At 63.6% G+C, this 57,149-nt stretch carries 53 protein-coding genes and 1 pseudogene (1 of these 54 running past the window's edge); 26 read left to right on the top strand and 28 right to left on the bottom strand.

Annotation, left to right across the window (positions count from 1 at the left end; genetic code table 11):
* The 3 genes in view from WBA38_RS02755 to rnhA are tightly spaced (at most 53 nt apart) and all read right to left on the bottom strand, a layout consistent with a single transcriptional unit that may run on beyond the window.
* Window positions 1-275, bottom strand: the 5' portion of a protein-coding gene (locus WBA38_RS02755) for a YidH family protein (protein WP_424296127.1). 64 nt of this gene lie to the left of the window's left edge; only the first 275 of its 339 coding nucleotides appear in the window; its start codon is at window positions 273-275; the stop codon falls past the left edge of the window.
* On the bottom strand, window positions 268-630 hold the full coding sequence (locus WBA38_RS02750) for a YidH family protein (RefSeq protein ID WP_424296126.1): 363 nt from the start codon (window positions 628-630) through the stop codon (window positions 268-270). Before WBA38_RS02750 ends, WBA38_RS02755 begins: the two co-directional genes overlap by 8 nt.
* 53 nt (window positions 631-683) lie before the next feature.
* Entirely contained in the window at window positions 684-1,145 is a 462-nt protein-coding gene (gene rnhA / locus WBA38_RS02745) for a ribonuclease HI (protein ID WP_424296123.1), read from the bottom strand.
* Window positions 1,146-1,178: 33 nt separating this feature from the next.
* Between rnhA and WBA38_RS02740 the strand changes: the two genes are divergently transcribed.
* Window positions 1,179-1,703 (top strand): DUF1697 domain-containing protein, encoded by a 525-nt coding sequence (locus WBA38_RS02740; RefSeq protein ID WP_424321990.1) that lies wholly within the window; start codon window positions 1,179-1,181, stop codon window positions 1,701-1,703.
* A gap of 75 nt (window positions 1,704-1,778) precedes the next feature.
* Here the strand turns inward: WBA38_RS02740 and WBA38_RS02735 are convergent, their stop codons facing one another.
* From WBA38_RS02735 to WBA38_RS02700, 8 genes are all read right to left on the bottom strand, one after another.
* The gene (locus WBA38_RS02735) at window positions 1,779-3,707 is read right to left on the bottom strand and encodes an ABC transporter ATP-binding protein (protein WP_424321989.1); all 1,929 of its coding nucleotides are present in this window, start codon (window positions 3,705-3,707) and stop codon (window positions 1,779-1,781) included.
* The gene (locus WBA38_RS02730) at window positions 3,704-5,437 is read right to left on the bottom strand and encodes an ABC transporter ATP-binding protein (RefSeq protein ID WP_424321988.1); all 1,734 of its coding nucleotides are present in this window, start codon (window positions 5,435-5,437) and stop codon (window positions 3,704-3,706) included. Before WBA38_RS02730 ends, WBA38_RS02735 begins: the two co-directional genes overlap by 4 nt.
* Before the next feature lie 69 nt (window positions 5,438-5,506).
* Complete coding sequence (locus WBA38_RS02725; RefSeq protein ID WP_424321987.1) at window positions 5,507-6,304, bottom strand: family 1 encapsulin nanocompartment shell protein; 798 nt, start codon at window positions 6,302-6,304, stop codon at window positions 5,507-5,509.
* Between the two features lie 41 nt (window positions 6,305-6,345).
* Window positions 6,346-7,341 (bottom strand): Dyp-type peroxidase, encoded by a 996-nt coding sequence (locus tag WBA38_RS02720; RefSeq protein ID WP_424294828.1) that lies wholly within the window; start codon window positions 7,339-7,341, stop codon window positions 6,346-6,348.
* A gap of 176 nt (window positions 7,342-7,517) precedes the next feature.
* Entirely contained in the window at window positions 7,518-8,471 is a 954-nt protein-coding gene (locus WBA38_RS02715) for an alpha/beta hydrolase (RefSeq protein ID WP_424321986.1), read from the bottom strand.
* 281 nt (window positions 8,472-8,752) lie between these two features.
* Window positions 8,753-10,510 (bottom strand): long-chain-acyl-CoA synthetase, encoded by a 1,758-nt coding sequence (locus WBA38_RS02710; protein ID WP_424294821.1) that lies wholly within the window; start codon window positions 10,508-10,510, stop codon window positions 8,753-8,755.
* 77 nt (window positions 10,511-10,587) lie between these two features.
* Window positions 10,588-12,198 (bottom strand): MDR family MFS transporter, encoded by a 1,611-nt coding sequence (locus tag WBA38_RS02705; protein WP_424321985.1) that lies wholly within the window; start codon window positions 12,196-12,198, stop codon window positions 10,588-10,590.
* Entirely contained in the window at window positions 12,195-12,680 is a 486-nt protein-coding gene (locus WBA38_RS02700) for a MarR family winged helix-turn-helix transcriptional regulator (RefSeq protein WP_424321984.1), read from the bottom strand. The genes WBA38_RS02705 and WBA38_RS02700 overlap by 4 nt, the downstream gene beginning before the upstream one ends.
* Window positions 12,681-12,836: 156 nt before the next feature.
* Between WBA38_RS02700 and WBA38_RS02695 the strand changes: the two genes are divergently transcribed.
* Window positions 12,837-14,528, top strand: coding sequence for an FAD-binding dehydrogenase (locus WBA38_RS02695; RefSeq protein ID WP_424294816.1), 1,692 nt, complete (start codon window positions 12,837-12,839; stop codon window positions 14,526-14,528).
* Window positions 14,529-14,549: 21 nt separating this feature from the next.
* On the opposite strand, the gene WBA38_RS02690 is transcribed toward WBA38_RS02695, so the two are convergent.
* Together WBA38_RS02690 and WBA38_RS02685 are read right to left on the bottom strand one after the other, a co-directional pair.
* Window positions 14,550-16,076, bottom strand: a complete 1,527-nt coding sequence (locus WBA38_RS02690) for a DUF3068 domain-containing protein (RefSeq protein ID WP_424294814.1) — start codon at window positions 16,074-16,076, stop codon at window positions 14,550-14,552.
* Between the two features lie 40 nt (window positions 16,077-16,116).
* Window positions 16,117-17,478 carry an ABC1 kinase family protein gene (locus tag WBA38_RS02685; RefSeq protein WP_424321992.1) on the bottom strand — a complete coding sequence of 454 codons (1,362 nt, stop codon included), beginning with the start codon at window positions 17,476-17,478 and terminating at the stop codon, window positions 16,117-16,119.
* A gap of 136 nt (window positions 17,479-17,614) precedes the next feature.
* On the opposite strand from WBA38_RS02685, the gene nadB reads away from it, so the two are divergent.
* The 4 genes from nadB to WBA38_RS02665 all read left to right on the top strand — a co-directional run bounded on the left by nadB (window position 17,615) and on the right by WBA38_RS02665 (window position 21,209).
* The gene (gene nadB, locus WBA38_RS02680) at window positions 17,615-19,270 is read left to right on the top strand and encodes an L-aspartate oxidase (RefSeq protein WP_424321983.1); all 1,656 of its coding nucleotides are present in this window, start codon (window positions 17,615-17,617) and stop codon (window positions 19,268-19,270) included.
* A gap of 73 nt (window positions 19,271-19,343) precedes the next feature.
* On the top strand, window positions 19,344-20,474 hold the full coding sequence (locus WBA38_RS02675; RefSeq protein WP_424321982.1) for a hypothetical protein: 1,131 nt from the start codon (window positions 19,344-19,346) through the stop codon (window positions 20,472-20,474).
* A gap of 92 nt (window positions 20,475-20,566) precedes the next feature.
* On the top strand, window positions 20,567-20,914 hold the full coding sequence (locus tag WBA38_RS02670) for a metal-sensitive transcriptional regulator (protein ID WP_424294809.1): 348 nt from the start codon (window positions 20,567-20,569) through the stop codon (window positions 20,912-20,914).
* Window positions 20,915-21,002: 88 nt separating this feature from the next.
* On the top strand, window positions 21,003-21,209 hold the full coding sequence (locus tag WBA38_RS02665; protein ID WP_424294807.1) for a heavy-metal-associated domain-containing protein: 207 nt from the start codon (window positions 21,003-21,005) through the stop codon (window positions 21,207-21,209).
* On the opposite strand, the gene WBA38_RS02660 is transcribed toward WBA38_RS02665, so the two are convergent.
* The gene (locus WBA38_RS02660; protein ID WP_424294806.1) at window positions 21,194-21,370 is read right to left on the bottom strand and encodes a hypothetical protein; all 177 of its coding nucleotides are present in this window, start codon (window positions 21,368-21,370) and stop codon (window positions 21,194-21,196) included. The genes WBA38_RS02665 and WBA38_RS02660 overlap by 16 nt on opposite strands.
* A 2-nt stretch (window positions 21,371-21,372) precedes the next feature.
* Here WBA38_RS02660 and WBA38_RS02655 point away from each other — a divergent pair, with 2 nt between their 5' ends.
* On the top strand, window positions 21,373-23,634 hold the full coding sequence (locus tag WBA38_RS02655) for a heavy metal translocating P-type ATPase (protein ID WP_424321981.1): 2,262 nt from the start codon (window positions 21,373-21,375) through the stop codon (window positions 23,632-23,634).
* Window positions 23,635-23,675: 41 nt separating this feature from the next.
* Here WBA38_RS02655 and WBA38_RS02650 read toward each other — a convergent pair whose 3' ends face one another.
* From WBA38_RS02650 to WBA38_RS02640, 3 genes are all read right to left on the bottom strand, one after another.
* Complete coding sequence (locus tag WBA38_RS02650; protein ID WP_424321980.1) at window positions 23,676-24,332, bottom strand: ABC transporter ATP-binding protein; 657 nt, start codon at window positions 24,330-24,332, stop codon at window positions 23,676-23,678.
* Complete coding sequence (locus tag WBA38_RS02645; RefSeq protein ID WP_424294800.1) at window positions 24,329-25,402, bottom strand: ABC transporter permease; 1,074 nt, start codon at window positions 25,400-25,402, stop codon at window positions 24,329-24,331. Before WBA38_RS02645 ends, WBA38_RS02650 begins: the two co-directional genes overlap by 4 nt.
* A gap of 85 nt (window positions 25,403-25,487) precedes the next feature.
* On the bottom strand, window positions 25,488-26,066 hold the full coding sequence (locus WBA38_RS02640) for a TetR/AcrR family transcriptional regulator (RefSeq protein WP_424294798.1): 579 nt from the start codon (window positions 26,064-26,066) through the stop codon (window positions 25,488-25,490).
* A gap of 97 nt (window positions 26,067-26,163) precedes the next feature.
* Here WBA38_RS02640 and rraA point away from each other — a divergent pair, with 97 nt between their 5' ends.
* Both rraA and WBA38_RS02630 read left to right on the top strand, forming a co-directional pair.
* Window positions 26,164-26,652, top strand: a complete 489-nt coding sequence (gene rraA, locus WBA38_RS02635) for a ribonuclease E activity regulator RraA (protein WP_424294796.1) — start codon at window positions 26,164-26,166, stop codon at window positions 26,650-26,652.
* Window positions 26,653-26,688: 36 nt separating this feature from the next.
* A complete protein-coding gene (locus WBA38_RS02630; protein ID WP_424321979.1) occupies window positions 26,689-28,242 on the top strand; it encodes a succinic semialdehyde dehydrogenase in 1,554 nt (517 codons plus the stop codon).
* 35 nt (window positions 28,243-28,277) lie between these two features.
* Here WBA38_RS02630 and WBA38_RS02625 read toward each other — a convergent pair whose 3' ends face one another.
* Both WBA38_RS02625 and WBA38_RS02620 read right to left on the bottom strand, forming a co-directional pair.
* Window positions 28,278-29,477, bottom strand: coding sequence for an NAD(P)/FAD-dependent oxidoreductase (locus tag WBA38_RS02625; protein WP_424321978.1), 1,200 nt, complete (start codon window positions 29,475-29,477; stop codon window positions 28,278-28,280).
* Between the two features lie 39 nt (window positions 29,478-29,516).
* Window positions 29,517-29,999, bottom strand: coding sequence for an Lrp/AsnC family transcriptional regulator (locus WBA38_RS02620; protein ID WP_424296758.1), 483 nt, complete (start codon window positions 29,997-29,999; stop codon window positions 29,517-29,519).
* 158 nt (window positions 30,000-30,157) lie between these two features.
* Here WBA38_RS02620 and pdhA point away from each other — a divergent pair, with 158 nt between their 5' ends.
* From pdhA to WBA38_RS02605, 3 genes are read left to right on the top strand one after another with little or no spacing between them, the layout of a single operon-like run.
* The gene (pdhA, locus tag WBA38_RS02615) at window positions 30,158-31,252 is read left to right on the top strand and encodes a pyruvate dehydrogenase (acetyl-transferring) E1 component subunit alpha (protein ID WP_424296760.1); all 1,095 of its coding nucleotides are present in this window, start codon (window positions 30,158-30,160) and stop codon (window positions 31,250-31,252) included.
* Window positions 31,252-32,259: an alpha-ketoacid dehydrogenase subunit beta gene (locus WBA38_RS02610; protein WP_424296761.1), complete on the top strand. Its 1,008-nt coding sequence runs from the start codon at window positions 31,252-31,254 to the stop codon at window positions 32,257-32,259. Before pdhA ends, WBA38_RS02610 begins: the two co-directional genes overlap by 1 nt.
* Window positions 32,260-32,268: 9 nt before the next feature.
* Window positions 32,269-33,489: a dihydrolipoamide acetyltransferase family protein gene (locus tag WBA38_RS02605; protein ID WP_424321977.1), complete on the top strand. Its 1,221-nt coding sequence runs from the start codon at window positions 32,269-32,271 to the stop codon at window positions 33,487-33,489.
* 21 nt (window positions 33,490-33,510) lie between these two features.
* On the opposite strand, the gene WBA38_RS02600 is transcribed toward WBA38_RS02605, so the two are convergent.
* Window positions 33,511-34,239 (bottom strand): cutinase family protein, encoded by a 729-nt coding sequence (locus WBA38_RS02600; RefSeq protein WP_424296765.1) that lies wholly within the window; start codon window positions 34,237-34,239, stop codon window positions 33,511-33,513.
* A 4-nt stretch (window positions 34,240-34,243) separates the two neighbouring features.
* Window positions 34,244-34,969, bottom strand: a complete 726-nt coding sequence (locus tag WBA38_RS02595) for a DUF6474 family protein (RefSeq protein WP_424296767.1) — start codon at window positions 34,967-34,969, stop codon at window positions 34,244-34,246.
* A 144-nt stretch (window positions 34,970-35,113) separates the two neighbouring features.
* Between WBA38_RS02595 and WBA38_RS02590 the strand changes: the two genes are divergently transcribed.
* Window positions 35,114-36,751, top strand: a complete 1,638-nt coding sequence (locus WBA38_RS02590; RefSeq protein WP_424321976.1) for a TM0106 family RecB-like putative nuclease — start codon at window positions 35,114-35,116, stop codon at window positions 36,749-36,751.
* On the opposite strand, the gene WBA38_RS02585 is transcribed toward WBA38_RS02590, so the two are convergent.
* Window positions 36,748-37,467, bottom strand: coding sequence for a TMEM165/GDT1 family protein (locus WBA38_RS02585; RefSeq protein ID WP_424295506.1), 720 nt, complete (start codon window positions 37,465-37,467; stop codon window positions 36,748-36,750). The genes WBA38_RS02590 and WBA38_RS02585 overlap by 4 nt on opposite strands.
* Before the next feature lie 160 nt (window positions 37,468-37,627).
* Here WBA38_RS02585 and WBA38_RS02580 point away from each other — a divergent pair, with 160 nt between their 5' ends.
* From WBA38_RS02580 to WBA38_RS02565, 4 genes and pseudogenes are all read left to right on the top strand, one after another.
* A complete protein-coding gene (locus tag WBA38_RS02580) occupies window positions 37,628-39,655 on the top strand; it encodes a DUF2232 domain-containing protein (protein ID WP_424321975.1) in 2,028 nt (675 codons plus the stop codon).
* Complete coding sequence (locus WBA38_RS02575; protein ID WP_424321974.1) at window positions 39,655-40,404, top strand: energy-coupling factor transporter transmembrane component T family protein; 750 nt, start codon at window positions 39,655-39,657, stop codon at window positions 40,402-40,404. Before WBA38_RS02580 ends, WBA38_RS02575 begins: the two co-directional genes overlap by 1 nt.
* A gap of 97 nt (window positions 40,405-40,501) precedes the next feature.
* Window positions 40,502-41,372: pseudogene (locus WBA38_RS02570) on the top strand (helix-turn-helix transcriptional regulator).
* A complete protein-coding gene (locus WBA38_RS02565; RefSeq protein ID WP_424321973.1) occupies window positions 41,369-41,923 on the top strand; it encodes a dihydrofolate reductase family protein in 555 nt (184 codons plus the stop codon). Before WBA38_RS02570 ends, WBA38_RS02565 begins: the two are co-directional and overlap by 4 nt.
* 26 nt (window positions 41,924-41,949) lie before the next feature.
* Here the strand turns inward: WBA38_RS02565 and WBA38_RS02560 are convergent, their stop codons facing one another.
* Together WBA38_RS02560 and WBA38_RS02555 are read right to left on the bottom strand one after the other, a co-directional pair.
* Window positions 41,950-42,522, bottom strand: coding sequence for a hypothetical protein (locus WBA38_RS02560; protein WP_424321972.1), 573 nt, complete (start codon window positions 42,520-42,522; stop codon window positions 41,950-41,952).
* A gap of 307 nt (window positions 42,523-42,829) precedes the next feature.
* Window positions 42,830-43,459: a superoxide dismutase gene (locus WBA38_RS02555; protein ID WP_424294472.1), complete on the bottom strand. Its 630-nt coding sequence runs from the start codon at window positions 43,457-43,459 to the stop codon at window positions 42,830-42,832.
* Between the two features lie 146 nt (window positions 43,460-43,605).
* On the opposite strand from WBA38_RS02555, the gene msrA reads away from it, so the two are divergent.
* Together msrA and WBA38_RS02545 are read left to right on the top strand one after the other, a co-directional pair.
* On the top strand, window positions 43,606-44,343 hold the full coding sequence (gene msrA, locus WBA38_RS02550; protein WP_424294473.1) for a peptide-methionine (S)-S-oxide reductase MsrA: 738 nt from the start codon (window positions 43,606-43,608) through the stop codon (window positions 44,341-44,343).
* A gap of 10 nt (window positions 44,344-44,353) precedes the next feature.
* Window positions 44,354-45,481 carry a winged helix DNA-binding domain-containing protein gene (locus tag WBA38_RS02545; RefSeq protein WP_424321971.1) on the top strand — a complete coding sequence of 376 codons (1,128 nt, stop codon included), beginning with the start codon at window positions 44,354-44,356 and terminating at the stop codon, window positions 45,479-45,481.
* 18 nt (window positions 45,482-45,499) lie between these two features.
* Here the strand turns inward: WBA38_RS02545 and WBA38_RS02540 are convergent, their stop codons facing one another.
* Window positions 45,500-46,282, bottom strand: a complete 783-nt coding sequence (locus WBA38_RS02540; RefSeq protein ID WP_424321970.1) for a VOC family protein — start codon at window positions 46,280-46,282, stop codon at window positions 45,500-45,502.
* Window positions 46,283-46,737: 455 nt separating this feature from the next.
* On the opposite strand from WBA38_RS02540, the gene WBA38_RS02535 reads away from it, so the two are divergent.
* From WBA38_RS02535 to WBA38_RS02520, 4 genes are read left to right on the top strand one after another with little or no spacing between them, the layout of a single operon-like run.
* Entirely contained in the window at window positions 46,738-47,088 is a 351-nt protein-coding gene (locus tag WBA38_RS02535) for a rhodanese-like domain-containing protein (protein ID WP_424321991.1), read from the top strand.
* Window positions 47,088-48,080: a DUF4328 domain-containing protein gene (locus WBA38_RS02530; protein ID WP_424321969.1), complete on the top strand. Its 993-nt coding sequence runs from the start codon at window positions 47,088-47,090 to the stop codon at window positions 48,078-48,080. Before WBA38_RS02535 ends, WBA38_RS02530 begins: the two co-directional genes overlap by 1 nt.
* Entirely contained in the window at window positions 48,077-48,865 is a 789-nt protein-coding gene (locus tag WBA38_RS02525) for a glycerophosphodiester phosphodiesterase (RefSeq protein ID WP_424321968.1), read from the top strand. The genes WBA38_RS02530 and WBA38_RS02525 overlap by 4 nt, the downstream gene beginning before the upstream one ends.
* Window positions 48,866-48,898: 33 nt before the next feature.
* Entirely contained in the window at window positions 48,899-49,864 is a 966-nt protein-coding gene (locus tag WBA38_RS02520) for a DUF5926 family protein (RefSeq protein WP_424294330.1), read from the top strand.
* 43 nt (window positions 49,865-49,907) lie between these two features.
* On the opposite strand, the gene WBA38_RS02515 is transcribed toward WBA38_RS02520, so the two are convergent.
* From WBA38_RS02515 to WBA38_RS02505, 3 genes are all read right to left on the bottom strand, one after another.
* Window positions 49,908-50,453: a ferritin gene (locus WBA38_RS02515; RefSeq protein ID WP_424294329.1), complete on the bottom strand. Its 546-nt coding sequence runs from the start codon at window positions 50,451-50,453 to the stop codon at window positions 49,908-49,910.
* A 98-nt stretch (window positions 50,454-50,551) separates the two neighbouring features.
* Window positions 50,552-51,454, bottom strand: coding sequence for a MaoC/PaaZ C-terminal domain-containing protein (locus WBA38_RS02510; protein WP_424294328.1), 903 nt, complete (start codon window positions 51,452-51,454; stop codon window positions 50,552-50,554).
* On the bottom strand, window positions 51,454-52,815 hold the full coding sequence (locus WBA38_RS02505; protein ID WP_424294327.1) for a 3-oxoacyl-ACP reductase: 1,362 nt from the start codon (window positions 52,813-52,815) through the stop codon (window positions 51,454-51,456). Before WBA38_RS02505 ends, WBA38_RS02510 begins: the two co-directional genes overlap by 1 nt.
* Before the next feature lie 239 nt (window positions 52,816-53,054).
* On the opposite strand from WBA38_RS02505, the gene WBA38_RS02500 reads away from it, so the two are divergent.
* From WBA38_RS02500 to WBA38_RS02490, 3 genes are all read left to right on the top strand, one after another.
* Window positions 53,055-54,362, top strand: a complete 1,308-nt coding sequence (locus WBA38_RS02500; protein ID WP_424294326.1) for an acetyl-CoA C-acetyltransferase — start codon at window positions 53,055-53,057, stop codon at window positions 54,360-54,362.
* Window positions 54,363-54,574: 212 nt separating this feature from the next.
* The gene (locus WBA38_RS02495) at window positions 54,575-56,263 is read left to right on the top strand and encodes a VanW family protein (protein WP_424294325.1); all 1,689 of its coding nucleotides are present in this window, start codon (window positions 54,575-54,577) and stop codon (window positions 56,261-56,263) included.
* Window positions 56,264-56,310: 47 nt separating this feature from the next.
* Window positions 56,311-57,087: an SDR family NAD(P)-dependent oxidoreductase gene (locus tag WBA38_RS02490; protein WP_424294324.1), complete on the top strand. Its 777-nt coding sequence runs from the start codon at window positions 56,311-56,313 to the stop codon at window positions 57,085-57,087.
* Window positions 57,088-57,149 lie beyond the last annotated feature (62 nt).

The raw sequence follows: 57,149 nt of genomic DNA, 5'->3' as shown, positions 1-57,149 counted from the left end.
CCGGCCATCACACCATCCGGCATGGGGTGCTCGTGGTGTTTGAGGGCGCGTTGGTTCCGGTTGTAGCGGTGGAAGCTGGCGAAGAAGAGAATTGCTCCCAGCGTTAGACATATCGCTGCGGGTAGGGCGGCGAGTGTCGGATTCGGAGCGGTCGGAACAGCCCGGAAGAGTAGGGCTGAGCCAGCCATGAAAGCCAATGCCATCCGCGTCCAGGCGAGACGAGTGCGCTCGTTTTGCGCGCCCTCGTCGAACAGGAAGTCCTTGGTGTCAGGCAACGAGCGCTACCCCGACCAGTACCACGATGCCTGCGACCACCAGGCCTACCGCCAGCAACAGTGCCGGTGAAGCGGGAGGTAGCGGTTGATTGGTGCGGAGCGCCCGCTCGGACTTCGCCCAGCGGGGGAAGGCCGCCCCCGCGGCTAGCAGACCGACCAGGACCACGCCCATCGCAATGTACGACCAGATTCGCTCACCCGTGGACTCGGTGGCAATGTGCAGGGCCACGCCCGCAGCCATGAAAGCGAGGGCGGTGCGCAAAGCGGCGAGCAGGGTGCGCTCGTTCGCCATCGAGAATCGGGCATCGGGTTCTTCGCCCACGCCGTAAACCCATTTCGGCCAGCGCTCTGCCACGTGTCATCTCCATTCGGGCGACGAATATCGTCCCTCGGGATATTACGCAGGCCTCAACGGTCGCGGAGTTCCTTGGCAGCCGTTGTGGCGAGGGTATCGGCGATCTCGTTGTACTTGTCGCCCGCGTGACCCTTGACCCACCGCCATTCCACGGTGTGTCGATCTTCGGCAGCAACGAGTTCTTGCCACAGGTCGGCGTTCTTTACCGGCTTCTTGTTTGCGGTCTTCCAGCCGTTGCGCTGCCATCCGGCGACCCACTGGGTGATGCCGTTTTTCACGTAGCTGGAATCGGTATAAAGCACGACGGTCGATGGTCGCGTCAGGAGCTTCAGGGCCTCGATCGCGGCGGTCAGCTCCATCCGGTTGTTGGTGGAATTGGGTTCGCTGCCAGAGATTTCCTTTTCGATTTCCCCGTAGCGCAGCACGGCACCCCAACCTCCGGGACCGGGATTGCCCAGGCAGGCGCCGTCGGTTGAGATCTCCACTATCTTCGAAGGGGTTCCGGCGTCACTCATGACGGTCAACGCTACCGGTAGGGAGTTTGAACCTTGTCTGCTGCCCGCATCATCCTGATCCGCGCCGTGAATGTTGGCGGTGCCAAGCTGCCGATGGCTCGGCTTCGCGAGATCGCAGCCGAACTCGGTGCCGTCGATGTCAGCACCTACATCGCGTCCGGGAACCTGCTGTGCACGCCGCCGGGCAATCCCGACGCCTTCGACCGTGCACTAGAACAAGCGCTCACCGACGAATTCGGTTATGTCCGCGAGGCGATCAGCCGGACTCCAGCGGAGATCGCACAGGCCCTGAACGACTACCCGTTCGGCGACGCCCCGCACGGGCACCTGTACTTCTTGGCCGGCACCCCCGACCCCGCGGCGGCAGAAGCTTTCTGCGCCACCGACTTTGGCGGCGGTGAACAGTTACAGATAATCGGCAACAACCTGCACATCAACTATCCCGACGGTGCAGGCACCACGAAGCTGACGCCGGCCCGCATCGCCAAGGCGCTGGGGGTTACCGGCACGGGCCGCAACCTGCGCACGTCGGCCAAGCTGGTGGAGTTGGCCTGCTGACGTGCATTCACGGGACCGCAGCGCGTTGAATTTGGCACATTCGCGGTAGCAAATTCAACGCGATCGCCCCAGCCACTACACCGGGGCGTCGATGTCCTCCGCGGGGGCGGTGAACTGGGCGTTGTAGAGGCGGAAGTAGGCGCCCTTCTCCATCAGGAGGCTGTCGTGGGTTCCCTGCTCCACAATGTGACCGTCTTCCATCACGACAATCAGATCGGCGTTGCGAATGGTCGACAGGCGGTGCGCAATAACAAAGCTGGTCCGACCGGCGCTGAGATTCGCCATCGCCTTACTGATCAGCAGTTCGGTGCGGGTATCGACCGAACTCGTGGCCTCGTCGAGGATCAGGATGGTCGGCTTGGCGAGGAATGCACGCGCGATCGTGATGAGCTGACGCTCGCCAGCACTCACCCCGCCGCCCTCATCGTCGATGATCGTGTCGTAACCGTCCGGTAGCGTTCGAACGAAGTGGTCGACGTGACTGATGCGCGCTGCGGCAAGCACATCCTCGCGGCTCGCCGTCGGATCGCCGTAGGCGATGTTCTCGTAAATCGTGCCGCCGAACAGCCACGAATCTTGCAGCACCATGCCGGTGCGTTCACGCAGATCATCTCGGGTCATCTCGGCAGCATCGACGCCGTCGACAAAGATGGCACCGCTATCGAGCTCATAGAACCGCATGATCAGGTTTACCAGCGTGGTCTTGCCCGCACCGGTCGGTCCCACGATCGCAATCATGTCGCCCGGGTTGGCCTCGAGGGACAGATGCTCAATCAGGGGACGGTCGTCAACGTAGCGGAACGACACGTCGTCGAAACGGATGTGTCCAGTGTCGGCGGCAGGTGTCATCGGATGGTCAGGGTCGGGACGTTCCTCGTCCTCGTCGAGTACATCAAAGATGCGCTCGGCCGAGGCGACACCGCTCTGCATCAGGTTGAACATCGACCCGATCTGGGTCAGCGGTTGGGTGAATTGCCGCGAGTACTGGATGAACGCCTGGACTTCGCCCAAGCTCAACTGGCCCGAAGCGACGCGCAAACCACCGACAACGGCAACGGCCACATAGTTCAGGTTGCCGAGGAACATGATCGTCGGCATCACGATGCCCGAGATGAACTGGGCCCGCCACGACGACGTGTACAGCTTCTCGTTCTGTTCGTCGAAAACGCCCTCCACCTCGGAGCGCCGACCGAATGCCGTCACCAGTTCATGCCCGGTGAACGCCTCTTCGATCTGCGCGTTCAGCGTGCCGGTGGTCTTCCACTGATTGATGAAATGCGGCTTCGAGCGTTTCGCGATCAGTGCGGTCGCAACTCCGGCGAGCGGAATCGTCGCGAGGGCGATCAACGACAGCAGCGGCGAAATCGTCAGCATCATCGCCAGGATGGCGATCACCATGATCAGCGAGTTCACCAATTGGCTGATGGTCTGCTGCAACGACTGCGACAGGTTGTCGAGGTCGTTGGTGACGCGGCTCAGGAGGTCGCCACGGGCCGACGCATCGTAGAACGACAGCGGCAGCCGGTGGATTTTCGCCTCCACCTGCGAACGAAGCTTGGTAACAGTGCTGACAACCACAATGTTCAGCAGGTACGCACCGAGCCAGCCGAGGATTGCGGACCCGACGTACAGCGCGAGAACGGTGAGCAGGATTCGACTGATGGCACCAAAATCGACGCCCTGTCCGGGGACGAGGTCCATCGACGACACCATGTCGGCGAAGGTGCCCTGGCCTTTGGCGCGCAATGCGTCGACGGCCTGCTCCTTACTGATTCCGGCGGGGAGCCGCGAGCCAATGACACCGGAGAACAGTTCATCGGTCGCGTCGCCAAGGACGCGCGGTGCGTACGCGGTCAGGGCGACAGACCCGATCATCGAGCCGAGAATGACGATCATCTTGCCGCGGTGGTCACCGAGTTGCGCGACCAGCCGCTTCAGTGACGGCTTGAACGACTTCGCCTTCTCCAAGGCTGGTGTTGCACCCGGCGGGCCTCCGCGCGTCATGCTCCGGCTCCGATCGCCAGCTGCGATTCGGCGATCTCAGCGTAGGTGGGACACGACTTCAGTAACTCCTCGTGCGTTCCGAGGCCGGTGATGGTGCCGCGGTCGAGGACGATGATTTGGTCGGCCGAAGTGATGGTGGAAATTCGTTGCGCGACGATGATGACCGCCGCGTCGCGGGTCGCCGGGATCAGTGCCTCACGCAGGCGCGCATCGGTTTGCAGATCGAGCGCTGAGAACGAATCGTCGAACAGGTACACCGACGGTCTCCGGATTAGCGCACGGGCAATCGCCAAACGCTGCCGCTGACCACCGGAAACGGTGGTGCCGCCCTGCGCGATCTCAGTTTGGAGGCCGTCGGGCATGGCGCGAACGAAGTCGGCGGCCTGCGCAATCGTTAGGGCCTCCCACATTTCGTCCTCGGTGGCGTTGGGCTTGCCGGTGCGAAGGTTGCTTTCGACGGTGCCGGAGAACAGATAGGGGCGCTGCGGGACGAGCCCGAAGTTTTTCCGCAGCGCGTCGGGGTCGGCGTCGCGCAAGTCGGTGCCGCCGAGCGTGATGGCACCGCCGGTCACGTCGAGCATGCGGGGCAACATGTTGATCAGGGTCGTCTTACCGGAACCGGTGGATCCGACGATGGCGGTTGTGGTGCCGGGCGCGGTGGTGAACGTGATGTCCGACAGCACCGGTTCGGCAGCACCCGGATACGCGAACTCAACGTCGGTGAGTGCGAGAACCGCTGGGTCGCCGGCAATCGGCTGCGGATTTTCGGGGGCGGTAACGGAGGTTTCGGTATCGAGGACCTCGCAGATGCGGTCGGCGCAAATGCTGGCGCGCGGGGCCATCATCGTCAGGAACGACGCCATCATCACCGACATCATGATCTGCATGACGTAGGTGATCATCGCGGTCAGGGCACCAATTTCGACGGTGCCGTCGCTGACCGCGTGCGAACCGAACCACAGGACAGCCACCAGCGTCACGTTGGTAATCAACATGACCATCGGGAACATCAGCGCCATCATGCGACCAACGCGGAGCGTCGCATCGGCAAGCGAGGTATTCGCGACCTCGAAGCGTTCGGCCTCGTGCCGTTCCCGAACAAAGGCGCGGACCACGCGAATGCCGGTAATCTGCTCGCGCATCACCCGGTTCACGTCGTCGATGCGCGACTGCATGGCGCGGAAACCGGGAACCATGCGCGCGATGATCAGGCCCATCACGATCCCGAGGATCGGGACGGCAACCACCAGCACCCACGAGATGGGTGCGGCCACCTTGATGCCCATGATGATGCCGCCGATGCCCATGATTGGCGCAGTCACCACGATCGACATCGCCATCACGGCCAGCAACTGAACCTGCTGGACGTCGTTGGTGGTGCGAGTGATGAGCGACGGTGCCCCGAAGCGGCCAACCTCGCGGGTCGAGAACCCGTTCACGCGGTGCAACAGGTCGTGCCGCATATCGCGGCCACCACCGAGCGCAGCCTGCGATCCGAAATACATCGCGGCGACCGAGCAGATGATTTGCGCGAACGAGATCAGCAGCATCCAACCGCCGGTCGACAGGATGTAACCGGTGTCGCCGCGGGCCACGCCGTAGTCGATGATGTCGGCGTTCAGGGTCGGCAAGTACAGCATCGCGATGGTTGCAACCAACTGGAAGCAAACCACCGCGATGACGTGGCCGCGATAGCGGAGCACATAAGTCCGCAGTAGGCGTATCAGCACGGATTCCACCCTACGTGCGGTCGGGCACTTGTGCCCTCTCGATTTTTAGGTCAGGGCGACCCTGCCTACCTAGGTCAGTGCGACGGCCGCCTCTGCGCTGTACGTGAGGTACGTGAACGACTCGAAGAAGTACAGGTTCACGGTGTCGGCGTCGTGCGAGTCGTAGCCGATGGAGACGTCTTGCCCGATGGTTAGCTCGAAGTCGCCGCCGCGTGTGCTGAGCAGGAAGCCGCCGGTAATGGCCGGGGCCCAAACGATGTCACCGTCGACGAGGATCCGGCGCAGGTGATCGCGGACCGGGTTGCCGTGGTCGGACGTCTCGTTGACCTGGGTGTACAGCTCGGCCGAAAGCGCCAGGGAGTACGGGCCGTCGACCGACGACAGTCGAAGCTTGCTGATGGCCTGGCTGATGGCTTCCGGGTAGTCGCGGACGTCGTCGGGCAGGGAAACGGCACCGACCCCGGATTCTTCGGCGATACCGGTGATCTGGGCGGCCTGGTAGCCAGCGAAGATCGCTCGGTCCTCGGCCAAGGCCAACTCTGCGGCGGCGCGGACCACCGGATCCCAGTCGGAGTCGGATGCACCGCGGTCGACGTTGTCGATGGCCTCGCGGGTCACCGTGAATGGCACCTTCAGTTCCACGAGAGGCTGGGTGTGGCGGATAAATGCTTGGATGCCGTCGGCAGGCGAATCAATCTTGGTGCGACGGCCGCGGGTCACCGAATCGACGTCGAGACCGAGCGGGCCCTTCACGTCGACCAGGCGACGACCAGCGATATTGCGCTTAAACGAGCGCGACGCTTCTTCCTCGATTTCGGCCCAGGCGGCGCTGGAGATGGGGGCGAGTTCGCGGTGCAGATTATTCATCGTGATTCCTAACTCGAGGGTGTTGGTGAAATTGTGCCGGATTACCGGAGTGCGCCGATGCCGAGCGAGCCGTCGGGCACCGAGTTGAACGTGTCGGAGGCGGCTGCTGGCGCGGCCGGGGGGTCTTCCAAGAAGTCGGCGGTCGGGGCAAAGAACTGGGCGCCGCTGACGGCGGTCGTGAAGTCCAGGAGACGGTCGTAGTTGCCTTCGGGTTCGCCGATGAACATTTTGTGGAGCATCTTTTCGCTGACGTCGGGCGCACTCGAGTAGGCGATGTAGAAAGTACCCTTGTCGCCACTACCGGCGATGTCGCCATAAGGCATGTTGTCGCGGACCACGTCGATCTCGTTGCCGTCGTCGTCGGTGACGACGTTGAGGGCGATGTGGGAGTTGGCGGGCTTGGTGTCGTCGTCCATCTCGATGTTCTCGAGCTTGGTACGGCCTATTGCGTCTTCCTGGTCCTCAACCTTGAGGGCGTTCCAGGCGCCGAAATCGGTGACGTAGCGCTGCGTGACGACGTAGCTGCCACCCGCAAAGTCGGGGTCCTCGTCGCCGACGGTGATGGCGGCGATGGCCTCGTCGCCGACTGGGTTCTCAGTGCCGTCGACGAAGCCGATGAGGTCGCGCATGTCGAAGTAGCGGAAGCCGTGAACCTCTTCGACCGTGGTGACGGCACTTCCGAGACGCTCGGTCCAGCGTTGGCCGATCTCGAAGCACAGGTCCATCCGGTCGGCTTTCACGTGCAGCAGGAGATCGCCGGGAGTGGCGGGTGCGGTGTGCACGGAGCCGGTCAATTCGGTGAACGGCCGCAGCGACTTGGGGCGCGGGCCCGAGAACAGTCGGTCCCAGGCGGCGGACCCGACGCCGACGATCGCGGTGAGGGCAGCATCGGGTACTCGGGATCCCACTGACGAGACCAGGCCGACGAGATCAGACAGCCCGTCGCGGACCGTTTCTTCGCCGCCATCGTTGATCGTCAACACGAGAAAAACGGCGGACGACGTCTTGCGGGTGAGGATGGTCTGCGAATTTGGCATGATTCCACCCTAGCCCGAGATCGGAAACTCCCCGGTTTGTGCCCCGAACCGGGCTCTTCAGTGAACTCGACGCCCGGTGGGAACGCTGGTCTAAAGCTCTCCGAACGCAACAATGGCCGACAACCCTCTCGGGTGCCGGCCATTGTCGGTTAGTTCAGATCAGCGGAAACTGCAGATCAGAAGAACGCGGGACGGAAGGTCTTGTACCAAGACTCCTGGAAACGTTCCTGCCAGTAGTCCCACCAGTGCGCACCGTCGGGCGAGATGTGGGTGGTCAGGCGAACGCCGGGCACGGTGGCCAGGCGACCGATGTACAGGTTCGAGCTGGTCGATGCGGCGACCTCGAGCGGAACCATCTGAGCGAACTTCGTGGGGTTGAAGTTGCCGCTGCCGGGGGTCAGGCTCGAGTCGTACTTGCTGCCGACACCGGTGCCCGACGAGACGTAGACGCGCTTGCCGGCGAGGTTGTTAGCCGAAAGGAAGGGATCGTTGGCGAACCAATCGCCAGCCGGGTAGAAGCCCCACATGTTGTTGGGGTTGCCGCCCATTTCCGCAACCGAAGCCTGGATGCCCTGCGTGAAGCCGGGCATGGTGACGGTCGGGTAGCCGCTGTAAGACGCGACAGCGTCGTAGAAGCGGGGGTGGCGCGAAGCGAGGTTCAGCGCCGCGGTACCCGACATCGACAGACCGGCGATGCCGTTACGACGGTTGTCGCTGCCGTGCCTGGTCTTCATGTAGCGGGGGAGTTCCTTGGTCAGGAAGGTTTCCCACTTGTTGAGGCCCAGAGCCGGGTCGCGCTGCTCCCAGTCGGTGTAGAAGCTGCCGCCGCCACCGAACGGGATCGCCACATTGACACCCTTGTTGGCCATGAACTGGGCAACGCGGGTGTTCTGCAGCCAACCGCTGGTGTTGTTCGGGGCACGCAGACCGTCAAGCAAGTACAGGGTCGGCTTGTTGGCGCCGCCACCGGAAACGATGTGCACCTTGACGTTCTTGTGCATTGCACGCGAGTACACGTTCTCGAACGAGGGCGCTGCCTCGGCTTGAGGTGCGACTGCGACTGCGGTTCCGACGAGGGTCGCCAGCGAGGCGGCCACGATCGTCAGGCGTTTGCCAACGCTCTTGAGCATATAAATCCTTCGGTCTGTTCATCGCGGCACGCGTCCGCTGCATCGTGAAGCCAGCGCCGCACTTTGATCGGGTCGACGACGCGTGGGCCTTAAGGCCCAGGTGTGCCCCCGCACGACTGGTCACGTTAACGGACTTGGGACGCCTCCGCAAAGGGTTCGAGCAGTCTTGGCGCTGGTCGTTACTTGTTTCTGGGGGACAAACCAGCGGTCAAGTTACGAATTGATAACCGTCATTCAATGATGTGACTTATCTCGCTATCTCGGTTGCGTTGTAGTTGGAGCTACGCCAACTTCACATATCCGTTGGGAGTCAGCTCGTAGACCGGGTCGGGGCCAACGTCGCCGTAGCCCTCGTTGCGGAGGGACACCCGTTGGTTCTTGAAGGTAGATGTGCGCGCCAACTCGGGCACTACCCGCAGATATAGCGGTACGGCGTACTCGGGAAGGCGGCTGCGGAGTTCAGCGGCTAGGAGTGACGGGTCGAAGCCCTCCTGGACCACCAGGGCGGCCATTCCGGCACGACCGTCCGCCCCGGGCACCGTGACCCCGTAGACGACGGATTCGTCAATGCCGTCGATGGCGTTGAGTGCGGCTTCCACCTCGGTGGTCGCGACATTCTCGCCTTTCCACCGGAATGTGTCGCCGAGGCGGTCGACGAAGGCAATATGCCGGAAGCCCTGGTCGAGCACCATGTCGCCGGTGTTGAAGTAGGCGTCGCCCTTTTTGAAGGCGTCGCGCAGGATCTTCTTCTCCGTCGCCGCGGGATCGGTGTAGCCGTCGATGCGGGCCATCGGGGTGATCTTGCCGAGCAGCAGACCCGGGGTACCCCTGGGCACTTTGACGGCACGTCCCTGCGCGTCGCGGATGGGGAGCCCGGTGTCTTCGTCGGCGGCCACGATCGCGTACGGGAGTGGGCAAAATCCGACGGTCTGCCGTTGGTCGAGGACGTTGACGAAACCGATATTCGATTCGCTGGCGGCATAAAATTCGACAACCCGGTCCACCCCGAAGCGATCGACAAATTCGTCCCAGATCTCTGGTCGAAGACCGTTGCCCGCGGCTAGTCGGATGGTGTGGGTGCGGTCGGTCGGCTTGGCGGGTTGTGCCAACAGGTATCGGCAGAGTTCGCCGATGTAGCAGAACGCGGTTGCCTCGTTCTCGATCGCCTGGTCCCAGAATTTGGAAGCCGAGAACTTGGGGCTCACAGCTAGGCATGAGCCGGCCGCGATGGCCGTCGACACGCAGATGGTGAGCGCATTGTTGTGATAGAAGGGCAGCGTCACGAACATGACGTCGTCGGGCCGCAAGCGCAGACCAATCGAGAACCCATTCATCGCGACCTGCCAGCGACCGTGGCTCATGACGCTGGCCTTGGGCCAGCCCGTGGTTCCCGACGTGAAGATATAATAGGCGGGCTCGTTGGCCTGAATCTGCGACGCGGCAGCCGGGTTAGCTTCGGCGCGGGGATCCGACTTCGCGAGGGCGGCACCCTTTGAGTCGAGACTGTCGAACTCGATGGGAGCGATCGCGGTGTCGATGCCGGGCAGCAATTCACCGCATTCGGGGTCGTGCAGCACTTGCAGTGGGGCAGTGCTCTTGTTGGCTTCGACGAGAACAGCGAAACTGTGGTTGAGGGCGTCGCCCGGCTGGTTGTAGTTGATCATCGCGGCCACGGCACCGAGCTTCACCACCGCCAGCATCGCGATGACGCATTCGGGACTGTTGTGAGCCATGATCGCCACCGCGTCGCCGCGCTGCACGCCCCGCTCAGTGAGTACCGCAGCCCACCGGTTGGCCCGACGATTGCACTCACCGTACGAATAGATGGTGGGCCCGGTCCGCAGGAATGGGCTGTCGGGATGTTTGGCGGCCGATTCAGCGAACGTCTTACCGATGCTCCATCGCCGGTTCGGGTTGATCGTCAACATCGACCGCTGCTGCTTGGCCAGCACCGGCACATCCCGCAGCAGACCGCCCACCCCCTTCACCAAGCTGCGCCAAGTGATAGGGCTGGGTTGGGACGTGGTCGCGGCATTCACGAAGATTCCTCCAATACTTGGGTTGGCCCAAGTATTGGAGGAATCCCGTTCGCGCGGGGCGCTTTTCGTGCGTTCAGCTACCGAGTGGCGTTGCCAACGGGGATTTCGACGGCATCTTCTGCGGTGCCCTGCACAATCTTGACCGGCTCGGTCTCCTTCGCGATCGTCAGACGCAGTGGCACTTCCTTGGTCAGCAGCACGGCGATAAACGTGATGATCGCAACGGCGGCCGATATCGCGAAGACCGGACCGAAGGCATCGGAGTAGGCGTGGTGGAACGCCTCCTGGATGGCCGCGGGGAGCTTTGTGATGTCGAGGTTGGTGTCTCCGCCAGACCCCATCGCGCTGTCGGGGATATTCATCGCACGCAGCGCGTCCTTCAAGTTCCCGAACACCAAGTTGGTGAGCACGGCACCGAGAACCGAAACGCCAACCGCGCCGCCGAGTGACCGGAAGAACGAGACGGCGGCCGACGTAGCGCCAATTTCGGTGACGTCCACAGTGTTCTGGACGGCAAGCACGATGTTCTGGATCAGCGCGCCGACGCCGATGCCAGCGATCGCCATAAAGATCGCCACCTGCCAGTAGGGCGTTGTATGGCTGATGGTGCCGAGTCCGCCGAGCCCGACCAGCAGGGCGGTGGCACCGAACACCATGATCGGCTTCCACCGGCCGGTGCGGCTGACGATCTGACCGCCGATCGTGGCGCTCAGCATCTGCGAAATGATCATCGGGAACGTCATCAGTCCGGCGATGGTCGGCGAGTAGCCGCCGCCAAGCTGGAAATACTGCGTCAGGAAGACACCCGGACCGAACATTGCGACGCCGACGGCGAGGCTCGCGATGATCATCAGAATCGTGGTGCGGTTGTTCAATACCCGCAACGGCAGCATTGGTTCCGGGACCCGCAGTTCGACGAACACCGTCAACGACGCGGCAATGGCGAACGCCACGGCGAATGCAACGGTCTGCCACGAGAGCCAGTCGTAGGAGCTGCCTGCGAAGGTGACCCACAGCATTGGCAACGCGGCTGCGATCGACAGCAGTACGGCACCCAGGTAGTCAATGCGTACGTTGTCGCGTCGAATGGTCGGCAGGTCGAGCTTCCACTGCAGCAGCACGAGTGCGACGATGGCCAGCGGTACGCAAACAAAGAAGGTCCAGCGCCAGCCCAAGTTATCGGTGATCACGCCGCCAAGCAGCGGGCCGGACACGGTGGCGACGGCCATCACGGCACCCATGTAGCCGGAGTATCGGCCGCGCTCGCGGGGCGAGACGATCGAACCCATCACCGACTGCGTCGTGGCGATGAGTCCACCCATGGCGAGGCCCTGCACGGCGCGTGCAACCATCATCAGCCAGACTTCGTGCGCGAAGCCCGCGGCGATCGATCCCGCGACAAACATGATGATCGCGAGCTGAGTGAGGACCTTCTTATTGAAGAGGTCCGATAGCTTGCCCCAAATAGGGGTGCTGACGGTCATGGCCAGCAAGCTGGCCGTAATAACCCACGTGTATTGGCGCTGCGTGCCGTTCAACGACGCCATGATGGTCGGCAGTGCCGTCGACACGATGGTCGTCGAGATCATTGCCGTGAAGAGCGCGGCCAGCAGGCCGGTCATCACGCTAAGGACTTCGCTATGGGAATACGTTTTCGGCGCCGCTGAAGCGGGAGCGGTTGTGCTCATGCGCGGTCCCTTCGTGCAATCGGGGTGGGTTCGGTGGTTTCGGCTAGAGCATCGATCACGGAGATCACGTGTTCGTGGAGGTCGCGCAAGACCTCCGCTGCCTTCGCGGCTCGCTCCGGATCCCAGTCCTTCATCGAGTCGGCGAAAAGTTGGGTGATTTGGTCGTCGCGCGCGGCCGCACGCTCGCGTCCCGCATCGGTGATCGACAGCAGGCTGGCGCGCGCATCGGTGGGATCGGGTCGCCGGATGACGAAGCCATCCTCTTCAAGAGCGGCAACCGTGCGCGAAGCGACCGGCAGTGAGATGGCTAGGTGGTCGGCGAGTTCGGTAGTGCGACGGTCGCCGGTCCGGAGCAATTTCAGGGCGCGGAACTTGGTGCTGACGATGCCGCGTGATTGATTGCGGTGCCGGGCCGCTTGAAACGCGCGGACGATGTCGAGCATTTCCGAGACGAGCGGGCGGGCTTCATCGGCGTTGATCACGGGCACTCCTTTCAAAATGAGAGAAGGCCACAGTAGAACCAGTTGCTTACCCTATGCAACTAAGAGATTTCGGGCACTCCGCCAGCAAAGGGCACAACGACCCCCGGGGTAGTCTCGGTCACAGTCGAACAGCATCTTTAGAAGAGGTCGGGGTTAGTGAGCGCACAAGTAGATGGAGCCGGTAAAAATGCGGCTGACGCAATCGTCGTCGGTGGCGGACTAGCCGGTCTGGTAGCCACATACGAGCTGACGCAAGCCGGTCGCAAGGTGATCGTCGTCGATCAGGAGAACCGGGCCAACCTTGGCGGTCAGGCTTTCTGGTCACTGGGCGGATTGTTCCTGGTTGATAGCCCTGAGCAGCGTCGTATGGGAATCAAGGATTCCCCGGATCTGGCTCTCCAAGATTGGATGGGTTCTGCCGGATTCGACCGCGAAGATGAAGACTATTGGCCGCGTCAATGGGCGCGGGCGTACGTCGAGTTCGCGTCCACCATCAAGCGTCAGTACCTCCACGATTTGGGGCTCCGATTCACCCCGGTCGTCGGGTGGGCCGAACGCGGGGGCGGTTTTGCCGATGGTCACGGTAATTCTGTGCCGCGCTTTCACCTGACGTGGGGCACCGGCCCCGAGGTAGTCCGGGTCTTCGCGGAACCGGTGCTCGAAGCCGAGAAACGCGGACTCGTGACGTTCGCCTTTCGCCACCGCGTCGATGAACTGATTACTGAGGACGGCGCGGTCGTCGGCGTTCGTGGCCGTGAACTCGAGCCGTCAACCACCGAACGCGGAGTTCCCAGTTCGCGTGTCGAAACGGGCGATTTTGAACTCCGCGCCCCGGCCGTCATCGTCACCTCCGGCGGCATCGGCCACAACCACGATCTGGTTCGCGAAAACTGGCCGGTCGACCGGCTTGGTCCGGCCCCGAAATTCATGATCGCCGGCGTCCCCGACTACGTCGATGGCCGCATGCTGGCGATCACCGAAGCCGCAGGTGGCAACATCGTCAACCGCGACCGCATGTGGCACTACACCGAAGGCATCCAGAATTGGGATCCCATCTGGTCCGACCACGCCATCCGCATCATCCCGGGACCGTCGTCCCTGTGGCTCGACGCCGACGGCAACCGTTTGCCCGCACCCAACTTTCCGGGATTCGATACCAATGCCAGCATGAAAGCGATCCTCGACACCGGCTACGACTATTCGTGGTTCGTGTTGACGAAGTCGATCATCGAGAAGGAATTCGCCCTGTCCGGCTCGGAGCAGAACCCGGACATCACAGAGAAATCGTTGCGCACGGCGGCCAAGAGTCGCCTCGCGAAGGGGATGCCGGGCCCGGTGGCAGCGTTCACCGAGCACGGCGTCGACTTTGTGGTCCGCGACAATCTCGCCGAACTGGTCGAGGGAATGAATGAGATCGGTCGCGGCGGACATATCGACCTGCAGTCGCTGGAACGCATCATTTCGGCTCGTGACTCCCAGATCGACAACTCGTACACCAAGGACGCCCAGATGATGGCGATCCACAATGCGCGCAGTTTTATCGGCGACAAGATCGTTCGCGTCGCGAAGCCGCACAAGCTGCTCGACCCGGCTCAGGGCCCGCTGATTGCCGTTCGTCTCAACATCCTGACCCGAAAGACATTGGGCGGCTTGGAAACCAACCTCGACTCCCAGGTGATGCACCCGGACGGCACCGCCTTTGACGGCCTGTACGCCGCCGGTGAGGTTGCTGGCTTCGGTGGCGGAGGCGTTCACGGCTACAACGCCCTTGAAGGCACGTTCCTTGGCGGCTGCATCTTTTCCGGTCGCGCCGCGGGTCGTGCTGTCGCGCGGCAGAAACGAGCCTGATCCCGCCTGCCCGGAGTGACGTTACCGCTCGTGGCGGCCGGGAGCGTCGTCCTCCGGCGGTGATGCGTAGCGGTTGACGTCGGGCATGGGACGCGTCGGGTCGGCCATGGGATACGGGGAGAAACCGTCGTCGCCAGTGGGTCGACGGAAGATCTCCGTATCGGTCATGTCGGCCGGACTCGTCGCGTAACCCGGCTGCTCATATCCCGGCTGCTCATATCCCGGTTGGGCAAACATCTCGGTCGGAGCGGCGGCGTTAGCATTCGCTTCGGACGTCGGCGGGATCTGCGTCGGCAGAATCGTTGTCTGCGGATCCGGCGCTTGCTCGTGGGTCCCAAAGTGTTCCTCGGGACCGTCCGGCTGCGGCCCATCGTCGATCGCCGATCCACCATCGGGATTGTCCGGGCCGGTATCGTCGCGTCGGCCGCGCCACATCAGGAATGCCCACGTGAGCAGGCCCAGCGCACCCAAAACTCCGAGAATGATCGGGACAATGGTGCCGCCCCAGCGGAGCTGGTTCACGTAGCCCTTGGCGCGGTCGGCCTGCTGAGCGACCGTCTCTTTGCTCCACTCGAACCGCGCCTTCAGCGCATCCATCCGGAAGTCCTGAACGGCTTTCGGGGCGGTGTCGTCGTCCGGCGCCCGGAAGTACTGTTCCTGATCCTCCATGCCGTACAGGATGGTGCCGGTCACCGGTTCCACATACACGTGGCGGGTCGCCTTGGCGAAGCGGTGCATCGTGATGATGTCTTTGCTCTTCACGCCCTTGCCCCTAATGCCCCACCACTTGGCTGGCATATCGAGCATGGTGCCGAGTGAGGCCTCGCCCTGCGGGTCGGGAAGGTTCGACAGGTCGGTTTCGGGAACCTCGGCGACGAAGTGGTACGTCTTGACGCCGTCGATCTCCTTCTCGTCGACGAACTTCGCCGTCGCGTCCTGACGCGTGTTGGTGTCGTAGTAGTAGTAATCGCGCTTCTGGACGTCAAACCCGAACTTGTACTGGAAGCCCTTGCGGTCGTCGAGCTGCACCGAGGCATCGGCGACATTGCCGCCTTCGGGAACTGGCTCGAGCTGAAGGGAACTGACCACACCGTTCGGGGCCGACGACTTGCGGTCGACGGACACGCGGTCGACGGTCGCAGTGAGGAGGGCATCGTCGCAGGTCCGGTCATCGTTGCTCGACGCCATCGTCAAATCGCGTTCTTTGCCCGAAGCATCTCGAGTCCGATCAATCTGCACTGTCTGGCCAGACTGCAGGGTGGCCTGATTCGCGTCCGACGGGTCGACGATCACCGAACGCCGCTGCTGCGTCAGATGCGCTGTGAACTGCGCGGCTTTGGGCTTGGTGATGGAGCAGCGGTCGAAAATCGTGGCCGGGAACCGGTTGCCCGCATCTCCGTCCAGCGGAACGGTGGTCGCGATCGACGTGATGTCGAGATCGAGCGGCACCACCTTCAGCTTCGGCACGAGGTAGGTGGGGATAGCGATGGCCGCGCCGATGCACGCGACTGAAAGGAAGGCCAACAACGCCAGCGCGGCACGTTTCATATCCTTCTCGTCTCCTAAAGGTTGTTCAGTGTGGCGGGGGTTAGCGTGCTCGGCGGTCGCGCTGCGCTTCCTTCATGATTCCAGCCATGTAACCGTAGATCTCGCGATCGGAAATGGCTTTCCACCGCGGGGCCAACAGCTTCATGTACTTCTCTACATACAACAGTTGTTTTCCGACGAGCACCAACTCCCGAGGCAGCCGCGCGTCGTGTGCTTTGGCGATCACCGCGAGCTGTCGGCCGAGGTCTGTGTAAGACAGGTCGGCCATCTCGGTGGTCGACAGCGGGGACGTGAGGGCCTGCAAATCGGCACCGCCCTGCTCGGTGGAGCCGGGATTGCGGACGGCTCCGAGAAGGAATATTGCGCGGCCAGCGGCGTCAAAGTCCCGTTTCACAATCAGATCGACAACGAGTTGTCGCAGCACGCGCCGGGTGCGGGGATTGAACCGTCCGACGATCCCGAAGTCGAGCATCACCAGCTTGCCGTCGGCGTCGACCAACACATTTCCCGCGTGGAGGTCGCCGTGGAAAAGGCCCCCGTGGAATGCCGAGTCGAGCAGCGACAGCAGGAGGTTGCGGCACAGTGCCTCGCCGTCGTGGCCTGCCGCGCGGACCCCGCGGATGTCGTCGATGCGGGTGGCGTAAATACGCTCCATCGTCATGACCCGAGACGTGGTGAGTTCGTCGTACACCTTTGGGACCCGAACGCGGTCGCCAAACGGTCCGGGCTGCAGGCAGTTAAACCACTCGACCATGGTGGCGGCTTCATTGCGGAAGTCGAGTTCGGAGTCGAGGCCGTCGGAAAAATCTTCGACGACGTGTTTGGCGCTGAGCATGCGCCCGTATTCGGAAATCTCAAGCAGGCCAGCCAAGCGCTCCATGATCGCTACGTCGGGGGCGAGGCGACCGGCAATTCCGGGGCGCTGAATTTTGACGACAACTTCCTCGCCGGTCTTCAACGTCGCCGTGTGGACCTGTGCGATTGAGGCCGACGCGATCGGGTCCATGTCGAAGTCTGCGAACACCTCTTCGGGGGTGGAGCCAAAGTCGTCAATGAATACGCGGCGAATCTCGTCGGGGTTGGCGGGCGCGACTTGGTCGAGCAGCGTGTCGAACTCAGAAGACAGCGTGTTACCGAAGACTCCGGGGCTCGAAGCGATAAGTTGCCCCAACTTCACGTATGCGGGGCCGAGGCGCTCGAAGGTGCAGCGGACTTCGTGCGCGACGGACTGGGTGCTCGGTCGATGTCCCCGGATGATGCCGGTGACCGAGCCCGTGACCAGGCGTCCCACGCCAAAAGCGGCCTGACCTGCGGTGGTGGCAAATCGCGTGACCTCGGTGACCGCCGACACGCGGGGAAGCCGGTTGCGCGCAGGCGCACTCGGATCGGTCTCATTGATTATCACAGTTCCTCGAGTGTAGTGGACATTATCGCCGTCGGTCGGGTGCAAACTGCGGTGGCGACCGCTTCCGACGTGACCGGGCGTACACTCGTCGACAGTTTTCGATCAATGGTCGATAACCGGTATGGGAGCGCACATGAGTGAAGAGTTTCGGGCCGATCTGGTGGTTGTCGGCGCAGGTGTCGCCGGGCTGACGGCCGCGCTGGTGGCCGCACGCCGTGGGCTGTCCGTTGCGGTGCTCACCAAAGGCAAAGCCTGGGAGAACTCCGGTCACGAGCAGTCGACAGCGACCTTCTACGCGCAGGGAGGGATCGCCGTCGTCGAACCGGACAACCCCGAAGACTCGGTGGCACTGCACCTGGCCGACACGCTGGCGGCGGGTGCCGGGCTTACCGATGCGGAGTCGTCGGAGCCAATTCTGGCCGATGGTTTCGACGCCGTTACTCAGCTCGTCGACTGGGGTGCGCAATTCGATCTCGACGCCGACGGCCGCTTTCGTCGGACTCGCGAAGGCGGTCACAGCGTTCGGCGAATAATCCATGCCGGTGGGGATGCCACCGGTGCGCGGGTTCAGCAGGCCCTCGCAACGGCGGTCGCGAAGGCACCCGTTCGGGTGCTGCATCATGCGTGCGCCACGCAAGTGCTGATCGACGATGGTCGTGCCGTGGGATTGGAATATGCCGACGACTCGGGCCGACACATCGTCCGGGCCCGCGCGGTCCTGATCGCCACCGGCGGACTCGGCCATCTGTATTCGGCGACTACGAATCCGTCCGGTTCCACCGGCGACGGCATTGCGCTCGCGCTCCGGGCGGGAGCGCGCGTTGCCGACCTGGAGTTTGTGCAGTTTCACCCGACGATGCTGTACGTACCCGGCGCACGCGGTCGGCGCACGCTGGTCAGCGAAGCGGTGCGAGGCGAAGGGGGCGTCCTCGTCGATGTGAACGGCGATTCGGTGACCGCCGGTGTGCACCCGATGGGTGATCTCGCGCCCCGCGACGTGGTGGCGCGCGCGGTGACGGCGGCGATGGCGCGTACCGGGCAACCGCACGTGTGGCTCGACATCTCGGCTATCGACAACTTCGAAGAGCGATTCCCGACGGTGACTGCCGGTGTACGCGCTTCCGGATTGGATCTGACGGGGAATCGGCTTCCGGTGGTTCCGGGTGCGCACTATCTGTGCGGCGGAGTGGTGGTCGATGGCGGCGGCCGGACTAACGTTCCGGGCCTGCTCGCCGCGGGCGAAGTTGCCCGCACCGGGCTCCACGGTGCCAACCGGCTCGCGTCCAACAGCCTGCTCGAGGGGCTGGTGATGGGCCGCGCGGTTGCTCGCACAGCAGAGGAATTGGGCGCAGAGGAATTGGGCGCAGGAGACTCGACGGCAGCAGGATCGACGACGGATCAGGGGGCGACGTGGGCTGCCGCTTCGCCGGCCGAGCTCCCCGCCTACGACCGCACGGCACTGCAAGACGCGATGTCGTCGAGCGTGGCGCTCGATCGCAGCGCGGAAGGCTTGGATCGGTTGGCACAGTTGCTTGAGGCGGCGCCCCTGCGGAAACTCGACTCGGTGGCTGATGCCGAAGACGCGAATCTGACGTTGACCGCGCGCGCGGTGATCGCGGCTGCGCGAATCCGCGAGGAGTCCCGTGGCTGTCATTATCGCGCCGATTTTCCCGAAACCAGCACCGTCGCAGAGTCGTATATGTTTGTTTTGGCCGACCAGGCGTTTGTCGAGGTTGACGCAGACGTAATTCGGGCCGGACATTTCGCGCCTGATTCGCTTCGCAAATAGCTACTGTCAGGGGTGCTCCGTAAGCTTTGATCTGTAGGTTCTCCCGGGGGACTCCACGAGAAAGTGATGTGCAATGCGCGGTTCAGGCTGCTGGTCGGCGATCGTTGCGGCCCCGCACGAGCGAGTTGCCCTTCGATTGACCCCCACTCACGAGTGGCTGGTGGGTTGTGACCTCCCGGCGGGGCATGTCGGTCCGCACGGGTCCGACGGCGAGCAAATGCACTCCGGCCGCCGCAAGTGGCTGCTGTGGGGTGACTATGCCCGCGGTTCGCAGAATCTCTCTGACGAGTTTGAGTGTCCGTCGCGGGCCCTCGACGGTGCGCCATGCCTCTTTTTCGCCGGACACGGCGGCCAACACCGCTATGCGGCGCCGGTTGGTCGCGATTTTCCGGAACCTCTTGCACAGGTCCCGCCCGCGCCTGCCCCGAGTCAGCCGCTGCCGCGTCAGGCTCCAGCTCGACCCCAGCCGCCCGTATCCCAACCGCCAGCACCCCAACCGCCAGCACCCCAACCGCCCGCACCCCGGGCGCCTGCACCTCAGCCACCGGAATGGGCGCGTCGTGCGGGATACACCGAGCCGATAGCACCGGCACCTGCGGCGGCCGCACGTAGCGCGAGTGCGCTCGACGAGTTGTTTGCGGGTATGCCGAGTCTGAAGGATCTCCCGCACACGGACATTCTGGCGTTTCCCGAGGAGAGCTTCCGCCAGCCCGCCCCTGCCTGGCCAACGGCGCGCGGTACGTATGTCGCCGAACATCACGTGGCTCAACCCGTCGTAGCCGAGCCCGTCGTGTCTGGTCCCGACCGGTTCTACCCGGCCGAAACCATCATCGACGTGGAACCCGTCGAGATCGATGGGGCAGGCGCTCGTAGTCGCCATCGCATTCCCGAACCTCCCCGGGCCGCCGAGCCGGAGGCGAGGTCGGAAATGCTGCAGATCCGTCAGGCCACGTCGACGGTGCTGACGACGCCCCTCGTTGAGGTGGTCTCGTCGGGCATGGATCCGGTCCGCATGGGCGTACCGACCGCAAGGCACTCGTTGCCTCGCGATGCTGACATTGCGTCGATTGCCGCGGTGGTTCAGGAAGTCGCGGCTCAGATGCGAACCGATCCGCAATATGGCGCGCGACGCGAAGTCTCGCTGGCGCTGCACGATGTTGCCGCCTCGCTCGGGCGCCTCGCCGATGCCCTGAAGCCGCGCTGACGCGGAGCACTGCTTCTGATACCCCCTAGGGGTAGACAAGTGTCAAATTCAGGCGTACAACTGAATTGGTGATACCTACAGGGGGTATCCGAATGCAGGAGTACGGAGTGGAAATGGCCACCGATACGCACGCCGCCAAGCATCAGGATGAGCACGAACATCACGGGTACATTCCGGAAAAGGAAAAGTTTGTCCGTCGGCTCAAGCTGATCGAAGGTCAGGCGCGTGGACTGCAACGCATGGTCGACGAAGAGGCCTACTGCATCGACATCTTGACGCAGGTCTCGGCAATGACCAAGGCCTTGGAATCGGTCGGGCTCGGACTCCTGCACGCCCACATGGATCACTGTGTGGTCGAAGCCGCCCGTGAATCCGACGAAGCCGCCGCGGCCAAGGTTGAGGAAGCCATGAAGGCCATCACTCGCCTCGTTAAGTCCTAGGCAGGCAAAGAGCGGGCCCACGACCCCGCGGCGTAAGCCAACATCCACGTACATACCTGTAACTGAGCAACATCGAGGAGAAGAAATCATGAGCGAAACCACCACCGTCACTGTCACCGGCATGACCTGCGGCCACTGTGCGGCCTCGGTACGCGAAGAGATTTCCGAAATTCCGGGCGTCCAGCAGGTCGATGTCGACGTAGACAGTGGTCGCGTCGACATCACCAGTGACTCGCCGCTCGATCCGGCCGTCGTCGACGCTGCCGTCGTCGAAGCCGGCTACCAGATCCAGTGACCGAGCTGTCGAGCCCGGTCGCGCGGATCGTCGCATTCGCCGCCGGGCTCGCGATCGTTTTCGGGGCGGCCTTCGGTGTCGGCAAGGCCGTCGGGCCTTGGGACAACGATCAGCAGCCCTCGCATAGCCAAATGGTCGACCACCAAGAGGAAGGGACTCACCCATGACTCGGGCAGCAGCCGCTGATCGCGAAGTGGACCTCGAACTCATCGGAATGACCTGCGCGTCATGCGCCAACCGCATTGAACGCAAACTCAACAAGCTCGACGGCGTTACCGCCACCGTGAACTACGCGACCGAACAGGCACACGTCGAATTTGCCGAGGCCTTGACACCCGATGACCTCATCGAGGCCGTCCGGTCCGCAGGTTATGACGCGCAGAAGGTAGTTCCGCCATCGGTCACCACTGATACCTCCGACGCCGACGGTGAGCCGGTGGCGACACGGGCCGAGACCGAGCTCGCCTCGCTGCGTCAGCGGCTGATCGTCTCGGCCATCCTGTCACTGCCGGTCATCGTCCTCGCCATGGTTCCCGCCTGGCAGTTTACGAACTGGCAGTGGTTGTCGTTGACGCTCGCCGCACCGGTCGTGGTGTGGGGCGCGTTGCCCTTCCACCGCGCTGCGTTCGCGAGCGCCCGCCACGGAACCACCACGATGGACACCTTGGTGTCGGTGGGTACGCTTGCCGCGTTCGGGTGGTCCATCTACGCCCTGTTCTGGGGCGACGCCGGGGTTCCCGGAATGACCCACGGCTTCGACCTCATCGCCTCCCGGGGCGACGGATCGTCAAATATCTACCTCGAGGCCGCCGCCGGTGTCACCACCTTCTTACTGGCCGGCCGCTATTTCGAGAAGCGATCGAAGCTCCGCGCTGGCGACGCTCTGCGCGCCCTCGCCGAAGTCGGCGCTAAAGACGTGACGGTGCTGCGTGCCGGACGCGAGGTTACAATTCCGATTGGTGAACTCGCCGTCGGGGAACGCTTTGTGGTGCGGCCCGGTGAAAAGATCGCGACCGACGGTGTTGTGGTCGCCGGTGCATCGGCGGTCGACCAGTCGATGCTGACCGGTGAGTCCATGCCCGTCGAGGTGTCCGTCGATGACAAGGTGGTCGGCGGAACCGTCAACGCGCACGGTCGCCTTGAAGTTGAGGCAAACGCGGTCGGTGCCGATACCGCGCTGGCGCAGATGGCCAAAATGGTCGCCGATGCGCAGGCGGGAAAAGCGCAGGTGCAGAGGCTCGCCGACCGGATCTCCGCCTACTTCGTGCCGGTCGTCATCGCCATCGCCGCAGGTGTCCTCGGCTTCTGGCTCGGCGTCGGCGGGGGACTGACCCTCGCCATGACCGCTGCGGTTTCGGTGCTGGTGATCGCCTGCCCGTGCGCCCTCGGCTTGGCAACGCCGACCGCATTGATGGTCGGTACAGGTCGCGGCGCGCAACTTGGCATCCTGCTGAAGGGCCCGGAAGTTCTCGAGTCCACTCGCGCTGTCGATACGGTGGCGCTCGATAAGACCGGAACCGTCACCACCGGCGAGATGACCGTGCACGACGTCATCGCCGCCGACGGTGTGGATGCCGACGACATGCTGGCACGGGCCGCGGCCGTCGAAGAGAACTCGGAGCACCCGATCGGCCGTGCCGTCGTCGACCGCGCGACTGTCCGGGGACTAGACCTCCCCAACACTGCGGACTTCCGCAACCTGGCCGGTGCCGGCGTAACCGCCGTCATCGACGGCTTGCGCGTCACCGTTACGGGGCCGCGCGATGTGCCGGTCCCGCTCGACGATCGGATGGGCCAAGTGGTCGCTGAGGCATCAGCGCGCGGCGCGACACCCGTTGTCGTGACCTACCTCGACAGCATCGCAGGCGTGATTGTCGTGGCCGACACGGTGAAACCGACGTCGGCTGCTGCCATCGCCGAGCTCAAGCGCATGGGGCTGCGGCCAGTGCTGCTGACCGGCGACAATGCCGGTGCTGCCGCACATGTCGCCGCCCAGGTAGGCATCGACGAAGTCATCGCCGATGTGACCCCGGACGGCAAGGTCGACGCCATCGCCCGCCTGCATGCCGAAGGTCGCGTGGTCGCGATGGTCGGAGACGGCGTCAACGATGCGGCAGCGCTGGCCTCGGCCGATCTAGGTATCGCCATGGGAACCGGTACCGACGTCGCGATCGAGGCGGGCGACCTGACGGTCGTCAGCGGCGATCTGTGGGCCGTCGTTGATGCGATTGCGCTGGCACGCAAAACGCTTGGCACCATCAAGGGGAATCTGTTCTGGGCTTTCGCCTACAACGTGGCAGCCCTTCCGCTGGCGGCAGCGGCGCTGCTGAACCCCATGATGGCTGGCCTCGCGATGGCGTTCTCGTCGGTCTTCGTCGTCGCGAACAGTCTGCGTCTCCGCGGTTTCCGGTCCCGCAGGCAGTAGCAGCACGGCGGTAGCAGCACGGCGGTTGGGGAACTGCCTCCCTACACCGCCGCCAGCGCGATGACGCGATCGGCTGCGTCCATCACCTCGGGGTCATGGGTGGCGATCACCGTAATGCAACCCGATTCGGCGGTGACCCGCTTGATGAGCTCGGTGATCTGGCCAGCCTGACTGCGGTCGACGGCGGCCGTCGGCTCGTCGACCAAGAGGAGCCGTGGTCGGTGGACGATGGCGCGGGCAATCGCCACTCGCTGCCGCTGACCGCCGGACAAACTCTCCGGTCGGGCCTTGAGATGCCCGGACAGGCCGACCTCGTCGAGCAGTTCCACCGCACGCGCACGCGCCTTCGACGGACGCTCGCCAGCAATGGTCGCCATCGCGAGCACCTGGTCCAGAACAGTCAGGCCGGGAAGCAAGTTGCCCGACTGGAAGACGTAACCAATCTGGGTGCGGCGCAATCGGTCACGCTCGCGGACGGACTGCGAGGTCACGTCGGTGCCGTCGAGCATCACGGTGCCCTCGGTCGGCTGACGCAACACGCCGCACACGCCCAACAAGGTCGACTTACCCGACCCGGACGGACCGACAATCGTCGTGACGACACTCGGCTCAAATGACTCGTTGAACTTGTCGAGGATTACTAGGCGTTCCTCGCCGGAACGGTATTCGACGTTGATATTGCGAAGGTCGAGGCTCATCGGGAAGCTCCCAGCATGGTCAAAGGATCGGCGGTCACGACCCAGCGGAGGGTGACGGCAGAACCGACCAGCGAGGCCGCGATCACCGCGAAGGTCGTCGTTGCGAGGGACGAGAACGGAAGGTCAAACGGGACGGCATCGCCAAACAGCAGGCCGAGGCCGTACGCGACGGCCGATCCGAGGATGGTCGCCAGGCCCACCACGATCGCCGCCTGGGCGAGGGTGGTGCCGATCAACGACCACCGCGAGACCCCGAGGGCCCGCTGCAAGGCGTACACGCCCTGTCGCTGCAGCACCCAGACCGCGAAAAACGCGGCGACAATCAGCGGAGCAATCACATAGAGGAACGCCAGGATGGAGTTCATTGTCAGCCGCTCGCCCGAGTACCCGGGCGCGGCCTCAAGCATGGCCTCTTCGGAACTGAGTGTCGTATTGCCGAGCTGTGCGGGCGCATCGCCACCCAGAACGACGATGGCGGCGGCCGTGCCGCGCTGGCGGTCGTTCAAGTCGGTGGTGCCGTAACGAATGGTTCGCCAAGTGTCGAGCGAGGTGTACGCGGCAGGCACGTGGCCGTACGAGATCGTGTCGACGGTCCCAACCACACGCAGCACGATGTCGGTGTTGTCGACGGTGATCTGGTCACCGATGGCGACGCCGTCGTCGAGCAGCTTTGCGGAAACGATGACCTCATTCGGGCCGGTCGTGAGTTTCTCGCCGGTCTTGTTGCCGGGATTGAGCGGGCTGTTCGGATCGATCCCGATGACGGCCATATCGAGCGCGGTGTTCCGGTTCGCCTCACCGTGTGTCAGCGAGATGCCGATGGGGGTGGAGTCGACGTCGGGCAGCGCGGCCCACGCCTGCACGTCCGATTCGGCAATGGTGCTGCGATTGAAGTCGGTCGCGCCGTCGGCGAAGGCCACCGACTTGGCGTTCATTGCCCGCAGGGCGGACACCGTGTCGTTGCCGAGGCCAATGGTGAAGCCGGAGACCATGCCGACCAGAGCGGCGACTAGCGCAACCACCAGGCCTATCATCGCGAACCGCCCCCAGGCGGCTCGCAGTTCGCGCATTGCGATGAACAATTTCCACACCCATCTTTGAGACACCCTGTCGCGAAGAACGGTACAGGACGGCGACGGGGTGTCTCAAAATTGTTTAGCCCGCGTCGACGATAGCCTCGGTCGCACGGCACATAAACTCGATGACCTGGTCGGATGACTGGTCGGGCCCCACTTTATTGAGACTCGCGCCGACCAACGATTCAATCGCCGACACGATCAACTCGGGTTGGCGGGAATCGAGTTGGCCGACGGCATCGTGCAAGACGGCCGAGATCTGCTGATGCAGTTCCACAATGCGGTCCCGGGCCGACTCGGAGATTTTCGCTACGCTCAGAGAACTCTGCAGGGTGTGCTCGCCACTGGCGGCTAGTTCCAGATTGCTCCGCACATACGCCACGACCGCCGCGCGGGCATCGGGCGCGGCCTCAACATCGGCGGCCACGCGCTGTGCCCACTCGGTGAATCCACGAGCGACGACCATATCGACTAGATCGTCGACGGAGGACACGTATCGATAAATGCTGTTGCGGGCGATTCCTGCTTCGGCAGCGACGGAAGCCGCAGTCAGTTTCCGGTCGCCGTCGCTGAGGAGGATGGCCTTGGTGCCGTTGACCAGGGCGGCGAGCACGGCCTCGCGATGTTCGACCACTGAGGCTGCACTGATTTTGGGCACAATCACCGCCTTCCGCTGTTCCGCTGGCGCCGATGGAATGCTACCTGTCGTAACCGACGGTTACGGATAACTTGCGACTCGCCTAGAATTGATACTCATGAGTACGCCGAACTTCACGCCCACTGCCGACCTCGTCGATGAGATCGGTTCCGATGTTCGCAGTTGCGATGCCCAGTTCACCCAGTACGGCGGCAATCGCGAATTTGTCGGTACCGTCACGACCGTCCGCTGCTTCGAAGACAATGCGCTGCTGAAGTCGATTCTCTCCGAATCGAATCCCGGTGGAGTGCTGGTGATTGACGGCGGCGGCTCGGTGCACACCGCGCTTGTCGGCGACATCATCGCCGAACTCGGACGCTCCAACGGCTGGGTCGGCATTATCGCCAACGGTGCCATCCGCGACTCCAAGATGATCGGCGAAATGGCGATCGGCGTCAAAGCCTTCGGCACCAACCCCCGCAAGTCCACCAAGACCGGTGCGGGCGAGCGCGACGTGCCGATCGAACTCGGCGGCGTCACCTTCAATCCCGGCGATCTCGCCTACTCCGACGACGACGGCATCGTCCTCGTCGCGCCTTCTGCCTAGATCTTCTTCCTCCGCTCAACCCTTTAGGAGAACCCCATGCCGAAGCCTTCACCGTCCTACTTCAAGCGTCTCGGCGCTTTGGTCGCCATCGACGACGCGGCATCGCGTCCGACCCGTCCAATCCTGGAGTCGTACAGCGGCGCGGAAATGGCGACCATCCCGGTCGGGACCGCGGAAGATCTCGAACTTGCCGTCTCGCGGGCCCGCGCCGCTCAGGGCGCCTGGGGTGATCGACCCGTCGCCGAGCGCGCCAAGGTTCTCAACACGTTCGCTGAGTTGGTCCACATCAATGCCGACTCTCTCATGGATATCGCGCAGGCCGAGACCGGTAAGGCCCGCATCTACGCGCAAGAAGAAGTGCTCGACGTTGCGATGACCGCCCGGTTCTACGCACAGAACGGTCCCAAGATGCTCGCCGACCGCAAGGTCCCCGGCATGCTTCCCGGAGCGACTGACGTACGTGTCACCTACCAACCCAAGGGCGTTGTTGGCGTTATCAGCCCGTGGAACTACCCGCTGACGCTTGCTGTTTCCGACGCTGTCGCCGCACTTCTCGCGGGCAACGGTGTGGTCATCAAACCCGACAGCAACACCCCGTACTGCGCGCTGGCCCTCGCCGAATTGCTCTACCAGGCTGGCCTGCCGCGCGAACTGTATGCCGTGGTTCCCGGTGCCGGATCGGTCGTTGGTCAGGCGATTGTCGCCACCACCGACTACGTCATGTTCACCGGGTCGTCGGCCACCGGTGCCACCCTCGCCAGCCAGGCGGGTGCACGCCTCATCGGCTTCTCCGCTGAACTCGGCGGCAAAAACCCGATGATCATCACCCGCAACGCCGACATCGACAAGGCTGTCGCCGGTGCCGCCCGCGCTTGCTACTCGAACTCGGGGCAATTGTGCATCTCAATCGAACGCATCTACGTTGACCGCGCGATCTCCGACGAGTTCACCGCCAAGTTCGCGCAGCACGTCAAGGACATGACGCTCGCCGCCACCTACGACTTCTCCGCCGACATGGGCTCGCTCGTCTCGGCTCAGCAGGTCGAGGCGATCGACGCCCACGTCACCGACGCCGTAGCCAAAGGTGCCAAGGTGCTCGCCGGTGGTCGTCGTCGGGCGGACCTTGGGCCCTTCTTCTATGAACCGACCGTCCTTGCCGACGTCACCGACCAGATGGAATGCTTCGGCGACGAGACCTTCGGTCCGCTGGTGTCGCTCTACCCGGTCGACTCCACCGACGAAGCCATCAAGCTCGCCAACGACACCGACTACGGTCTCAACGCCAGCATCTTTGCCGGTAGCGACGCTGAAGCGCAGAAGATCGCGGACCAGATCAATGCCGGCACCGTCAACATCAATGAGGGCTACGCCGCCGCATGGGGCTCCACTGCCGCACCGATGGGCGGCATGGGCATCTCCGGCATGGGCCGTCGCCACGGTGAAGAGGGCCTGCTGAAGTACTGCGAGTCGAAGACCATCGCGACCCAGCGTTTCATCGGCCTCGACGGTATCCGCGGCATCCCGCAGAGCGTCTACCTCAAGGTGACGCCAGCGCTCATCAAGTCGCTGAAGTTCCTGCCGGGACGGTAGCCCGGCGCCGACAGAAGTTGTTGCTTTGGTGGCCGTTAAGCGGCCAATGCTGACCGGTCCGGGGCCAACCCGGCGGCGGTGACGCCGGTGGCGAGCAAGTTGTCGGGCAGGTCTCCCTCCGCAAGCAGGGATGCGCCCGCACGGGCCAACGCCGGAGCCATCTGGATCCCGTACCCGCCCTGGCCAACGAACCAGAACAAGCCATCAACGGTCGGATCGGGGCCGACGGCCGGGCTGCGGTCAACAGTGAACGACCGCAGCCCCGCCCACGATGCCGAAACACTCCGCACCGCGAGGAGAGTCGCCTCATTGAGGCGTTCAATAGCGCGCGCAATCTCCAAGTCGTCCGGCTTCGCATCCGACGGCATAGTCAACGTCTCATCCGCCGGGGAACACAGAAAACCGGCACCATCCGGCTTGAAATAAAAATCCTCACTCGCCGACATTGTCATGGTGCGGTTCACCGCGGTCATGGTGCGGTTGACCGCAGACGCGCTGGCACTCGGCAAATCACGCGGAGCCGGAACCATAAAGGCGGTCCGCCGCAGGGGTGCAATCCCAATCGGGGCGGCACCGAACGTTGTCGCGACCTCGTCGCACCACGCGCCCGCAGCGTTCACCACGGTGCAGGCGCGGTGTTCGTTGCCAGCAGCGTCCGTCAGCACCCACAACGACCCTTCGCGTCGTGCAGCGACAACGCCCGCCGACCGCTTCACCACCCCGCCGCGCTGTCGCAGTCCACGCAGATATCCCTGATGAAGACCGTGAACGTCCAGCTCCAGTGACCCGTAGTCGACCATCGCGAGTGCGGTGTAGCCCGGCCGCAACATCGGATTGAGCGCCTCCGCGCTGGCACCGTTGACCAGTTCGATCGTCGACGCCGCCGGTCCGTGCACCGTCCGATATTGCTCCCGCAAACCGGGAACCTCGGTGTCGTTCGCGACGATCAGCAGCGGCAGGTCGGCAATCAGTGGGCCGTCCACAAAGTCGGGCGGCGAAAGGAAGAAATCGCGGCTCGCGCGAGTGATCGCGCGGACCGTCGAATTGCCGTAGCTCTCCAAAAAGGTGGCGGCAGACCGACCAGTCGTGTGGAAGGCCAGCGTCGACTCCCGTTCAACTATCGCCACGCTGCGATGTTCGGCCAGCTCATAGGCGATGGAAACCCCGGCGATTCCACCGCCAATCACGATGACGTCGAAACTACTGTTCACCTGGACTCCCCTCGACCCGGTCATGGTTCACGGTGATGCGACGAAGTGCTCCTAAATCCCAGGCTAGCCCGGCTCGTTCTGACCGGCGAGGCGGTCGATCAGCGGCAACATCCGATAGGGGATAGCCTCGTGCATCACGACCGAGACCGTGGTGCGCTCCACGCCGGGCACGGCCAGGATGTAGCCGGCGATTCGATAGAGGTCGTCGGCGTCGGCGGCGGCGACGAGCAATTGCAGGTCGGCAATACCAGAAATGCCGACGGCCTCCAGGACTTCGGGAATCCCATCGAGTTGATCGACGACTTCCTCAAGGCGATGCTGATCGACGACAACCGCAATGTAGGCGCGCAGTGGGAAGCCCAGGTCGCGGGGCCGCACCCGGCGATCGAACGGGGCCAGCAGGCCCTCGGTTTCCCACCTGCCCAGCCGTGCCTGGACGGTATTGCGGGCCATGGCAACGAGCCCGGCGAGTTGTACGCCGGAAGCTCGCGGGAACTCACAGAGGGCTCGGAGGATGCGCGCGTCGGTCCGATCGATGGTGGCCATACAGCACAGTATGGCCCGTCCAGCGTGGCAAATATTGGGCACTTTGATCAATCTAAGAAAGCGTCCTTGTGCAAGCTGCGGTGAATTGAGACGCTTGCCACAGGTATTCGAGGCAGTCCGAGTGCGATCCACGCGGATGTTCTCATCAGGAGGCTGATATGTCTGACCTAGACGACACCGTCCAACTCATCACGATCGCTGGCGAACGCCACATCCATCCCGACTTCTCCACCTACGTCGAAGATATCGGCACCGGTGAACTGCGCAAACTGTACGAGGACATGGTGGTTGTGCGGCGCATCGACGCCGAAGCGACCGCCCTGCAACGGCAGGGCCAACTCGGTCTGTGGGCCCCGCTGCTCGGGCAAGAAGCCGCGCAGATCGGTTCGGCCCGCGCGCTCGAAGCCGACGACTTCGTGTTTCCCAGCTACCGCGAACACGGCGTCGCCTACTGCCGTGGCGTGGAACTGAAAGAACTGATGCCGTTCTGGCGGGGGACGTCGCTGTCCGGCTGGGATCCTTACCGCTACAACATGGCGACGCCCGCCATCATCATCGGCGCGCAAACGCTGCACGCTGCGGGATACGGAATGGGCATCAATCTTGATGCCGCCAACGAACCCGACGCTGCGAACACTGCCGTGATCACTTACTTCGGTGACGGCGCCACCAGCCAGGGCGACGTCGCCGAGGCGATGGGTTTCGCCGCTAGCTTCGCCGCGCCCGTCGTCTTCTTCTGCCAGAACAACCAGTGGGCCATCTCCGAGCCGGTCGGAGTGCAGACCAAGGTGCCGATCGCGCGCCGCGGCCACGGCTACGGGATGCCGACCGTCCGGGTCGACGGCAACGACGTCCTCGCCGTCCTCGCCGTCACCCGCGCGGCACTCGAACTCGCGCGTGAAGGCGGTGGCCCCACGTTGATTGAGGCCGTCACGTACCGCCGTGGACCGCACACCACGTCCGACGATCCCACCCGCTATCGCACCGCTGACGACGATGCCGAGTGGATCCGCCGCGACCCCATTGAGCGGATTCGATTGTTCCTGGAAGCGGCCGGGTCCTTGTCGGAGGCCGACATCGCGGCGATCTCCGAGCACGCCGACCAAGCGGCCGCTGAGCTGCGGCGCGGCTGCCTGGCCTTGGCCGATCCGCCAGCCCTGTCGATGTTCGACAACGTGTACTCCGCCCCGCATCCGCTAGTCGACGCCGAACGACGCGACTACGAGGCCTACCTGCAGACTTTGGAGGCGTGATGACTGCCCCGGCCACGGCCGGACCCGTCCAGATGCCACTGGGGAAAGCCATCACGGCGGGCCTGCGACAAGCCCTCACCGACGACCCCAAAGTGGTACTGATGGGCGAGGACATCGGCAAACTCGGCGGCGTCTTCCGTATCACCGACGGGCTGCAAGCCGAGTTCGGCACCAACCGCGTCATCGACACCCCGCTCGCTGAGTCGGGAATCATTGGCTCGGCGGTGGGCCTCGCATTCCGCGGCTATCGACCCGTCTGTGAGATCCAGTTCGATGGCTTCATCTACCCGGCTTTCGACCAGATCGTCGCCCAGGTGGCCAAGCTTCACTATCGGACGGCAGGCCATGTGTCGATGCCGATCACCATCCGCGTTCCGTACGGCGGCGGGATCGGGGCCGTCGAGCATCACTCCGAATCGCCCGAAGGCTACTTCGCGGCGACCGCCGGATTACGGGTGGTGACCTGCAGTAATGCGGCCGATGCGCACACGATGATTCAGCAGGCGATCGCCTCCGACGATCCCGTCCTGTTTTTTGAACCGAAGCGCCGCTACTGGGAGAAGGGCGACGTCGATCTGGCGGCGAAGGCTGCCGACGGATTCCCGCTCCACAAGGCGCGCGTGGTTCGGCCAGGGACAGATCTGACGCTGGTGGTCTACGGCCCGCTCGTGACGACCGGCTTGCAGGCGGCGACCGTCGCCGAAGAGGAAGGCAGGTCCATTGAGGTGATCGACCTGCGATCGATTTCGCCGCTCGACACCGACACCGTGGCCGAGTCGGTTCGCAAGACCGGACGCTTGGTCATCGCACATGAGGCACCTGTCTTTATGGGGGTAGGCGCCGAACTCGCGTCGCGCATCATGACCGAGTGCTTCTACTCGCTGGAAGCCCCCGTCGAACGGGTTGGTGGCTTCGCGATGCCGTACCCGCCGGCCAAGTTGGAGAAGCATTTTCTACCCGACGTCGATCGCATCCTCGACGCCGTCGACCGCTCGCTAGACGCCTGAGGAGGCGGCATGTCTGTCATCTCCACGTTCAATCTGCCGGATCTCGGGGAGGGTCTCACCGATGCCGACCTGGTGCGATGGGAGGTCGCCGTCGGCGACACCATTGAACTCAACCAGGTGATAGCCGAAGTTGAAACGGCCAAGGCCGCAGTCGAATTGCCGTCCCCGTATGCGGGCACCGTCGTGAAACTGCATGCCGAACCGGGTAACACCGTCGAAGTTGGAAGCCCGTTTATCGACGTTGAGATGGAGGGGGAGGCCGCGGCCGTCGAGCCGGTATCGGAACCTGAACCTGCCGCTGAGCGCACTCCGGTCCTCGTTGGGTATGGGGTGGCGCAGGAGGAGGGGAGTCGGCGGAAGAAGCGATCCGCGTTGGCGTCGCCGCCGGTGCGCAAGCTCGCCCGTGAGGCAGGGGTGGATCTCGCGGCGGTGGTCGCGACTGGCTCGTCGGGGCAGGTGACGCGTGACGATCTCGATGCGCATCTGGGCCGCGTTGAAGAACCGACTGCTCCCGCTGAGCTCGATAATGGCGCCGAGGAACGCACGCCGATTCGCGGGGTCCGCAAGCACACGGCCGAGGCGATGGTGCAGAGTGCGTTTACCGCGCCGCATGTCACCGAGTTTGTCGACGTCGACGTGACCCCGATGATGGATCTGCTCGACAAACTCGCTTCGCATCCACGCTTTGCCGGGGTCCGTCTGACGCCGTTGACGATGGTCGCGAAAGCGCTCCTCGTCGCGCTGAGGACAAATGAGTCGCTGAATTCCACGTGGGATGAGCAAGCCCAGGAAATCGTCACCAAGCATTACGTGAACTTGGGGATTGCCGCCGCGACCCCGCGCGGACTTATGGTCCCGAACATTAAGGATGCCGATCGACTGAGCTTGCGGCAGTTGGCGAGCGCGCTGTCGGAGTTGACGGCGGTCGCGAAGGAAGGCACCACGCCGCCGTCGGATTTGGTTGGCGGCACCATCACGATCACCAACATTGGCGTCTTCGGGATCGATTCGGGTACCCCGATCCTCAACCCCGGAGAGGCAGCGATCCTGTGCTTCGGTGCCGTTCGACGCCGCCCGTGGGAATGGGAAGGCGAGATTGCTTTGCGTCAGGTCACAACACTGAGCCTGTCGTTCGACCACCGCCTCGTCGATGGCGAAGAGGGCTCCCGCTTCCTCGCCACCGTCGCCGACGTGCTGTCGGACCCGCTGTCGTTGATCGCGTTGAGCTAGCCGGGTTAATGCTGAAGGTGCTTACAGGTGCCGGGCGACGAAGTTCGCGGCCTGGTCGGTCATGCCGTTGACCGGGTACAGCAGGTGGAGGCCGTTGGGGCCGCCGAGGGGAGCGCCGTTGCAGATGGTGTCACCAGCGATGCAGTAACGGACTGTCCGGTTGCGGTACACCGACTGCGGCTCGATCGGTGGGGCGCCGGCATCGCGGATAAAGCGGGCCGACGGCGTGCCGAACTGAACGACAGCCGCAATGTGCGACGCCAGCTCGGCTGGCAGCGGTGCGGGCACGTAACGGTCGTACTGCTTGTACTTCGCGGGGATCTTGAACTCCGAACTGATCGTGTAACCGATCAGGGCGGCGCCCTGCGAGTAGCCGCCGAGGACGATCTTGGTGTCCGGGCACGCGGCCGCGATTGCCTTGATGCGGCGCTGTGCGGTCCTCATGCCTTCCACAAACGACTCGGCAAACTTCAGCTTCTCGCTGAAGTCAGCACTCGCCGCGTAGTTCACCGCTTCGACGCGGACCGACTTGCCCGGCAGGCGCTTCTCCAGCGAATTACCGAAGGCGATTCCGGTGACGCCGAGCGGCGGGGCGGTCTCGGCGGTGCCACGCGCAAACAGGACGTGTACGTCGGCGCACTTCCCCGGTGCAGCGCCCGCGGGGGTGCCTCCCGTCGTCGAACTGCCGGCGATGAGGCCCGCAACAGCAACGAAGAGGCACGACAGGACAACTAGAATGCGACGCATCATCCGGTCAGCCTACATCTGACGTGTTGACGTGGAGGCGCGCCAGGAGATCGTTGTCGATGGCAGTCAGTTCGTTGTCGATGGCACGTTGCGCATTGCGACGCTGCGCCGAAGGCATCGTGTCGGCGGCGTCGACGGCAACCTGCAAGTTGTCTAACCGGTCGGCCATTGCGGCGACGAAAGTCTGCCCCTCGGCCGACTTTTGCAGAGCCGCGACCTCGTCGGCGGTGGCTCGGCTCGAGGCAATGCGGGCGCGCAATGGTGCGCTCGGTCCACCGTATTGCGTGAGCAAGGACGCCGGAACGCCAGCGCGACGGGCCTGCAGGGCCGTCACCTGACCGCGCGCACCAATGGCGGCGCGGTACGCAATCGGCACCACGATCGGCGCGACCATGCGCGCCACCGTCAGGTACCGCTTCAGTTTGGCGGGGGTAAACATGGCGGCTGCCGCGTCGGCCTTCGCCTGCTCGGCAATCGTTTTGGCCTCGGCCTTGGCAACCTTTTGCTGAGCCTTGCCGCTGCTCTTGGCCGTTTTCCGTTCTTGCTTCTGCGACCGCTTGTGGAACTTGTGCTCGTCCTTGAGTTGCTGCTTCTTGACGGCGCGATCAGCGCTCGATTCGGCCTTGGCCTGCACTTTGGCGCGAGCATGAATCGCCTTGGCTTCAGCTTTGCGAACCTTTTTGTCGGCCTTGCGCGTAGCCCGCGTGGAACCCTTTGATGAGAGCAACCCCATGACGACCTTTCCGTCGGATAAATCGACTGCTTCGATCAGATGTCACAAGCTTTGCATAGTCTCAATGGGTAATGAACAACTCGGCCCCAAGAGGAATCAACGGGTGGCGGGTGTAGCCGAGAAGTATGAGCGGAGGCCGATCACGTGAGATCTGCGATTTTGGGAGCGCGGAACCTCACCGGCTGTGAACACCGGTTGGCTCTCGACTTCACGGTCGAGCAAGAACGTGACGCCGCGGAGACGGCGGAGGCGAATCGTCGCATCGACGCGGCGCAGGCACACCGCCGGGCGGTCATCGACCGCATCCGCGGATTTCAGTGTGGCCGCGCGGGCGCGGCCGTCGTGATTGAAGCGCCAGACCATCGCGGACGAGTCGCCGCGACTCAAGAAGCGATGTCCGCCGGTGTGGAATGGATTTTGAACGCGACGCTGCCCACCGACTACGACCGCGGTCGTCGGGGTCACTCCGAGGTGCTCCTGCGCGTCGGCGACGGCTACCTGCCGATCATCGTCGTGAACCATCGCGTCACCACCACCGTCGCCCAACCGCGCGAAGGTGAAATTCCGACGCTGCAAACCAGCCCGATGTTCGGCTGGCATCCCGAACCGGACGCCACCAGGGCGTTTCGCAGTCAACGTCGCGACGTCATGCGGTTGGCGCACCTGGCGGCGATGCTCGACGACCTCGGCCAACTCAACGTGCCACGCGAGGAATGTGTGGGCGGTCTCATCGGCCTCGACGCCGACTGCATGGTGGTGGTGCCGTTGGGTGAGGGCACCGAAGACTACGACGAAAGTTTCGCCCGCCGCCTCGCTATCGCGAAGGGGCAAATTCCCACGCAGTCGCGCAAGGTCAGCGAATGTCGCAGCTGCCACTGGTGGCCGCGCTGCGAAGCCGAACTCATTGAGCGCCGCGACGTCTCACTCGTGGTCGGTGGTAACCAGGGGGCGGTCCTCCGAGATGCGGGGATCACGACCGTTGATCAACTCGCCAACTACCGGGGCCTGGCACCGGTCGATTGGACCGGTGCCATCGCGTTCAACGACACCATCGTCTCCGCCAAATGTTGGGTTCGTGACATTCCACTGGTTCGCCGCCTGGAGCGTCCGCGTGTGCAGCGCGCCGACATCGAGGTCGACGTCGACATGGAGAGCTATTCCGAGCGCGGTGCGTACATGTGGGGCACCCTCCTGACCGACAACACGGATGCGGCGCGACCGGTGGTTTACCGTCCCTTCGTGACCTGGGAACCTTTGCCGACCACCGACGAAGGTCGTTCGTTTGCGGAGTTCTGGTCGTGGCTGATGGACGAGCGCGCCGCGGCGCACGCTGCGGGCAAAACTTTCGCCGCCTACTGCTACTCGCAACACGCAGAGAACCGTTGGCTGCGTGGGAGCGCTGATCGATTCGCGGGGATGCCGGGCATTCCCTCACGTCAGACGATCGACACTTTCATCGCTTCGCGCGAGTGGGTCGACATCTTCGAGGCCGTCGGCTCTAACTTCATCTGCCCGAAGGGTAAGGGCCTCAAGCGGATTGCGCCGGTCGCCGGGTTCGGCTGGCGGGACAGCGAGGCAAGCGGCGAGGCATCGATGGAGTGGTACGCGGCGGCCGTCGCGCTCGACGGTGCCGCGCGGGACGAAACCCAGCGCGATCGTCTCCTCATGTACAACGAGGACGACGTGCAGGCCACCAAGGTGCTGCGCGAATGGATGGCGTCCGACGATGTGCTCGCACTGCCGTTTGCGCCCGACTTGCTGGCCGAAAACCTGCCCGGCTAGCCGACCTGGTGGACGTCCGGCGCACAAGCCTTGCGTGCGGCGAGTTCGCGCCGTCGACGGCGGTGCGTCGTGTTGATCCACACCACGCCTGCGGCCGTGATGAGGGCGGCGACCGGAACAGTGACCGCGACCAGCGTGGCGGACGCACCGGAGAGTCCCTCCACCAGTAGCCACACGGCGAATGCGAAGAACAAGCATGCGGCACCGATCGCAATTGTGCGTTCGGGGAGGTGCTTACCCAAGACACGGCCAACCACGATTGCCAGAGCATCGGCGGCCACCATGCCGATGGTGGAGCCAATCCACACACCGACCCAGTCGTGGTCGGTCGCGAGGGTAATGGTGGCGAGCATTGTCTTGTCGCCAAGCTCGGCGAGCATGAACGAACTCATCACCGCCAAGAACACCGACCTGCCGACTCGCGCGGCACGACCGGCTTCCTCGTCGTCGAGTTCGTCGCCGCGTAGCGTCCAGAGCCCAAAGACCAGCATCGACAAGCCGGCGAGCACCGACATTAAGTCCGTCGGAATCGACAAGCCCAAGAAATGCCCGAAGAACACCGAGATCGCGTGAACCAGAGTGGTCGCGGCCAAGATGGCGCTCAAGACCACCCACCAGCGGTACCGGAGGGCATAGGTCATCGCCATTAGCTGGGACTTATCGCCCAACTCAGCGACGAAAATGATGCCCATGCTGAGCATCAGTGCAGAGAACATTGCTCCACGCTAGGACGAGGCGCAAGCCACATGCAACACCTCCGAAGTTCGGAAAACTGCTGGTAGGTGGGCCAAATTAGGGGATTCGGGGACCCTCAACTATCTCGCGCGGGTGGCCGGTGAATCGGAGTGCGGAATGCCGACCGGGCACAATGGACAAGTGGTCAGCAAAGCAATCGACGCCCCGACGGTGCCGACAGGAAAACTGCGCGCCCGTGAAATCGCCGCAATCGCGATTTTCAGCGGTCTGACAGTGGTCCCGGCCGTCATCGTCACCGTGGTCCCGCTCGCGGCGGCGCTGGGCTTCATGACGCCGGTTCCCGTCGCCCTACTCGCCGCGAGAACCCGACTGCGCGCGGTCACCGCCGCGATCGTCACGACGGTCAGCGTCACCTTCGTCATCGCGGGCCTCGGTGCCGCGTTCGGTGTGCTGGCGTCGGTCGTCATGGGTGGCCTGGTTGGCGAAGTGCATCGCCGCGGCGGTCGTGGGGTCGCGATGTTCGTCATGTCGCTGATTGCCGCACCCATCCTCGCGGGCCTCTCGGTGGTCCTCATGTGGGTGCTGGTGCCGCTGCGGAAACTGGCGTTGGAGATCCTCGACAACGTCCTGACCGGCATTGCGAAGACGGCCCGCGCGGTGAAGCTCGACGCGGTCGGCGACGCGATGGACGCGCTCGCGCGCAATGTGGTCGAAAACTGGTGGCTGTGGATGTGGATTCCCGGCATCGTCGGCTCGTTGATCGCGCTGTGGATAGCCGCCTGGCTGCTGAGCAAGGTGCTCGACCGCCTCGACGAAGTTCCCCTCGAAGACACTCTCGAAGTAGCGGGCATTGTCGATGGTGATCTGCCCGTCGCTCCGCTTCCACTGCGGATGGCTGGTGTTGGCTACACCTATCCGGGGATCGACCGGCAGGTAATGTTCGGCATCGACCTGACACTGTCGTCGGGCGAGTTTGTCGCGATCGTTGGTGCTAACGGATCCGGCAAGTCGACGTTGTCGAAGCTTCTCTCTGGCGTGGAACCGACCATCGGCATCGTCGACCGTCCCGGTGCCCCAGGTCTCGGCAAGCAAGGCGGTACGGCGCTTGTCCTGCAGCGTCCGGAAGCGCAGATGCTTGGTGCGCGCGTCGCCGACGACCTCGTGTGGGGACTCCCCGTCGGTACCGAAGTAGACGTAGACGGGCTCCTCGAGGAGGTTGGACTCGCGGGCCTCGGCGACCGCGAAACCACCGACCTGTCCGGCGGACAGCAGCAACGACTGGCCGTGGCCGCCGCACTGGCGCGCGACCCACAACTGCTGATCGCCGACGAAGTGACCTCGATGGTCGACCCAGTGGGGCGCGCCGAACTCATCAGCATTCTGGCCGAACTCCCGCGCCGTCGGGCCATCACCGTGGTGCTCATTACGCATCGCGATTCGGAAGCACGTGCCGCCGACCGGGTGATTCACCTTGAGGCCGGGCGCGTGGTGGAACACCACCCAGAATGGATGCGCCCCGAAGCGGGCAGTGCACCGCTCCGGCAACTACACGACGAAGACGGTCGAGCATTGCTGGTGGTGCGCGACCTGCACCACGTGTACTTGGAAGGGTCGCCGTGGGAAGTCACCGGCCTCAAATCGGTGAACATGCAGGTCAACGAGGGTGATGGTTTGCTCATCGTCGGCGGCAACGGATCGGGCAAGTCGACGCTCGCCTGGATTCTTGCGGGCCTGACGAAACCCACCAGCGGCAGTGTCCTGCTGAAGGGCGAACCCACTTACGATCACGTCGGCGATGTGGGCCTCGGTTTCCAGCACGCACGACTCCAACTACAGAAGGCGACCGTCGCCGACGAGATCATGGCGGTCGGCGGCATCGAAGTCGGGACCACCGAGGTGGGACGAGTGCTGGACCTGGTGGCATTGCCTCGCGAGATTGCGGCCCGCCGGGTCGACGCACTCTCCGGCGGTCAGATGCGACGCGTGGTCCTAGCCTCGTTGATTGCCTCCGACCCGGATCTGCTGGTCCTCGACGAACCGCTCGCCGGACTCGATCCGCAGGCCCGTGAAGAAGTGATCGGCGTACTTGCCGGACTACGTGAGCAGGGCGCGACCATCATCATCATTTCTCACGATCTCGAAGCTCTCGATCGGGTGTGTAACCGTCGACTGGAACTGGTCGACGGCGTGCTGGAAGGCGGCCTGTGATGCAGATTCCGATGCTTCGCGAGATTCCCGGTGACTCACCCGTGCACCGCCTGTGGGCTGGTAGCAAATTGCTCATTATCCTGGCGCTCGGCCTCATGACGTGGGTGTTGCCGTCGTGGCCGGGCCTGGGATTCGTCGCAATCTGCCTGATCATTTTTGTCGTGGTCGCAAAGATTCCGCTGGGGGCGCTGCCTCGTCCGCCGTGGTGGTTCTGGCTGCTGATGGCCGTGACGGTGGCGTGGTCGTGGGTGGCGCGAGGCAGCGACGGCGGCATCACCGCGTTGCGCGGCGTGCTGCTGGGCTTGCTTGTGCTGGCGATGTCGGTGCTGGTGATTTGGACGACGCCGATGGCGGAATTGGCGCCTGCACTGGCGAGACTGATGGCGCCGCTGCGGATCCTCCGACTCCCGGTTGACGAATGGGCGGTCACCATTGCGCTGGCTCTGCGCGGCCTTCCGCTGCTGGTTGAAGAGATGCGTCTGCTGTGGGCAGCGCATCGGATGCGTCCCAAGTCGCGTGCCGATTCCGGGCATCCTTCGGCAGAGATGTCGATTCTCGACATTATTGTCGCGGCGATGTCGTCGGCCATGCGGCGCAGTTCGGAGATGGCCGAAGCCATTACCGCTCGCGGTGGCACCGGCCGTCTCGCGGCGTACCCGTCGCGGCCGGGCCGCATTGACGCAATCGTTTTGACGGTGTTCGCCATCGCGTGCGCGGGCGCCATCACCGTGAGTGTCATGTATCTGTAGGTCAGATTCCCGGGGGCAGGACTTGCGGTTCGCGCCCAACAGATCTTTAGCAAGAACGATCAAGCGCGAGGCTGCCGCCGCGGGGAATACTCGTTGCATGGCTCCATCAGATCCACTTCGACGACTTCTCGACGCCGTCCTCGACGATGCCAACAACAGTGTTGGCGAGATGGCCGATGGGGCCTTCACCTCGCCGTTTCACTTTTCGCGACAGGTCCGTGCGAGTAGCCGGGAATCGCCAATGATGTTGCGCCGCAGGGTTCTCCTGGAACGTGCGGCGTGGCAGATCCAGCGTGGTACATCGGTCACCGATGCCGCCTTCGCAGCCGGGTACGACTCGGTCGAAGGTTTCAGTCGGGCCTTTTCTCGAGCGTATGGGCATTCGCCGTCTGCACTCCCCGCACCGGACAGAGCAGGCCACTGGTTGCCCGCGCCGAACGGCATCCATTTCCACTCGCCGACCGCGCTGTACGTCGACGGAACGGCCGACCAGCAGGTCGAGTCGGCCGGTGACGTGATGACCCTGATGTCGCGCCACGACCTGGCCGATATTGACGTCCTGCTGAGCGCGGTTGACGGAATGTCGTCTGCGGAGTTCGGGAAGACGCGATTGCCGAGAAGCCAACCGCGTGCCTGGGATGGCCCCGACGAGTCGATTGCCGACGTGATGTGGCATCTGGTCGTCAGTAAAGAGCCCTGGCTGGCGACAATTTCTGGCGAGCAGATGCCCGACCTCACACCGCAAGCCGATTCGCACGGACTGCGGGAGCGTCACGTCGCGACAGCGGCACTGTGGTTGGCAATGTTGCGTGACATCGAGCGCCGCGGCGCGTGGGCCCTTCTCTGCCCACCGTCGACTGCTGGCCCGCTGGATGCTGCAAGACGCCGGCGTCGACATCACTTCACCAGCCCTCGACCCCGATCCCATCATGTGGCATCGACGCCACACCGGAGGAGCCCCACAATGACCTCACCAGCACATACCCAATACGTCTACTACACGGCTTCGACGATGGACGGGTTCCTCGCCGATTCCAACGACTCCCTTGATTGGCTACTCACTCAACCGATCGATGAGTCAGGGCCGTTCCCGATCTCTGACCTCATGGCGAAGACCGGTGCCATTGTCATGGGAGCGACTACCTACCAGTGGGTGCTTGACCACACGCCCGGCGAACCGTGGCCGTATCCGGAGCAGCAGACCTTTGTCTTCTCCCACCGCAAATTCGAGAAGGTGCATCCGTCAATCACAGTGGTGTCAGGCCAACCCGCCGCCAACCGAGAGCTCCTGGAAAAAGCCGCGGGAGACCTCGGTGTGTGGGTTGTCGGTGGAGGCGGATTGGCCGCGGCTTTCGCCGCCGACGGGATGCTCGACGAGATGGTCGTCTCGTATGCGCCGGTTACCTTGGGTGCCGGACGCCCCCTCTTCGACGGTGCCTTCGACTTCGAACTCCTCGAAACCGCACAGAATAGGGCATTTCTAATTGGCCGGTATCGGGTAGTCCGAGCGCGAGGGTAGCCGTTAGCGGGGTACTAAAGGCTCCCCTAGCGGGGGCAGTTGACCTTGAAATTCCACTCGGTGCCGTCAATGTCGGTGGTGACACGGACCTCGATTTGAGTGGACTTGCCCTTGGGGACGGAAACCATCATCGAATCTTGGCCGATTCCCGTGAGCGGGTGGTTGTTCTTGTTCTCATTCTGCAATCCGCGCCACCCGGTAGAGGCGATGACTTTGCCCTGATACAGGATGTCGAATTTGTCGGGAACCTGATATGCGTTGTACTCGAAAAGGAACGACGACCCGGACTTGCCGAGTTCGAACGGGTAGTACGACGGTTGGACGTTATAGCCACCCGAGGCGACGCCGCCTGGGCATCGTTCCAACGGCGCGCGCTTGTTGTTGAGCGGTGCGGCACCGTCGTCGTCGTTGCTCTTGGGCTGTTGCTTCTGCTTGGGCTGTTGCTTCTGCTTGGGCTGTTGCTTCTGTGCTGTCGGCGGCTGCTGGTACTTGGGGTCCTTGGTGCCGTCAGCATTTGCGACGGCGGGTGCGAGGAGCATGCCCGCGGCACCTCCGGCGACTGCCAGTCCGATGGCTAAACGAGTGGGAAGAGATTTCATCAGTTCAACGTCTCCAATGGAAGTCGGGAATATGACGTTGCTGATATTATTCTGCAATCTGCATAATCTTCTATCGCCCAAAGGGAGTAAATCCGTGGCAGGTGTCACTAGATTAGGTGACACCTGGTGTGATGCCGGGGCTATGTGGTTTCACATGAAACGACTGGGTGTATAAATATGCAGTTCTGCTGCCGGTTGGTGTCCGACTTCCGGGTAACCCGCGACAACGCAAACGGCGACCACCTCGAAGAGGTAGCCGCCGCCGCGTCGTACGGATCAGGCCTGGAAGATCAGGCCGTCAGGAAGATTAGGCCGGAACGATCAGGCCTGCACCCTGGGTGCGTGCGCGGTCGAAACGCTCGCCAGCGTCAGCCCAGTTCACGATGTTCCACCATGCCTTGACGTACTCGGGCTTCACGTTCTGGTAGTCGAGGTAGAAGGCGTGCTCCCACATGTCGAGCATGACGACGGGGATCAGGGCGGCGGAAGTGTTGCCGCTCTGGTCGGTCAGCTGCTCGATCACGAGGCGCTGGCCGATGGTGTCCCAGCCGAGGATGGCCCAGCCGCTGCCCTGCAACGTGGTAGCCGCGGCGGTGAAGTGAGCCTGGAACTTGTCGAAGCTGCCGAAGTCGTTGGCGATCGCGTCAGCGAGGTCGCCCACCGGCTTGTCGCCACCGTTGGGCGACAGGTTCTTCCAGAAGATGGAGTGGTTGGTGTGTCCACCGAGGTGGAACGACAGGTTCGCCGACAGTCCGAAGACCTTGCCTGCGATGGTGCCGTCTTCGCGTGCCTCAGCGAGCTTCTCCAACGCGGTGTTCGCGCCATTCACATACGCCTGATGGTGCTTGCTGTGGTGGAGCTCCATGATCTTGCCGGAGATGTGCGGCTCCAGAGCGCCATAGTCATAGTCCAGCTCGGGCAAAGTGTAGTCAGCCACGATGGTCCTCTCATGTCAAAGAAGTTGAAAGATCCGTACCCGGGTCCACTTTCTACATTTCCGTAGACCAGCGCCGTTTGCAACAATGGCGGACTTTACGATCACGACGGCCGCGGCAAACTTACGGAGCGACGTACTGTGGAAGCATGAGCCTCTTCGATCGGATTATTGCTGCTGCCGACGTCAAGCGGGTCATGGTCGAACCCGGCCACGCCCTGCCCGGCCGCGCTACGCCACTGCCGGTACGCGGCGAGCACCGAGTTCTCGGTCATCCGCTGCGCGGAACTGCCGACAGTTCTGGCGAATACCGGCCAGCGGGAATCGGAGCCTTTGACGCTGGTCTGCGCGCAGTGATTCTGGCCGGCGGGTGCTTCTGGGGGTTTGAAGAGATCTTCTGGCAGGAGCCCGGCGTCTACACGACTGCCGTCGGTTATGCGGGCGGCTACACGCCCAACCCCACGTATGAAGAAGTGTGCACCGCGCAGACGGGGCACACCGAAGCCGTCCTCGTGGTCTACGACCCGGAAGTTCTGCCCTTCGACAAGCTTCTCGAAATCTTCTACACCGCCCACGATCCGACGCAAGAAATGCGCCAGGGCAACGACATTGGTACCCAGTACCGGTCGGCCGTCTTCACCTTCGATGAAGCCGAAGCTGACCGCGCGGCCGAACTCGCCCGCCGCTTTGAGCCAGTGCTCGCCGAGGCAGGCTACGGACCGGTGACCAGTGAGATCTCGCTGATGTCGGAGGCAGGCGACGGCACCTTCTATTACGCCGAGGACTACCACCAGCAGTACTTGTTCACGAACCCGAACGGGTACCGGTGCCACGCAACGACTGACCTGAAATTCCCAACGGAGTCCACCTCTCCAGCCGAGCAGTAGGCCGCCCACCGTGGTGGCACGCATCAGCATGCAGCAGTGGAACCGCACGCTCCTGCATCGCCAGTACTTGGACGAGCGCGCCGACGAGGACGCGATCGATGTGATCGATCGATGCGTCGGACTGCAGTCGCAGGATCCACAGGCAGCTTTCTACGCGCTCGCCTCCCGCATCGAAGGTTTCGACCCGGCCGAACTCGACGACCTGCTCGTCGAACGCGAAGTAGTACGACTACCGCTGCAACGCGGGACCGTCTTTCTGATGGATGGGCTGGATTCGAGGTGGATGCGCGAGGTACTGCAACCGGTACTCGACGCCGGAACGCGCAGTCACGTGCGTCGATTTGTGCGGGTGACTGCAAATGAGTTGGCTTCGGCGGCAACCGAATTGGTCAGTTCCGCGGAGGCACCGGTATCGGGTGCCGCACTCCGGCACGCATTGCTCGATCGCTGGCCGAACGAACCCGGCGACGCGATGATGGCCGTGGTGAGAGGGTGTCTTCCATTGGTTCAGACACCGCCGCGCGGGCTGTGGCGGCAATCGGGGGCCCCCGCCTTTGCGATGCTCGACGAGTGGCTCGGCGTCAGCGCAGACCGGTCAGCGCCAAACCGTCCCGACGCCGATGCTGCCGATAGAGCCAGCGCCGACACCGAATCGGTTCGCGACCTGATCCGGATGTACCTGCGCGGCTTTGGGCCATCGACTGTCGCGGGCATTCAAGCATGGTCTGGGCTGCGTGGCCTGCGCCCGATTCTCGAGGCTATGGAAGTCGACTGGGAAGTCGAATCTTTTGTCGGGCCCAACGAGGAGAAACTGTACGATCTCGACGGCCTCGGGCTGTCGGAGCCCGAGGCGACAGTTCCGGTGAGGTTTATCGCGCCGTTCGACAACGTCGTCTTCTCGCAAGCGGACCGCATCCGCGTCGCCGACGCCGACGTCTACTCGAAGACGCTGACTCCGAATGGGAAGTCGCCCGGATTCATTCTGGTCGACGGCCGGCTGGCGGGCACGTGGCGGATAAGCGGAAAAGCCGACGGTGCCGGGGGCGGCATCGAACTCACTGAACTGGTCGACCTGCAACCGGCGCAGCGCCGCGAATGCGAACGTGAAGCCAACTTAATGGCAGCCTTCGGCGCGTAACGCTTCGGCGCGTAAGTACTAGACGCCGGTGCGCGGATTACGTGCGGTAATCGAATAGGGGCGGCCCGCCGGGTCCGTCATTTCGACCGTGTCCGGTACCTCGTCTTCACCGAAGCCGACATGGATGTCGTCGTTGCCCTCGCTGCCGTGGGTGGCCACGGCACCCCAGTCTTTGTGGCGCGAAAGTTCGTGAGCGACATCAGTTGCGGCAATCGATGGCAGGGCGCGGGTGGTGTCGCTGTCGGTCCGCCCGATCACCACCTGCAGCGACAGTCGCGGACTGTGATTGATGGCGAGTTCGTCAGCGCCGCCCAAATCGTCGAGAGTCCGGGCCGTGAGCTTGGCCCAGAAGGTCACCTCCGCGTCGAAGACTTCGTGCGGAACCTCAAATCGCAGTTGATCGACGATGCTGATGCCGCCGTCCGGCCAACGGATAGGCCGCGCACGTTCTGATTCGCCAGCCCAAGGAACCAAGCAAAAGACACCGCCTGCTGGCGACTGTAGGGTCACGAAGCCTTCGGGTGCACGGCGGAGAAGAGTCGCACCCAGTGTCTGCGCTTCGAGTGCGGCATCCTCAGGGGAATCGACGTGCAAGTCCAGGTGCATACCGCCGGGGCCATCGTTGACCCGTTGCACTCGCAGGTAGGGGTCGCCATGGAAGGGTTCGAGAGTCGCGAACTCCAGGTGCTCACCGCGGGGCGGGGAGACCGTGCTTCCGGAGATCGCACGCCAGAACGTGACCTCCTCACCAAAACTGGCGGCGGGCAGGTCGAAATAGGCGGTGATCCAGCGCACGTGCACTCCATCGATACTAGAGCGTTGTGAGCCGCCGAGAACCAACTCGCAAGTAGTACTTGAGAGTTTTATAGGCGTGTTGTCCCCAGGTTGTCCACAGATGGGATGGGGATAGATTTCCTGACATTTACCCTTCGGTAGTGCGGACTAAGGGTAAAAATCAGGACAACGGGAACCCTAATTGAGACGCCCGACACACAAATTTGCGCGTTTTCCTCTGCTTATCCACAAATCCACAGGACTGTCCACAGGGCTTGCTCGAGCTGTGGGTAACTGTGGATTGAATGTCATCTCACCAGCTGTGCATAAAAATATGCATACCTACATAGTGAGTACCGGGTGTTGTGGCGACCGCCGCTGTGGTAGCGCAAACCGCTCCGAGCAAACCTCACGCAACCCGGATCCCCGAGATGGGAATCCTGTGCCGATTCGGGGGTTGTGGGACTATGGAACCGATGAGCATGGACGGAATCGAAACGGTAGATGTTGCCGACCTTCCCGACGACTTCAAGGGAATCGTCGACCAGGTGCTTCTGGACGTTCGAGAGAATGACGAATGGCAGGAAGCCCACGTTCGCGGTGCCCTCCACATTCCGCTCGACGACGTACCGGCGCGGATCGACGAGATTGATCTGGACGCCGAACTCCTCGTCATTTGCCGCACCAGCGGTCGGTCGTTCCGCCTCGCCCAGTACCTCGCCATGCGCGGTATCGCAGTCACGGTGGTTCGCGGTGGAATGGTGTCGTGGCAGTTGGCCGACAAGCCGTTCGATACCGGAACCGAAGGCGTGTACGGGAGCGACGGCGCCTGATGCTCGACGTGTGTCCGTCCTGCCGAATCCAGGCACCGCACCGCCCCGGCCGGGCCGCCTGCCCGCGCTGCGGCGGACCGCTGCAGGTTGTTGATCAGGCGGGCCGGGCTCTCGCTCCCACAGCGGTACCGCCACAACGTGGGCAGTCGCACCAGCAGCAAGCGCGCCGACTCGCGCCCCGCCCCAACCTCCGATGGATCGCCGACCGGCCCGCCGAAGCACGACCGTCGCCGCGCCCAGCGCGCAAGACGGCGGCATTACCGACGCCGTCGTACCGGACGGTGCCCCGCTGGGGGCTGTCCGATTCGGTTCCCGCCGCGGCAGAGGGCCCACAAAGTCCGACGACCGAGCCTAAGGCAGCCTTAACGCGGGCTTTCGCGCTCACGACGTACATGCTGGGTGGGGCGGCCGTAGCGCATCTGATCCGGTACATCGTTGCCGTCGTCAACCGCTCGACGCCGATTCCGATGTGGCTCGACCTCTTAACCGGGGCCGCAGTGCTCGTCTTCGGAGTGTGCGCCGTCGTCGGCATGCTGTTTGCGCTCTACGCCTTTGTTCGCTGGCTGCTGGCTGAGCGGGCGCAGACTTTCGCGACCGCCAACCGCCTCGATCCCCGCTCGACGCGCGGGCAAGTGCTGCTGTCGGCAATCCCGCTGGTGAACGTCGTTGGCGCGCCGCTGCTGCTAACCGAAACCGCGATGTGTGATGGCGAATCCGCGGGTGCCGGTGAAACGCTGAAGTCGGTTGAACGGATCAAGCGGATCGCCCTCGCTTGGGCGGTCGTGAATTTCTTGGCGCTCCTCGCACTCGCCTACCGGATCGGCTCGTTGTTCAGTGACTCCGTACAGGTGAGCGCGGACGGCCTCGCGATCACCACCTTGTCGCTCGCTGTCTCTGCCGTCTTCGCGCACTGGGTGGCACCACGCCTGGTGACGATCTTCGACGGCTCCACCCGCAATAGCCGCCCCGAACGACGAATGGTGATCGCGTGAGCCCGAGTGGAATTTCCCGTTCCGGCAAGCCAGCCGTCGTCGCCCACCGTGGCGCGTCGGGTGAACTCGCCGAGCACACCCTGGCCGCCTACGACCTTGCGCTCTCGCAGGGGGCCGACGGTCTGGAATGCGATGTTCGTCTGACCGCCGACGAAGAACTCGTGTGTGTCCACGACCGCACCATCGACCGAACCTCGGACGGGGTTGGTGTGGTTAGCGAGATGACGCTGTCGCAGTTGCAGGAGCACGACTTCGGGTCGTGGCATTCCAGCGGCAAACCGGCATCTGTGCTGACGCTGCGCGAGCTCTTGACGATGACTCTGGACTGGCATCGGCCGGTTCGACTGTTCATTGAGACCAAGCACCCGGTGCGCGTCGGCAGCCTCGTCGAATTGAAGTTGATGGAACTGCTGCGGGAGTTCGGGGTCGGATCGCCGCCGTCTGCCGATCATTCGCGGGCCGTCGTAATCTCGTTCTCGGCCGCCGGAGTGTGGCGCGTACGACGCACGGCGCCGATGCTGCCGACCATTCTGCTCGGTGATACGGCCCGCCTCATTGGCGGCACGGCGGCGACCGCCGTCGGTGCCACCGGCGTCGGACCGTCGATCGAGACGCTGCGGCTGCACCCCGATTTGGTAGATCGAGCGGCCGCCGCCGGGCGTGTCACATACGTCTGGACAGTCGACAGTCAGGAAGACGTCCAACTGTGCGCCGACCTGGGAGTCCGTTGGTTGGCGACCAACTATCCGGCCAAAGTTCGCGACTGGCTCGTGACCGTTGACTGACGTTGTGGGGCTCTCAGATGAGAAGCTAGTCCCATGGCAAAGAAGAGCAAGCGGGGCAGCGGCCCGCGTCCGGGAAGCAACCGTGCTGAGCGAGTAGCGGCACGCAAGATTCGCCAAGCCACCTCGTTGGCGGCACCTGTTCGCCCCTTCCGGGGACTGAAATCCGAATGCGATCTAGTGGCGATGCGTTCGTTCATTGCTTCGGCGACCGCCCAGGTGCCCTTTGCGAAGGGCTTCGACGCCGCGCACGAAGCCGACCTGGTAACCATTCTGCCGGGCGCTGTGCCAGCGGATGTCCGCCGTCGCAAGGCCGCCGTCATGGGTGAAAAGGGTGCCGTCGCAGGCGATTCCGACGGGATGGTGACGCAGGGCCTGGTGGCCCTGCAGACCAACCCCGAGCCGAGCGATCTCGTTGGATCCCTCACCGCAGCGCTCACCTGGGCAGCCGCAGCGAAGGAAGGCGACAAGTACACCGGGGAGCCCGCCGAATTCAGTCTCGGACAGATCATCGACCCGGATGCTGATCTCGAGATCGTCGTCTACGAGAATTTTGACTGGTGGTTCGCCGACGACAATGCGGCGCGGAATGAACTGGCGGAGATGTTGGAGCGCGCCAACGACTCCATCATGCCGACGGCACGACTGTTCCCCTCCAGCGGTGTCGGCGCCCCGTGGTGGGTCAACGCCGGCGATCGTGCCCACCTGCGTTGGGTGCGCCCGGAGGACGAGGACGATCTGATGAACGCCCTGGCCCGCGTCCATGCCGCAGGCCACCTGACGTTGGGGGAGGGGTCGAAATTTGCCGGGTCGTTCCGGACACACGGACTCATCGTTCCCGTGTTCGACGTCGACCCGGAAGCACACCATGAAGAGTGGCACGCCGCCGTCGAGACGCTAGATGGGCACCTAGCCGAAGCGCTGGCCGATACCTCGGATCTGACAGCAACGCAGCGTGGCTCGCGCGCCGGTATCACCGGGCGGCAAGTCACGCTGCGTTAGCGAATCGAGCTTTGCGTTCTACAGTTGCGGCTGGCGGCGATCGCTACAGGTTGCCGCCCGCCGCAGCTGGTTCGTTGGGATCGACGTTGCCCGCTGCCGAATTGACCTCGCGTTCGACGAACGCTTCGAGGTCGAAAATGTTGCCGTTGGAGCGTTCGGCAATGGTCTGCAACGTGGTGATGGTTGCGACTTCCTCAACCTGCTCTTTCAGGAACCACTGCATAAACTGCTCACCCAAGTAATCGCCGCTGTCGCGGGCCGCCTTCGCCAATGCGACGATCTGCTCGGTGACCTGCTTTTCCTGGGCGAGGGCCAGTTTGATGGGCTCCCGGAAATCGGCGAACGTGGTTGTGGGGGCGCTCGCCGCCGAGATTTCAACTGCCAGATCGCGGTCCAAAAAGTACTGGGTAATCATCATCGCGTGGTTACGCTCTTCCACTGACTGACGGTAGAAATGCTTCGCGAGCTGCGGCATGTCGTGGCTGTCGTAGTAGACGGCGACGGCAATGTACTGCTGGGAGGCGGAGAATTCGTTGCTGATCTGATCGTGCAACAGCTGCTGGAACGACGTGTGCGGCGTTTCGGTCATGGAGAGAGTGTAGAGGCGATCTGGAATGGCCGAATGCCGCGTACGAATAACAAAAGCGCGCTGCCCCTTGCGGGACAGCGCGCTTGCGTTCGCGACGCCTACTTGATGGGGCGCAGCGTTGCCGTCAGGTGCGGGTAGCCCTTGCGGCGGTTGAGGATCGACAGGTCGAATCCGCTGAAGTCACCCGAACCACCGTCGACCTTCGTGGTGTACATGTTCAACGTGGCGGGCAGCAGGATGGGCTTGCCGAACCGGACCGAGTAGTCGACGGCGGCGGGAAGCTGGGCTTCCACGTTTGCCAAGACTGCCGCGGCACTCCACATGCCGTGGGCGATAGCCGCGTTGAAGCCAAAGGCCTTCGCGGTCAGATCGGCCATGTGGATCGGATTGCGGTCGCCGGACGCCGCAGCGTACTGGCGAATCAAACCCAAGTCGACGCGAACCACCCGGTCGGGGGGTGGAGGCGTCACGTCCTTCGGGGCTGGGCCGCGTTCGCCGCCCGACAGGCTGGTGCGCTGCTGCTTAAGGAACGTGCACGTTTGACGAGCGACGAGCTCGCGGCCAACGTGAAACTCCGAAATCAGGTCGACAAACATGCCCTTGCGGTGCTCGCGCAGGTTTTCCGCGTGCGTTGAGATCGTCAACGGCTCGTCGACGCCGATCTCGCGGAACCGCTCGATCTTGTTCTCGACGTGCACCGAGCCGATGGCACCCATCGGGAAGTCCGACGCAGCCAACACGCTCATCACCAGTGGGAACTGCAACACAAACAGGTACGTCAACGGTACTTGCGTCCCGAACTGCATGCCGGTGGCCCGGCAGTAGTCCTTCAACTGTGCCGGGTCCACGCGCAAGTTCTCGATCCGGAAAACCGTGTCTGGAATCTTGGCGTCGGCGCTGATGGTGGCGGGCTTACCGATGACCGGGAGCATGGCGCTCACGATCTTCGGATACAGCTGGCCCGACGACGGCAGCGACTTCAGGGTGATGGTCTTACTCATCACGCACCCAGGAGGCTCTGACCGCAGACGCGGACAACGTTGCCGGTCACCGCGTTGCTCGCCGGGCTCGCAAAGTACGCAACGGTCTCGGCAACGTCGATGGTCTGGCCACCCTGCTGCAGCGAGTTCATCCGGCGACCAACCTCGCGGGTGGCGAGAGGGATTGCAGCGGTCATTGCGGTCTCAATGAAACCGGGGGCGACGGCGTTAATGGTGATGCCCGACTTGGCGAGGATCGGGGCGTACGTATCAACGAGGCCGATGACGCCAGCCTTCGAGGTGCCGTAGTTGGTTTGGCCGCGGTTACCGGCGATACCGGCGATCGACGAGACGTCGATAACCGAGCCGCCCTTGCGGAGTGCCTTGCGCTCGATGAGCACGTTGACCAGCGTCTGCGGTGCGATCAAGTTCACGGCGATGACCGAGTTCCAGCGGGCGTCGTCCATGTTGGCGAGCAGCTTGTCGCGCGTAATGCCTGCGTTGTTGACGATGATGTCGAGGCCGCCGTGGCGTTCCAGAACGTGGTCGGCAACCTTGGTGCCTGCGTCTTCAGCGGTCACGTCGAGGGGAAGCGCGGTACCCCCGACCTTGTTTGCGGTCTCGCTGAGGGCTTCGCCGGCGGCCGGGATGTCGGCGACGATGACGTGGGCACCATCGCGTGCCAAAACCTCAGCAATGGTGGCACCGATGCCGCGAGCGGCACCGGTGACGAGGGCAACCTTGCCCGCGAGGGGCTTGTCCCAGCTCTCCACGGCGGCAGCCTCGGCGTCGCCGACGCGAATCACCTGGGCGTCGACATACGTCGACTTCGCCGAGAGTAGGAAACGCAGGGTCGACTCCAGGCCGGACAGGCCAGCCTTGGCCTTGGGGGAAACGTAGACCAGCTGCGCGGTTGCTCCGTTGCGGAGTTCCTTGCCGAGCGAGCGAGTGAAACCTTCGAGGGCGCGCTGGGCGACGTGCTCGTTGGGGTCTTTGGTCAATTCGGGCGTGGTGCCCAGCACCACAAAGCGTGCCGAGTTGCCTGCCGAACGCATCTGCGGACCGAAGAACTCGAAGAGCTGTTCGAGTTCGGCGGGCGAGGTGATGCCCGTCGCGTCGAAGACCACGGCACCCAGCTTGTCCGCGCCGCGACTGCCAGCGTTGTTCTCGACAAGTGTGTAATCGTCACCGGCAGTGAGGATTTCGCGGATCGGTTCGACGAGGCGGCCGCTGCCGCCGAGGATTACCGGGCCGCCCAGGGCGGGCTGGCTAGCCGAGTAGCGCCGCAGGGTCGGGGGCTGCGGGAGGCCAACGCGCGAGGCGATGAACGCGCCGGGGCCGCTGTTGACGATGGACGAATACAGATCGGTGTTGCCTGCCACGACAGTCTCCTTGTGTGGTCGATTGAAAACGTGCTTCCGGTGCCGCGAAGCTACCGGTCCTGCCTGAGACCTTAAGCGCGAGCCGCTGCGGTTTTGTAGTCCGCGCGACTGTGACAAGTGCCGCAGGCCTCAGGGGTCGACAATGAACTTACTCGTGAGTAAGAATACTCTCAAGGTCGATCCTGTCGACATGTAAGAAATGTCGGTCACTCGACATAATCAAATTCCAGGAGTAGCTCGTGGCCTCGTACACGCCCCGCAAGCCGGAAACCCGCCAGCAGCGTCCGGTCGCCATCCTCGGTGGCAACCGCATCCCGTTTGCTCGCCAGGACCGCGCATACGCCAGCGCCAGCAATCAGGACATGTTCACCGCAGCCCTGCAGGGCCTGGTGAGTCGTTTCAACCTTCAGGGTGAGCAGCTCGGCATGGTCGCCGGCGGTGCCGTCCTGAAGCACTCGCGTGACTTCAACCTGATCCGCGAGTCGGTGCTCGGCTCATCGCTGTCGCATTACACGCCCGCCATGGACGTGCAGCAGGCGTGCGGTACCGGCCTGCAGGCCATCCAGATCGTTGCCGATGGCATTGCCAACGGTCGCTACGACTCGGCAGTCGGCGGCGGCGTCGACACCACATCCGATGCACCGATCGGTGTCTCCGAGGCCATGCGTCGCCAGATGCTCGAAGTGAACCGCGCGAAGTCGACACCCGAGCGCATCAAGGCCGCCCTCGGCCTGGTGTCGAAGCTGGGTATCGAGATCCCCCGCAACGGTGAGCCACGCACCGGCATGTCGATGGGCGATCACGCCGCCATTACCGCCAAGGAATTTGGCATCGCCCGCGCCGACCAGGACGAACTGGCTGCCGCCAGCCACCAGAAAATGGGTGCTGCCTACGAGCGCGGCTTCTTCGACGACCTCATCACCCCGTTCATGGGCCTCACCCGCGACGAGAACCTGCGCCCCAACTCCTCGGTCGAAAAGCTCGCCACCCTCAAGCCGGTCTTCGGCGTTGGGCTTGGCGACGCCACCATGACCGCGGGCAACTCAACGCCGCTGACCGACGGTGCGTCGACCGTTCTGCTGTCGACCGACGAGTGGGCCGCCGAGCATAAACTGCCTGTCCTGGCCTACCTCCGCGACACCGAGACCGCAGCCGTCGACTACGTGAACGGGCCCGATGGCCTGCTGATGGCTCCCACCTACGCGGTGCCCCGACTGCTCGAGCGCAACGGCCTGACCCTGCAGGACTTCGACTTCTACGAGATCCACGAGGCCTTCGCTTCGGTGGTGCTCTGCACGCTGCAGGCGTGGGAGTCGGAAGAGTACTGCACCGAGCGTCTCGGCTTGAAGGGGGCGCTGGGTTCCATCGACCGCGCGAAGCTCAACGTCAACGGCTCGTCGCTGGCGGCAGGTCACCCGTTCGCTGCGACCGGTGGCCGCATCATTGCGCAGGCCGCTAAGCAAATTCAGGCTAACGGTGGCGGTCGTGCCCTTGTTTCGATTTGTGCCGCGGGCGGCCAGGGCGTCACCGCGATCGTCGAAGGCTAGCTCACCGCATCCAAAAGCCCCGGTCAATGCTGCTGATTAATAGCGCTGACCGGGGCTTTTGTGGATCTGGCGAGAATTCTCAAAAAGATTTCACAAGATGTGTAACGCCAGTTACGGTCTCACCTATATACCGAGTAGCTCCAGCTGAACCGCCAGACCCCCGACCCGGCGGTACAGCTGGAGCGATTCATTCCCGCTAGGATTAAATAGTTGTGACCCCTCCCGACGATCGTTCCGACGTGCGCAGGTGGATCGTTCGCGGTCTCCTCGGCGCTGTCTTATTCGTCGGTGTCGTCTTCGGAATCGACGCGATCATGACCAACGGTCATACCGCGCGCGGCGCGCAGATCGCCGAGTTCGATCTCGGAAACCTCGACAAGGATCAAGCGCGCGCGAAGCTCCAAGCCCTCACCGTCGCCTCGCACGCACCTGTGCTGGTGCAGACGAATTCCGGCTCCGTACGTATCGACCCGGATCAACTCGGTGCGGCTTTTGATGTCGACGGGACGCTTGAGCGGCTGTTGGATCAGCCGCGTAATCCGTGGGACAGGCTCCTCGGGATGGTCGGGATCAAACGCGCGGTGGCTCCGGTTGTTGTCCTCGACGACGCCAAGTTCAACGCCGCTCTCGACGCCAACCGGTCAGAACTGGAGAAGGCGGCCGTCGAAGGAGGCGTCCATTACGACGGTCTCACAGCAGTCGGCGACTTCCCGTCGAAGGGCTTGCGGATTCAGCGTGAGGCCGCGAAGCAGACCATCGCCGACAGCTGGCTCAGTGGGCACCCGATCACCCTGGAGATGGAACCGTTCTCGCCCACTGTTTCCGCGGAGACGGTTCAAGCGGTGCTCGACGGACCGGCGCAGCACGTCACCGCATCGCCGATTCCGCTCGCCGGGCGCGGTTCTCGAGTCATCGTTTCGGCCCGCGAGGCTGGCGCCCTGGTCAGCTTTGTTCCGGACGGCAAGGGCGGGCTGAAACCGCATGTCGATCCGAAGAATGCCAAGGCCCTGCTGGGGGATCGCGCCGCAAAAACCGAATCGGCGCCGGTTAATGCCTCGTTCAGGCTGACCGGCGGAAAGCCCACGGTTATTGGATCCACCGAAGGTGCGTCAGTGAACTGGGCGGCGACGGCCGACTCAATTGCCGCACTTTCCGTGGCACCCGACAAGCGGTCGGGCGAGGTGGCATACACCGTCACCAAACCGAAGGTCGACACCAAGCGGGCGAAGAAGTTGGGCGTCAACGAGGTTGTTTCCGAATTCACCACCGGCGGCTTCAGCGGTCCGTCTGGCGAGAACATTCGCCTTGTCGCCCAACAGGTCAACGGGGCGCTGGTATTGCCAGGTCAGACGTTCTCGCTCAACGGGTACACCGGCCCGCGGGGATCTGCTCAGGGTTACGTGGAGTCCGGGATTATCGACCACGGGCGGCCCTCGAAGGCCGTTGGCGGCGGTATCTCGCAGTTCGCCACGACCCTCTACAACGCGGCGTACTTCGCGGGCTTGGAAGACGTGGCGCACACCGAGCACGCCTACTACATCTCCCGGTATCCGGAGGCTCGAGAGGCGACGGTCTTTGAAGGACTGATTGACCTGCAGTTCAAGAACAACACCCCGTACGGGATCGTCATTGATACGTCGTGGAGTCCGTCGGAGGTGACCGTCCGCATGTGGAGCACCAAGACGGTGGAAGTCGAGTCCGTGACCGGGGCGCGGACCGATCCCACATCACCAACGACAGTCGACGTCGCCGCTTCTGACAACTGCGTTCCCAGCAGCGGACAGGGCGGATTTACCGCGTCGGATACGCGAATTATCCGCAGTATTAAGACCGGTCGAGAGACGTACCGGCATACCCGCACGGTGAAGTATGCGGCTGAGCCGATTGTCCGCTGCCGGTAGGGAACCCCCTGCTGTGCTCGCTGTCACCCCGCGATAAGCTCGCGGTCATGGATATTAATGGAGCAAGTGCAATTGTGACCGGCGGTGCGTCGGGTATCGGTGCGGCTTCGGCACGCCGGCTCGCAGCCCGCGGTGCCAAGGTCGTCATCGCCGACCTCAAGGCCGAAGACGGCGAAGCCCTGGCCAAGGAGATCGGTGGCGCTTTCGTTGCCGTCGACGTCACCGACACCGCCCAGATTGAGGCAGCCATCGCCAAGGCTGTCGAGCTTGGCCCGCTGAAGGCCGTCGTCAACTCGGCCGGTATCGGCTGGGCACAGCGCACCATCGGCAAGGATGGCGAGTTCGCTTCGGCGCACAACCTGGACCTGTACAAGAAGGTCATCGCGATCAACCTGATCGGCACCTTCGATAGCGTTCGCCTGTCGGCCACCGCCATGAGCCGCAATGAGCCCAACGAGAACGGCGAACGCGGTGCGATCGTCAACCTCGCTTCGGTCGCGGCCTTCGACGGCCAGATCGGCCAGGCTGCGTACTCGTCGTCGAAGGGCGGCGTTGTCGGCATGACCCTGCCCGTCGCACGTGACCTGTCAGCTTCCGGCATTCGCGTCAACTGCATCGCACCCGGACTCATCGACACCCCGATCTACGGTTCGGGCCCCGAGTCGGAGGCCTTCAAGGCCAAGCTGGGCGAGTCGGTCCTGTTCCCGAAGCGCCTCGGCGTGCCGGACGAGCTGGCATCGATGGTCGAGGAGCTCATCACGAACTCTTACATGAACGCCGAGGTCGTCCGCGTCGACGGCGGCATCCGGATGCCACCGAAGTAGTTTTCGTACCCGAGGTTGAGATTGCGTCCAGGGTCGCGGATACCGCGAAATGTACAGCCCTG

The organism is Gordonia sp. (in: high G+C Gram-positive bacteria) (assembly GCF_049647785.1).
In the GTDB taxonomy this organism is placed as follows: Bacteria; Actinomycetota; Actinomycetes; order Mycobacteriales; family Mycobacteriaceae; genus Gordonia.
This window is presented reverse-complemented; position numbering and strand designations above follow the sequence as displayed.

What these genes read in the sequence shown, in the direction of transcription:
- rnhA (WP_424296123.1), bottom strand. Translation starts at nt 1,145, where the DNA reads ATGAGTGACGCCGGAACCCCTTCGAAGATAGTGGAGATCTCAACCGAC.
- WBA38_RS02735 (WP_424321989.1), bottom strand. Translation starts at nt 3,707, where the DNA reads ATGACGCGCGGAGGCCCGCCGGGTGCAACACCAGCCTTGGAGAAGGCG.
- WBA38_RS02725 (WP_424321987.1), bottom strand. Translation starts at nt 6,304, where the DNA reads ATGAATAATCTGCACCGCGAACTCGCCCCCATCTCCAGCGCCGCCTGG.
- WBA38_RS02720 (WP_424294828.1), bottom strand. Translation starts at nt 7,341, where the DNA reads ATGCCAAATTCGCAGACCATCCTCACCCGCAAGACGTCGTCCGCCGTT.
- WBA38_RS02715 (WP_424321986.1), bottom strand. Translation starts at nt 8,471, where the DNA reads ATGCTCAAGAGCGTTGGCAAACGCCTGACGATCGTGGCCGCCTCGCTG.
- WBA38_RS02705 (WP_424321985.1), bottom strand. Translation starts at nt 12,198, where the DNA reads ATGAGCACAACCGCTCCCGCTTCAGCGGCGCCGAAAACGTATTCCCAT.
- WBA38_RS02690 (WP_424294814.1), bottom strand. Translation starts at nt 16,076, where the DNA reads ATGAAACGTGCCGCGCTGGCGTTGTTGGCCTTCCTTTCAGTCGCGTGC.
- nadB (WP_424321983.1), top strand. Translation starts at nt 17,615, where the DNA reads ATGAGTGAAGAGTTTCGGGCCGATCTGGTGGTTGTCGGCGCAGGTGTC.
- WBA38_RS02675 (WP_424321982.1), top strand. Translation starts at nt 19,344, where the DNA reads ATGCGCGGTTCAGGCTGCTGGTCGGCGATCGTTGCGGCCCCGCACGAG.
- WBA38_RS02670 (WP_424294809.1), top strand. Translation starts at nt 20,567, where the DNA reads ATGCAGGAGTACGGAGTGGAAATGGCCACCGATACGCACGCCGCCAAG.
- WBA38_RS02665 (WP_424294807.1), top strand. Translation starts at nt 21,003, where the DNA reads ATGAGCGAAACCACCACCGTCACTGTCACCGGCATGACCTGCGGCCAC.
- WBA38_RS02655 (WP_424321981.1), top strand. Translation starts at nt 21,373, where the DNA reads ATGACTCGGGCAGCAGCCGCTGATCGCGAAGTGGACCTCGAACTCATC.
- WBA38_RS02650 (WP_424321980.1), bottom strand. Translation starts at nt 24,332, where the DNA reads ATGAGCCTCGACCTTCGCAATATCAACGTCGAATACCGTTCCGGCGAG.
- WBA38_RS02645 (WP_424294800.1), bottom strand. Translation starts at nt 25,402, where the DNA reads ATGCGCGAACTGCGAGCCGCCTGGGGGCGGTTCGCGATGATAGGCCTG.
- rraA (WP_424294796.1), top strand. Translation starts at nt 26,164, where the DNA reads ATGAGTACGCCGAACTTCACGCCCACTGCCGACCTCGTCGATGAGATC.
- WBA38_RS02630 (WP_424321979.1), top strand. Translation starts at nt 26,689, where the DNA reads ATGCCGAAGCCTTCACCGTCCTACTTCAAGCGTCTCGGCGCTTTGGTC.
- WBA38_RS02625 (WP_424321978.1), bottom strand. Translation starts at nt 29,477, where the DNA reads ATGACCGGGTCGAGGGGAGTCCAGGTGAACAGTAGTTTCGACGTCATC.
- WBA38_RS02620 (WP_424296758.1), bottom strand. Translation starts at nt 29,999, where the DNA reads ATGGCCACCATCGATCGGACCGACGCGCGCATCCTCCGAGCCCTCTGT.
- pdhA (WP_424296760.1), top strand. Translation starts at nt 30,158, where the DNA reads ATGTCTGACCTAGACGACACCGTCCAACTCATCACGATCGCTGGCGAA.
- WBA38_RS02610 (WP_424296761.1), top strand. Translation starts at nt 31,252, where the DNA reads ATGACTGCCCCGGCCACGGCCGGACCCGTCCAGATGCCACTGGGGAAA.
- WBA38_RS02605 (WP_424321977.1), top strand. Translation starts at nt 32,269, where the DNA reads ATGTCTGTCATCTCCACGTTCAATCTGCCGGATCTCGGGGAGGGTCTC.
- WBA38_RS02600 (WP_424296765.1), bottom strand. Translation starts at nt 34,239, where the DNA reads ATGATGCGTCGCATTCTAGTTGTCCTGTCGTGCCTCTTCGTTGCTGTT.
- WBA38_RS02595 (WP_424296767.1), bottom strand. Translation starts at nt 34,969, where the DNA reads ATGGGGTTGCTCTCATCAAAGGGTTCCACGCGGGCTACGCGCAAGGCC.
- WBA38_RS02585 (WP_424295506.1), bottom strand. Translation starts at nt 37,467, where the DNA reads ATGTTCTCTGCACTGATGCTCAGCATGGGCATCATTTTCGTCGCTGAG.
- WBA38_RS02575 (WP_424321974.1), top strand. Translation starts at nt 39,655, where the DNA reads ATGCAGATTCCGATGCTTCGCGAGATTCCCGGTGACTCACCCGTGCAC.
- WBA38_RS02565 (WP_424321973.1), top strand. Translation starts at nt 41,369, where the DNA reads ATGACCTCACCAGCACATACCCAATACGTCTACTACACGGCTTCGACG.
- WBA38_RS02560 (WP_424321972.1), bottom strand. Translation starts at nt 42,522, where the DNA reads ATGAAATCTCTTCCCACTCGTTTAGCCATCGGACTGGCAGTCGCCGGA.
- msrA (WP_424294473.1), top strand. Translation starts at nt 43,606, where the DNA reads ATGAGCCTCTTCGATCGGATTATTGCTGCTGCCGACGTCAAGCGGGTC.
- WBA38_RS02535 (WP_424321991.1), top strand. Translation starts at nt 46,738, where the DNA reads ATGGACGGAATCGAAACGGTAGATGTTGCCGACCTTCCCGACGACTTC.
- WBA38_RS02530 (WP_424321969.1), top strand. Translation starts at nt 47,088, where the DNA reads ATGCTCGACGTGTGTCCGTCCTGCCGAATCCAGGCACCGCACCGCCCC.
- WBA38_RS02520 (WP_424294330.1), top strand. Translation starts at nt 48,899, where the DNA reads ATGGCAAAGAAGAGCAAGCGGGGCAGCGGCCCGCGTCCGGGAAGCAAC.
- WBA38_RS02515 (WP_424294329.1), bottom strand. Translation starts at nt 50,453, where the DNA reads ATGACCGAAACGCCGCACACGTCGTTCCAGCAGCTGTTGCACGATCAG.
- WBA38_RS02510 (WP_424294328.1), bottom strand. Translation starts at nt 51,454, where the DNA reads ATGAGTAAGACCATCACCCTGAAGTCGCTGCCGTCGTCGGGCCAGCTG.
- WBA38_RS02490 (WP_424294324.1), top strand. Translation starts at nt 56,311, where the DNA reads ATGGATATTAATGGAGCAAGTGCAATTGTGACCGGCGGTGCGTCGGGT.